This is a genomic window from Streptomyces odontotermitis (genome assembly GCF_050510915.1).
Lineage (GTDB): Bacteria > Actinomycetota > Actinomycetes > Streptomycetales > Streptomycetaceae > Streptomyces.
Window position 1 is genome coordinate 113,174 of record NZ_JBNJLS010000018.1, and the last position, 55,618, is coordinate 168,791.

At 68.6% G+C, this 55,618-nt stretch carries 52 protein-coding genes and 6 pseudogenes (1 of these 58 only partly in view); 31 read left to right on the forward strand and 27 right to left on the reverse strand.

Going from position 1 to position 55,618, the window contains the following annotated elements; translation table 11 throughout:
- Window positions 1–609: 609 nt before the first annotated feature.
- The 9 genes and pseudogenes from ACQB60_RS34925 to ACQB60_RS34965 form a co-directional block, all read left to right on the forward strand.
- Entirely contained in the window at window positions 610–1,584 is a 975-nt protein-coding gene (locus ACQB60_RS34925; protein ID WP_496930131.1) for an ACP S-malonyltransferase, read from the forward strand.
- A complete protein-coding gene (locus ACQB60_RS34930) occupies window positions 1,584–2,327 on the forward strand; it encodes a 3-oxoacyl-ACP reductase family protein (RefSeq protein ID WP_496930132.1) in 744 nt (247 codons plus the stop codon). The genes ACQB60_RS34925 and ACQB60_RS34930 overlap by 1 nt, the downstream gene beginning before the upstream one ends.
- A 79-nt stretch (window positions 2,328–2,406) precedes the next feature.
- Window positions 2,407–2,670, forward strand: a complete 264-nt coding sequence (locus tag ACQB60_RS34935; RefSeq protein ID WP_496930133.1) for a phosphopantetheine-binding protein — start codon at window positions 2,407–2,409, stop codon at window positions 2,668–2,670.
- On the forward strand, window positions 2,670–3,926 hold the full coding sequence (locus tag ACQB60_RS34940; protein WP_496930134.1) for a beta-ketoacyl-[acyl-carrier-protein] synthase family protein: 1,257 nt from the start codon (window positions 2,670–2,672) through the stop codon (window positions 3,924–3,926). Before ACQB60_RS34935 ends, ACQB60_RS34940 begins: the two co-directional genes overlap by 1 nt.
- A complete protein-coding gene (locus ACQB60_RS34945) occupies window positions 3,923–5,203 on the forward strand; it encodes a beta-ketoacyl-[acyl-carrier-protein] synthase family protein (RefSeq protein WP_496930135.1) in 1,281 nt (426 codons plus the stop codon). The genes ACQB60_RS34940 and ACQB60_RS34945 overlap by 4 nt, the downstream gene beginning before the upstream one ends.
- Window positions 5,200–5,988, forward strand: a complete 789-nt coding sequence (locus ACQB60_RS34950) for an SDR family oxidoreductase (protein ID WP_496930136.1) — start codon at window positions 5,200–5,202, stop codon at window positions 5,986–5,988. Before ACQB60_RS34945 ends, ACQB60_RS34950 begins: the two co-directional genes overlap by 4 nt.
- 26 nt (window positions 5,989–6,014) lie before the next feature.
- Window positions 6,015–7,202, forward strand: coding sequence for an SDR family oxidoreductase (locus ACQB60_RS34955; protein WP_496930137.1), 1,188 nt, complete (start codon window positions 6,015–6,017; stop codon window positions 7,200–7,202).
- A 110-nt stretch (window positions 7,203–7,312) separates the two neighbouring features.
- Complete coding sequence (locus ACQB60_RS34960) at window positions 7,313–8,074, forward strand: enoyl-CoA hydratase/isomerase family protein (RefSeq protein ID WP_496930203.1); 762 nt, start codon at window positions 7,313–7,315, stop codon at window positions 8,072–8,074.
- A 200-nt stretch (window positions 8,075–8,274) separates the two neighbouring features.
- Window positions 8,275–8,490, forward strand: a pseudogene (locus tag ACQB60_RS34965) (hypothetical protein); the annotation flags it as partial.
- Window positions 8,491–8,901: 411 nt separating this feature from the next.
- Here the strand turns inward: ACQB60_RS34965 and ACQB60_RS34970 are convergent.
- The 3 genes and pseudogenes from ACQB60_RS34970 to ACQB60_RS34980 form a co-directional block, all read right to left on the reverse strand.
- The gene (locus ACQB60_RS34970) at window positions 8,902–9,306 is read right to left on the reverse strand and encodes a hypothetical protein (RefSeq protein WP_496930209.1); all 405 of its coding nucleotides are present in this window, start codon (window positions 9,304–9,306) and stop codon (window positions 8,902–8,904) included.
- Window positions 9,307–9,409: 103 nt separating this feature from the next.
- Window positions 9,410–9,679 (reverse strand): annotated as a pseudogene (locus ACQB60_RS34975) (pentapeptide repeat-containing protein); the annotation flags it as partial.
- Between the two features lie 654 nt (window positions 9,680–10,333).
- Complete coding sequence (locus ACQB60_RS34980; protein WP_496930138.1) at window positions 10,334–10,723, reverse strand: DUF6086 family protein; 390 nt, start codon at window positions 10,721–10,723, stop codon at window positions 10,334–10,336.
- A gap of 157 nt (window positions 10,724–10,880) precedes the next feature.
- Here ACQB60_RS34980 and ACQB60_RS34985 point away from each other — a divergent pair, with 157 nt between their 5' ends.
- On the forward strand, window positions 10,881–11,486 hold the full coding sequence (locus tag ACQB60_RS34985) for a dihydrofolate reductase family protein (protein WP_496930139.1): 606 nt from the start codon (window positions 10,881–10,883) through the stop codon (window positions 11,484–11,486).
- Window positions 11,487–11,631: 145 nt separating this feature from the next.
- Here ACQB60_RS34985 and ACQB60_RS34990 read toward each other — a convergent pair whose 3' ends face one another.
- Complete coding sequence (locus ACQB60_RS34990; RefSeq protein WP_496930140.1) at window positions 11,632–12,234, reverse strand: hypothetical protein; 603 nt, start codon at window positions 12,232–12,234, stop codon at window positions 11,632–11,634.
- A 15-nt stretch (window positions 12,235–12,249) separates the two neighbouring features.
- The gene (locus ACQB60_RS34995) at window positions 12,250–12,555 is read right to left on the reverse strand and encodes a hypothetical protein (protein ID WP_496930141.1); all 306 of its coding nucleotides are present in this window, start codon (window positions 12,553–12,555) and stop codon (window positions 12,250–12,252) included.
- Window positions 12,556–12,741: 186 nt separating this feature from the next.
- Here ACQB60_RS34995 and ACQB60_RS35000 point away from each other — a divergent pair, with 186 nt between their 5' ends.
- A complete protein-coding gene (locus ACQB60_RS35000) occupies window positions 12,742–13,218 on the forward strand; it encodes a sigma-70 family RNA polymerase sigma factor (RefSeq protein WP_496930204.1) in 477 nt (158 codons plus the stop codon).
- A 122-nt stretch (window positions 13,219–13,340) separates the two neighbouring features.
- Here ACQB60_RS35000 and ACQB60_RS35005 read toward each other — a convergent pair whose 3' ends face one another.
- From ACQB60_RS35005 to ACQB60_RS35015, 3 genes are all read right to left on the reverse strand, one after another.
- Complete coding sequence (locus ACQB60_RS35005) at window positions 13,341–13,748, reverse strand: hemophore-related protein (RefSeq protein ID WP_496930142.1); 408 nt, start codon at window positions 13,746–13,748, stop codon at window positions 13,341–13,343.
- Window positions 13,749–14,507: 759 nt separating this feature from the next.
- The gene (locus tag ACQB60_RS35010; protein WP_496930143.1) at window positions 14,508–14,687 is read right to left on the reverse strand and encodes a hypothetical protein; all 180 of its coding nucleotides are present in this window, start codon (window positions 14,685–14,687) and stop codon (window positions 14,508–14,510) included.
- Between the two features lie 231 nt (window positions 14,688–14,918).
- Window positions 14,919–15,056, reverse strand: coding sequence for a hypothetical protein (locus ACQB60_RS35015; protein WP_496930144.1), 138 nt, complete (start codon window positions 15,054–15,056; stop codon window positions 14,919–14,921).
- Between the two features lie 236 nt (window positions 15,057–15,292).
- Between ACQB60_RS35015 and ACQB60_RS35020 the strand changes: the two genes are divergently transcribed.
- The gene (locus ACQB60_RS35020; protein ID WP_496930145.1) at window positions 15,293–16,390 is read left to right on the forward strand and encodes a barstar family protein; all 1,098 of its coding nucleotides are present in this window, start codon (window positions 15,293–15,295) and stop codon (window positions 16,388–16,390) included.
- Between the two features lie 122 nt (window positions 16,391–16,512).
- A complete protein-coding gene (locus tag ACQB60_RS35025; RefSeq protein ID WP_496930146.1) occupies window positions 16,513–17,469 on the forward strand; it encodes an ankyrin repeat domain-containing protein in 957 nt (318 codons plus the stop codon).
- Window positions 17,470–17,677: 208 nt separating this feature from the next.
- On the opposite strand, the gene ACQB60_RS35030 is transcribed toward ACQB60_RS35025, so the two are convergent.
- Entirely contained in the window at window positions 17,678–18,154 is a 477-nt protein-coding gene (locus ACQB60_RS35030; RefSeq protein WP_496930147.1) for an SUKH-3 domain-containing protein, read from the reverse strand.
- A 79-nt stretch (window positions 18,155–18,233) separates the two neighbouring features.
- Window positions 18,234–18,398 carry a hypothetical protein gene (locus ACQB60_RS35035; RefSeq protein WP_496930148.1) on the reverse strand — a complete coding sequence of 55 codons (165 nt, stop codon included), beginning with the start codon at window positions 18,396–18,398 and terminating at the stop codon, window positions 18,234–18,236.
- Window positions 18,399–18,564: 166 nt separating this feature from the next.
- Here ACQB60_RS35035 and ACQB60_RS35040 point away from each other — a divergent pair, with 166 nt between their 5' ends.
- The 3 genes from ACQB60_RS35040 (at window position 18,565) to ACQB60_RS35050 (ending at window position 20,636) form a co-directional block, all read left to right on the forward strand.
- Window positions 18,565–18,939 (forward strand): DUF4259 domain-containing protein, encoded by a 375-nt coding sequence (locus tag ACQB60_RS35040; RefSeq protein WP_496930205.1) that lies wholly within the window; start codon window positions 18,565–18,567, stop codon window positions 18,937–18,939.
- A 342-nt stretch (window positions 18,940–19,281) separates the two neighbouring features.
- Window positions 19,282–19,854, forward strand: coding sequence for a hypothetical protein (locus ACQB60_RS35045; RefSeq protein ID WP_496930149.1), 573 nt, complete (start codon window positions 19,282–19,284; stop codon window positions 19,852–19,854).
- Between the two features lie 344 nt (window positions 19,855–20,198).
- On the forward strand, window positions 20,199–20,636 hold the full coding sequence (locus ACQB60_RS35050) for a hypothetical protein (RefSeq protein ID WP_496930150.1): 438 nt from the start codon (window positions 20,199–20,201) through the stop codon (window positions 20,634–20,636).
- Here ACQB60_RS35050 and ACQB60_RS35055 read toward each other — a convergent pair.
- The 7 genes and pseudogenes from ACQB60_RS35055 to ACQB60_RS35085 form a co-directional block, all read right to left on the reverse strand.
- Window positions 20,626–21,670: pseudogene (locus ACQB60_RS35055) on the reverse strand (transposase). The gene ACQB60_RS35050 and the pseudogene ACQB60_RS35055 overlap by 11 nt on opposite strands.
- A 177-nt stretch (window positions 21,671–21,847) precedes the next feature.
- Window positions 21,848–22,085, reverse strand: a pseudogene (locus ACQB60_RS35060) (ISKra4 family transposase); the annotation flags it as partial.
- 101 nt (window positions 22,086–22,186) lie between these two features.
- On the reverse strand, window positions 22,187–22,702 hold the full coding sequence (locus ACQB60_RS35065) for an NUDIX domain-containing protein (protein WP_496930151.1): 516 nt from the start codon (window positions 22,700–22,702) through the stop codon (window positions 22,187–22,189).
- Between the two features lie 458 nt (window positions 22,703–23,160).
- The gene (locus ACQB60_RS35070; RefSeq protein ID WP_496930152.1) at window positions 23,161–24,411 is read right to left on the reverse strand and encodes a cytochrome P450; all 1,251 of its coding nucleotides are present in this window, start codon (window positions 24,409–24,411) and stop codon (window positions 23,161–23,163) included.
- A 77-nt stretch (window positions 24,412–24,488) separates the two neighbouring features.
- Window positions 24,489–25,715, reverse strand: a complete 1,227-nt coding sequence (locus ACQB60_RS35075) for a cytochrome P450 (protein WP_496930153.1) — start codon at window positions 25,713–25,715, stop codon at window positions 24,489–24,491.
- The gene (locus tag ACQB60_RS35080) at window positions 25,715–28,906 is read right to left on the reverse strand and encodes an amino acid adenylation domain-containing protein (RefSeq protein ID WP_496930154.1); all 3,192 of its coding nucleotides are present in this window, start codon (window positions 28,904–28,906) and stop codon (window positions 25,715–25,717) included. The genes ACQB60_RS35075 and ACQB60_RS35080 overlap by 1 nt, the downstream gene beginning before the upstream one ends.
- 88 nt (window positions 28,907–28,994) lie before the next feature.
- Window positions 28,995–29,465 carry a pyridoxamine 5'-phosphate oxidase family protein gene (locus ACQB60_RS35085; protein ID WP_496930155.1) on the reverse strand — a complete coding sequence of 157 codons (471 nt, stop codon included), beginning with the start codon at window positions 29,463–29,465 and terminating at the stop codon, window positions 28,995–28,997.
- Window positions 29,466–29,914: 449 nt separating this feature from the next.
- Between ACQB60_RS35085 and ACQB60_RS35090 the strand changes: the two genes are divergently transcribed.
- Window positions 29,915–30,169 (forward strand): DUF6332 family protein, encoded by a 255-nt coding sequence (locus tag ACQB60_RS35090; protein WP_496930156.1) that lies wholly within the window; start codon window positions 29,915–29,917, stop codon window positions 30,167–30,169.
- 212 nt (window positions 30,170–30,381) lie between these two features.
- Window positions 30,382–31,531, forward strand: a pseudogene (locus tag ACQB60_RS35095) (IS30 family transposase).
- Between the two features lie 615 nt (window positions 31,532–32,146).
- On the opposite strand, the gene ACQB60_RS35100 reads toward ACQB60_RS35095, so the two are convergent.
- Window positions 32,147–33,550 (reverse strand): IS1380 family transposase, encoded by a 1,404-nt coding sequence (locus tag ACQB60_RS35100; RefSeq protein WP_496930157.1) that lies wholly within the window; start codon window positions 33,548–33,550, stop codon window positions 32,147–32,149.
- A gap of 281 nt (window positions 33,551–33,831) precedes the next feature.
- On the opposite strand from ACQB60_RS35100, the gene ACQB60_RS35105 reads away from it, so the two are divergent.
- Window positions 33,832–34,356: a transthyretin-like family protein gene (locus ACQB60_RS35105; RefSeq protein WP_496930158.1), complete on the forward strand. Its 525-nt coding sequence runs from the start codon at window positions 33,832–33,834 to the stop codon at window positions 34,354–34,356.
- Window positions 34,357–34,753: 397 nt separating this feature from the next.
- Here the strand turns inward: ACQB60_RS35105 and ACQB60_RS35110 are convergent, their stop codons facing one another.
- The 3 genes from ACQB60_RS35110 to ACQB60_RS35120 form a co-directional block, all read right to left on the reverse strand.
- Entirely contained in the window at window positions 34,754–35,476 is a 723-nt protein-coding gene (locus tag ACQB60_RS35110) for a GNAT family N-acetyltransferase (RefSeq protein WP_496930159.1), read from the reverse strand.
- A 246-nt stretch (window positions 35,477–35,722) separates the two neighbouring features.
- Complete coding sequence (locus ACQB60_RS35115) at window positions 35,723–36,937, reverse strand: hypothetical protein (RefSeq protein ID WP_496930160.1); 1,215 nt, start codon at window positions 36,935–36,937, stop codon at window positions 35,723–35,725.
- A 485-nt stretch (window positions 36,938–37,422) separates the two neighbouring features.
- Complete coding sequence (locus tag ACQB60_RS35120; protein ID WP_496930161.1) at window positions 37,423–37,863, reverse strand: MarR family winged helix-turn-helix transcriptional regulator; 441 nt, start codon at window positions 37,861–37,863, stop codon at window positions 37,423–37,425.
- A 136-nt stretch (window positions 37,864–37,999) separates the two neighbouring features.
- On the opposite strand from ACQB60_RS35120, the gene ACQB60_RS35125 reads away from it, so the two are divergent.
- The 3 genes from ACQB60_RS35125 (at window position 38,000) to ACQB60_RS35135 (ending at window position 43,775) form a co-directional block, all read left to right on the forward strand.
- Entirely contained in the window at window positions 38,000–39,526 is a 1,527-nt protein-coding gene (locus ACQB60_RS35125; protein ID WP_496930162.1) for an MFS transporter, read from the forward strand.
- Between the two features lie 126 nt (window positions 39,527–39,652).
- Complete coding sequence (locus ACQB60_RS35130; RefSeq protein WP_496930163.1) at window positions 39,653–40,780, forward strand: NADH:flavin oxidoreductase; 1,128 nt, start codon at window positions 39,653–39,655, stop codon at window positions 40,778–40,780.
- Window positions 40,781–40,994: 214 nt separating this feature from the next.
- A complete protein-coding gene (locus ACQB60_RS35135) occupies window positions 40,995–43,775 on the forward strand; it encodes a discoidin domain-containing protein (protein WP_496930164.1) in 2,781 nt (926 codons plus the stop codon).
- Window positions 43,776–43,818: 43 nt separating this feature from the next.
- Here ACQB60_RS35135 and ACQB60_RS35140 read toward each other — a convergent pair whose 3' ends face one another.
- The 3 genes from ACQB60_RS35140 to ACQB60_RS35150 all read right to left on the reverse strand — a co-directional run bounded on the left by ACQB60_RS35140 (window position 43,819) and on the right by ACQB60_RS35150 (window position 46,214).
- A complete protein-coding gene (locus ACQB60_RS35140; RefSeq protein ID WP_496930165.1) occupies window positions 43,819–44,775 on the reverse strand; it encodes a lipase family alpha/beta hydrolase in 957 nt (318 codons plus the stop codon).
- Between the two features lie 143 nt (window positions 44,776–44,918).
- Window positions 44,919–45,797 carry a class I SAM-dependent methyltransferase gene (locus tag ACQB60_RS35145; RefSeq protein ID WP_496930166.1) on the reverse strand — a complete coding sequence of 293 codons (879 nt, stop codon included), beginning with the start codon at window positions 45,795–45,797 and terminating at the stop codon, window positions 44,919–44,921.
- Window positions 45,798–45,932: 135 nt separating this feature from the next.
- Complete coding sequence (locus tag ACQB60_RS35150; RefSeq protein WP_496930167.1) at window positions 45,933–46,214, reverse strand: hypothetical protein; 282 nt, start codon at window positions 46,212–46,214, stop codon at window positions 45,933–45,935.
- A gap of 296 nt (window positions 46,215–46,510) precedes the next feature.
- Here ACQB60_RS35150 and ACQB60_RS35155 point away from each other — a divergent pair, with 296 nt between their 5' ends.
- The 3 genes from ACQB60_RS35155 (at window position 46,511) to ACQB60_RS35165 (ending at window position 47,805) form a co-directional block, all read left to right on the forward strand.
- Entirely contained in the window at window positions 46,511–46,708 is a 198-nt protein-coding gene (locus tag ACQB60_RS35155) for a hypothetical protein (RefSeq protein ID WP_496930168.1), read from the forward strand.
- Between the two features lie 124 nt (window positions 46,709–46,832).
- Entirely contained in the window at window positions 46,833–47,414 is a 582-nt protein-coding gene (locus ACQB60_RS35160) for a hypothetical protein (protein WP_496930169.1), read from the forward strand.
- Window positions 47,415–47,562: 148 nt separating this feature from the next.
- Window positions 47,563–47,805: a hypothetical protein gene (locus ACQB60_RS35165; RefSeq protein WP_496930170.1), complete on the forward strand. Its 243-nt coding sequence runs from the start codon at window positions 47,563–47,565 to the stop codon at window positions 47,803–47,805.
- Between the two features lie 38 nt (window positions 47,806–47,843).
- Here the strand turns inward: ACQB60_RS35165 and ACQB60_RS35170 are convergent, their stop codons facing one another.
- Window positions 47,844–47,996: a hypothetical protein gene (locus ACQB60_RS35170; RefSeq protein ID WP_496930171.1), complete on the reverse strand. Its 153-nt coding sequence runs from the start codon at window positions 47,994–47,996 to the stop codon at window positions 47,844–47,846.
- 65 nt (window positions 47,997–48,061) lie between these two features.
- Between ACQB60_RS35170 and ACQB60_RS35175 the strand changes: the two are divergent.
- The 3 genes and pseudogenes from ACQB60_RS35175 to ACQB60_RS35185 form a co-directional block, all read left to right on the forward strand.
- A pseudogene (locus tag ACQB60_RS35175) lies at window positions 48,062–48,699 on the forward strand (transposase family protein); the annotation flags it as partial.
- Window positions 48,700–48,951: 252 nt separating this feature from the next.
- Window positions 48,952–49,881: a transposase gene (locus ACQB60_RS35180; RefSeq protein WP_496930172.1), complete on the forward strand. Its 930-nt coding sequence runs from the start codon at window positions 48,952–48,954 to the stop codon at window positions 49,879–49,881.
- 96 nt (window positions 49,882–49,977) lie between these two features.
- Window positions 49,978–50,748 carry a transposase family protein gene (locus tag ACQB60_RS35185; protein ID WP_496930173.1) on the forward strand — a complete coding sequence of 257 codons (771 nt, stop codon included), beginning with the start codon at window positions 49,978–49,980 and terminating at the stop codon, window positions 50,746–50,748.
- Between the two features lie 91 nt (window positions 50,749–50,839).
- On the opposite strand, the gene ACQB60_RS35190 is transcribed toward ACQB60_RS35185, so the two are convergent.
- Window positions 50,840–51,085, reverse strand: a complete 246-nt coding sequence (locus ACQB60_RS35190) for a type I-E CRISPR-associated protein Cas6/Cse3/CasE (protein ID WP_496930174.1) — start codon at window positions 51,083–51,085, stop codon at window positions 50,840–50,842.
- A 251-nt stretch (window positions 51,086–51,336) separates the two neighbouring features.
- Window positions 51,337–52,755 (reverse strand): NsdA family TPR-like regulatory protein, encoded by a 1,419-nt coding sequence (locus tag ACQB60_RS35195; protein WP_496930175.1) that lies wholly within the window; start codon window positions 52,753–52,755, stop codon window positions 51,337–51,339.
- Between the two features lie 633 nt (window positions 52,756–53,388).
- On the opposite strand from ACQB60_RS35195, the gene ACQB60_RS35200 reads away from it, so the two are divergent.
- The 3 genes from ACQB60_RS35200 to ACQB60_RS35210 all read left to right on the forward strand — a co-directional run.
- Window positions 53,389–54,798: a tryptophan 7-halogenase gene (locus ACQB60_RS35200; protein WP_496930176.1), complete on the forward strand. Its 1,410-nt coding sequence runs from the start codon at window positions 53,389–53,391 to the stop codon at window positions 54,796–54,798.
- A gap of 78 nt (window positions 54,799–54,876) precedes the next feature.
- Window positions 54,877–55,299: a carboxymuconolactone decarboxylase family protein gene (locus tag ACQB60_RS35205; protein ID WP_496930177.1), complete on the forward strand. Its 423-nt coding sequence runs from the start codon at window positions 54,877–54,879 to the stop codon at window positions 55,297–55,299.
- A gap of 9 nt (window positions 55,300–55,308) precedes the next feature.
- Window positions 55,309–55,618 carry the 5' end (the start) of an acyltransferase domain-containing protein gene (locus ACQB60_RS35210; RefSeq protein WP_496930178.1) on the forward strand. 1,067 nt of this gene lie beyond the right edge of the window, so only the first 310 of its 1,377 coding nucleotides appear in the window; it begins with the start codon at window positions 55,309–55,311; its stop codon lies off the right edge, out of view.

Genomic DNA, 55,618 nt, shown 5'->3' on the forward strand with positions numbered 1-55,618 from the left:
AGCTGGACGGCACGGTGGCACGAAGTCCGGCTCTCGGAGGGCCTGCAAGGACGAGCTCCGTCTTCCGTCCCGTCTCGGCGTCACTGATGAGACGGAGGATGTCCATCGCCTGAGGCAGCGCGCTGTCGGGGTGGCTGGGGCGGCGTCAGGTGTTCTGGTTCCGGACATGACCGCACCAGCGGCATCAGCCCACGGATGCCCGTGAGGTCAGCGACAGGCCAGAGGCGTCAAGGAAGGCGTCAAGGAAGGCGTCAAGACTGATGAGGAGTGAGCCCCGTATCCGGGCTCTGCCATCGGATGCCACAGCGTGCGTGGGTCGCGAGTGCGCCAAGGCGCACTTCGTAGAGTGCGTGTGCATCGTGACCTTGTCCTTTGCGCCTGGTGGAGATCACAGGTGGCGGATCATCATGGAGTTGCGGCCTTCCAGGATCCAGGGATCCGTCGGCTTCCCTTCTGCGGCCGCCGGCGAACTTCGCCCCTGTCCATGAGAACCAGCCCTCCGGTGTCACGTACGAGACCGAGCGGACCGAGTCGGCCAAGCGACACAGACCACCGTCACCAGCGCCCCTGGCCTTACGTGCCCTGTGGGCGAAGTGAGGAGTACATCCGATGGACACACCCCCTCTGAGGTCTCCTACGGTGCTGTTCCCCGGGCAGGGATCACAAGGGCCAGGCATGGGCGTGGCCTGGCAGAGCGACCCCGCGTGGTCGGTCGTCCGGGAAGCGGAAAGCATTCTTCAGCGCACGCTCGAACCGATGCTGCTGGACGCCGGGGCTGTTCCCACCTCGACCACGGACACACAGTTGTCGGTGGTGCTGTGCTCGATGATGGCCTGGACGACACTGGCCCCCGCCTTCGACTGTGCCGGGAACGTGCGCCCTCTGCTGGCCGGTCACTCGCTGGGGCTGATCTCGGCACTGCACGCTGCGGGCGTGCTCAGCGCCGGGGACACCGTGCGGATCGTGGCGCTGCGGGCCCGTATCACCGAGGCCGCCTGTGACGGAACGGGCGGCATGACGGCCCTGCTCCTGGGCATCGACGGAGCGACGGAGGCGTGCGCCGATGTCTCCGGCTGCTGGGTCGCCAATGACAACGCACCGACGCAGACGGTCATTTCGGGGAAGCACACGGCGCTGCGGGAGGCGGAGGCGGCCGCTACCGCGCTGGGGGCGGACGACGTCATTCCGCTCGATGTCGCCGGGCCGTTCCACACGCCGTTGATGCACCGGGCCTCAGCGGAGTTCCTGTCCGGTCTGCACCGCATCCCGTTTCGCAGGGCGCAGGCGGTGGTCGTTCACAACGGGCGCGTACATGAGCCCGGTGCCACCGACCCCGGTGCGTGGCGTGAACTCGTCGCAGCCGACCTGACGGCTCCCGTCCGGTGGCGCGACACCCAGCACGCCCTCGCCCGGCTGGGAGCCGACGCCGTCGTCGAAGCGGGCTACGGACGAACCCTCACCGGTCTGGCCAAACGCACCCTGGGACGGGTTCGGCTCTACAACGCGACGGCCCCCGACGCATGTGGCTCCCTGTCCGCGCTCGTAGCCTCCTCCGCCGGCACCCGCCCTACGGCCACCGCCTGATGCCCGGGCAGGACCGTGGTGCCAAAGTCGCACTGGTCACCGGGGGCTCGCGGGGCATCGGCGCCGGAGTCGTCGCGGCGCTTGCCGAGCAGGGGCATCCAGTCGCGATCGCCTACTCCCGGGATGAGACCTCGGCCGCCAAGGTGGCCGCGGAGACGGGCTGTCTGGCGGTGCGTGCCGATGTCACCGAACCCGCCCAGGTCGACGCCTTGTTCCACGACGTCGGCGAGCACTTCGGTGCGGACGTGCAGATCCTGGTCAACTGCGCGGGGTTGCTGGCCGACGCGCTCGTCGGCGAGATGAGCGCCGCCCGATGGCAGGCAGCGCTGGACGTGAATCTCACCGGTCCCTTCCACTGCGCGTCCCGCGCGGCCGCTGGCATGACCGCCGCACGGTGGGGCCGGATCGTCACCATCGGCTCGGCCGCGGGTGTGCTCGGGTCGGCCGGACAGGCCAACTACGCGGCGGCCAAAGCGGGGCTGATCGGCCTGACCAGATCGCTGGCCCGTGAACTGGCCCCGTACACCACCTGCAATCTGGTGGTCCCAGGCCCCGTCGACACCGCGATGATCAACCATCTGAGCGCCAAACGCCGACGCCAACTAGCCGACATGATCCCGTTCAAGAGGTTCGGGACCGTCCCCGAAGTCTCCTCTGTCGCTGCCTTCCTGTGCTCTGAGGAGGCGAGCTTCGTGACGGGTGTCGTGCTGCCGGTGGACGGTGGGATGTCCATGGGCCATTGAGCCCGCACCTTGCTCAACGCCCTGCCCGCTTGTGACCGTGCGGCGTGCGCCGCGATCATCTCCCGAAGGAGCATTCGCCATGAGCGACACCCAGCCCGACCCTCGAATCTCCGATGCCGTCACCGAAGTCGTGATGCGCATTCTGTCGGTGTCCGAAGAGGAGGTGACGCCCGAATCCCGGCTCGGCGACGACCTGGACGCCGATTCGCTCGACCTCTCCGAGATCGCGGCAGCGCTCGTCGCACGGGGATTCGTCGTGGACAAAGCCGATGTGAAGGCCCGGGCCTCGACCGTGGCCGATCTCATCGCGCTCGTGGGCGCACCGTCCGAGCCCGCAGCCTGATGGACGGGCGCAGCAGACGAGCGGTGGCGGTCACCGGGATGGCCACCACCACACCGGCCGGGGCCCGCACCGAAGATCTGTGGATCGACCTCATGGAGGCAAAAGGAACCCTGGCCCGTCCCTTCGGGAATCCGGACGAGGCCCGCGGCCTCCCGGGCTTCGCATGCCGGCTGCCGTCCACCGTCGGCGAGGCCCAACGCACCCTCGGTCTGGGCAAGTTGGGGCGCCGGCTCGACCCGGCCACTCGGCTGGGCGTGCACACCGCGCTCCATGCGCTCGCCGACGCCGGTCTGCCCGGCAGCCTGCTGGGCGCGGGGCGTGCCGTGACCAGCCGGTTCGCGGTGGTCGCGGGAACCTCGTTCGGCGCCTCGACGACAGTGGAGGCGCCGGAGCGGGGAACCTTCTTCGTGCCGATGGCCATGCACAACGCGCTGTCCGCCACGGTCAGTCTGGCCGCCGGTTTCACCGGTCCGTCGCTGGCCGTCAGCGCCGCCTGTGCCACCGGCGCGGTCGCCGTCGGTGAAGCGGTGCGGCTCATCCGCGACGGCATCGCCGACATCGTTATCGCGGGCGGCGCGGAGCTGCTCACCGAGAAGTCGCTGGCCGGGATCGGAGCGAGCGGCGCGCTGTCGGGGCGGCACCATGGACCGCTGCGCTCCGCGCGGCCGTTCGATGAGGGCCGGGACGGCACCGTGGCCTCCGAAGGGGCGGCGTTCGTAGTCCTGGAAAGTCTCGAACACGCCGCTCGCCGAGACGCCCGGGAGTACGGGCTGATCAGCGGCTACGCCACCAACTGCGACGCCCACCATCTGACCAGCCCCAGCCCCGCGGGTGAAGGGGCGGCGGAGTGCATGCGCGCCGCCCTGGTGGATGCGGGCATCGACGCGGCGGACGTGTCCCACGTCAACGCCCACGCGACCTCGACCCCGATCGGAGACGCGGCCGAAGCCCAGGCGATCACAGCGGTCTTCGGCCCACGCCGCGTACCGGTCACCGCCAACAAGGGCGTCACCGGGCACATGATGGCCGCATCGGGTACCTCGGAGGTGGTCACCTCGCTGCTCTCCCTCGCCCATGGGACGGCGCCGCCGACCGCCAATACGGTCACGGTCGACGAGGCCCTGGAGATCGACCTGGTCCTTGGCCGGCCGCGGGCGCTGACGGCCGGTCCGGTGCTGTCCAACTCGTTCGGCTTCGGCGGCCACAACGCCGCCCTGCTCATCAGCCCCACGCCCCGGACACGGGAACGGTCATGACACACCGCCAGCAGTTGTTCGACCACGCGGGCCGCCGCCGGGTCGCCCTCACCGGCATCGGCGTGACCACCCCGGCCGGCTGCGACCTCGGCACGTTCACGGACACGGTCCTGGCGGGCCGTCCGACCGCCGGGCCCATCACCCGGTTCGACCCAGCCGGCCTGCCCACCCAATTCGCCTGCCAGGTCAGCGGATTCCACCCCGACCGGTATCTGTCCGGCAAGGAACTTCGCCGTGCGGACCTGTTCGCCCAGTACGCCGTTTGCGCCGCCCTGGACGCCCACGCCGACGCCGGGGGCCCGGTCGGCGATCCGCTGCGGAGCGGGATCGTCTGCGGCTCCTCCTTCGGAGGCGCCCACTCCTACACCCTCCAGGCGCTCAACTGCCGCGACCACGGCCCCGAAGAGGTGAGCCCGCTCACGACCACCCTGCTGATCCCGAACTCCGCTGCTGCGTTCATCGGGATGAAGCTGGACTGGCACGGCCCCTCCACCACTCTGTCCACCGCCTGCGCCTCCGGGATCGACGCGATCAGCACCGGCGTCGGGCTGATCAGGGAGGGACGCTGCGATCTCGTCCTGGCCGGTGCCACCGACTCCGCAGGGCTCACCAGGCTGATGATGGCCGCCTTCTGCCAGTCCGACGCGCTGTCGACCCGCAACGACGACATGAGCACCGCCTCCCGTCCGTTCTCGGTCGGCCGCGACGGCTACGTCATGGGGGAGGGCGCGGCCTTCCTGGCTCTGGAGCCCCTCGATGCCGCGCTCGCTCGCGGGGCGAGGGTCTACGCCGAGATCGCCGGAACAGCGCAGAGCACCGACAGCCACCACCTCACCGCACCCAATCCAGCCGGGACGTGGGTCACCACCTGCATGGACACCGCGATCGCCGACGCCGGTCTTGCATCCCGCGACATCGGATCGGTCAACGCCCACGGCCCGTCCACCCCGCTCGGCGACGCGATGGAAACCCGCGCCCTGCTCGCCACCTTCAAGGGCTCACCCCCACCCGTCACCAGCTCCAAGAGTGTCTTCGGCCACCTGATGGGTGCGTCGGGCGCCGCTGAGGCCGCCGTCGCCGCCCTCACCGTCTACCGCGGTCTCGTCCCGCCGACCGCCGGCCACGTCGAACTCGCCGCTGACTGCGCGGGGTTGGACGTGGTGACCGGACAGCCACGCGACACCGGAAGCCGGCCGGTCCTGTCCAACTCCTTCGGTCTCGGCGGACAGAACTCCTGCATCATCCTTCGCCCGTCCGGATGGGGGCCGATGCCATGAACGACATCTTCGCGGACCAGGTCGTCCTCGTCACCGGCGGTGGACGCGGCATCGGCCGCCACATCACCAAGGCGTTCGCGGACCAGGGCGCAGCGGTCATCGTCAACTGTTTCCGCGACCCCGATTCCGCCCGGCGCACCGTCAACGAGGTCCTGGACAGCGGCGGTTCTGCGCAACTGCTCCCTGGCAACGTCGCCGACCGGGCCGCTGTCGCCGCCCTGTTCGACGAGATCACCGGAAGGTACGGCCGTCTCGACATCCTGGTCAACAACGCCGCCTCAGGCCGGTTCACCGACGTCGACGCGGTCCATGAACGGCACTGGCTCAGGGCGCTGGCCACCAACGCGGCCGGACCCCTGTGGTGCTCGCAGGCCGCCCGCCCCTTGCTGGAGCGGGCCCGGCAGCCGGCCATCGTGAACGTCTCCTCGTCCGGAGCGGGCACCGTACTACCCGCCTACACCAGCACCGGTGCTTCCAAGGCGGCACTCGAGGCGCTCACCCGATACCTGGCCGTCGAGTACGGACCCGTCGGCATCCGGGTCAACACCGCCTCCGGCGGTCTGATCGAAGGGGACGCCCGCGCCGGTATGCCCGGCAACGACCACCTGGAATCCGCCGCCCGCGCCAGCACTCCACTGCGCCGGATCGGCACCCCCGACGAACTCGCACAGGTGGTCCTGTTCCTCGCGTCACCCGCCGCGAGCTGGATCACCGGACAGGTCCTGCACGCCGACGGTGGCCTCTGCATCACCCACCCCGCGTACGCCTCGATGATGGCGCGCTGAACAGCACACCAGGGGAAGCGACCACCATGACCCAGGACACCACCGCCCACACCCGCCTGACTGTTCCGGCCGCGGACCTCCAACTCCCGGCAGACATCAGCCCCGGCCCCCCTTCTGATCGGGCCTCCCACCCCGACGTACTGCTCACGGGCGCGACCGGCTACCTGGGCGCATACCTGCTACGCGAACTGCAGAACCTCACCACGGGAACGGTCCGCTGCCTGGTCCGCGCCGCCGACGACCGAGAGGCGACCGCACGTCTGGCCGCGCGCTGTGCCGAGATGGGCGCCCCCGCCGAACAGCACGCCGTCGCCGGAGACTTCACCCAGCCGCAGCTCGGCCTCCACGACGACCGCTACCGAGAACTCGCCGACCGGACGGGCATCGTCTACCACTGCGGTGCGTCGGTGAACATGAACGACCCCTACCAACTGGCACGGATCCCCAACGTGCAAGGAACGGCCGAGGTCCTGCGCTTCGCCGCGTATGGGCGGGTCAAGGAAGTGCACCACGTCTCGACCATGGCGGTGTTCATCTCCGCCCGCTCCTGCGGGACCGACCTGATCGACGACGACAGCGCACCCTCACTGTCGTACTCGGGCACGTTCGGATACCCGGCCTCCAAATTCGTGGCCGAGGAACTGGTGCGACAGGCCGCGGTACGCGGCGTTCCCGTCGCCATCTACCGCCCTCCGTTCGTCCTGGGCGACAGCACCACCGGCATGATCACCACGGGCGAGCCGCTCAGCACCCTCATGCGTGTGTGTGTCCAGCTCCGTGCGGCCCCCGAAGACCTGCCGCACGTGCCCGTCTGCGCCGTCGACCACGCCGGCCACGCCATCGCGGCACTCGCCCAGGGCGCCGCACGAACACAGCAGCCGCACGTGTTCAATCTGCACGACCCGGCGCCGTTCCCGCTCAGCGAGGCCGTCCACGCCCTGCGTCGAGCCGGGCACGAGATTACATCCGTACCCATCGACGAATGGCTGGCGCTGCTGGCCGCCAACCGACGTGTTCAGCCCGCCCGTTCGCTGTACGCGATGTTCGACATGCTCCCCTACCTGGTCCAGGCAACCCCCGCACACAAGCTGCCCGCCCTGACGCCCTCACGGGTCACGGACCTGCTCGCCGCACGGGACATCACCGCCCCCGTGATGGACGAGGCATACCTGGCCAGGCTCACCGACTGGATGTTCCCTCCGGAAAGGACCTGACCGTGACGGCCTGGATTCCGAAGCCGCCCCCGCTCACCGCCTCGCAGCCGTCCCCACAGCCGGGAGACGCACAAGATGACGGCCCCGTCCGGCTGGAGCAGCACGGAGCTGTGGCCACCGTGACCCTGAACGACCCCGCTCACTCCAACACCCTCAGCGCGAGCATGGTGACGGGGCTGGCATCCGTGCTGACGGCCCTCTCCACGGACAGCACCATCCGCGCGGTCGTCCTCACCGGGGCGGGACGCTCCTTCTGCCTCGGTGCCCGCATCGACGACCTCGAGCAGTGCGCCCAAGGCCCCCCGGACGAGGTCGCGGCCCGGACCGAGGCACGCCTCGCCGAGCTCGCCACGGTGATCCGGTGCATCCGGTCGCTGCCGTGCCCCGTCATCGCCGCGCTCAACGGACAGGTCGCCGGGGCGGGCCTGGCCCTGGCCCTGGCCTGCGACCATCGCATCGCCACGGAACGCACCACCCTCAACCTCGCCTACAGTCGGCTCGGCGCCTCCACCGACGGCGGCGTCAGCTGGTTCCTGCCCCGCATGATCGGCCACGCCCGCGCACTGGAACTCCTCCTCGGCCACACCGTGCTGCGCGGTTCCCAGGCCCTGCAGTGGGGCCTGGTCACCACCATCGTCCCCCGCGACAGCCTGCTCACCGCCGCACACGAGCACGCCGCGTCCCTCGCCACCCTGGCACCCCACACGGTGCGGGCGGGCAAGACCCTCATCGACGCCAGCCTCACCAGTACCCTCGCGGAGCACATGAGACGCGAACACGAGCTGTTCGCCCACGGCCTGCAGACGGACGACATGTGCCGGGGCCTCGCCGCGCAACGGGAGGGAAGCGAGCCGCACTTCACAGGAGACTGACCCGACGGCGAGGGGGCAATCGCCCCCATGCCCATGTCCATGGCACGACAACCTGACGCGGTTCCTCGAACCTCTGGTGTCGCCCTATGCCCAGTCCTGGCGCGGCGCCGCCGGAGACCCTGAACCGACTGCGGTCGATCCGCCGACGGCTGCCCGAGTCGTACGAGGAACCAGCCTGGATCGGTGTGCGCTGCTCGGTCATCAAGCCGATGATCGCCAGACGCGGCGTGGCCCACGGTTCCGGACTGGGCAAGGTGCGCTGGGTGGTTGGGTGTGCCTTCGCTTGGCTGCACCGGTTCAAACGGCTCCGCACCCGCTACGAGCGACGCGCCGATCTCCATCAGGGCCGTCTCGTTCTAGCCTGCAGCCTCATCTGCCTCTGCCTCTGCCTCTGCCGTTTGCGAACCTCGCCCTGAAACGATCAGTGAATATGTACGTGCAGTTCAGGAGCCTGATCACTGCCAACTGCCGACCGGTTCATGAGCTGACGGGGCGGGCTCGAACCCCGTCATGCGCTTCGTGGCGAAGCCCCAGGCCACCGATCCCGGAGCGCTTCACAGACCCCCCGGGCCTGCCCGACAGGCCGTCTCCGGAGAGATCCCGCCCCCCCCCGCTGCGCCCAGTAGGCCGCGGCTGCATGCCGCGGAGGATGAATTCGCCGAACTCGCCCTGTCCGGACTGGACGTCAGGTAGACGCTGGCGGGTGGCGTCAGCGAGAGTGCCGCCCCTTCGCGCGTGCGGACTCCAGCCCGCCCGGGCATCGGCCGGCAGCTGCGTCTGGAGCGTGTGTCGAGTCGTGATCAACCTGCGGATTCGCCTTCGTGCTCTCAGTCGCGGGGTACTTCGATTTCCGGGGCGGGCGGTGGTGGCTTCCAGCCCGGCAGCGCCGCCTGGACGAGGTCTAGGTGCTTGTCCAGGTAGATCTCACCGCCGGCGTCGGGGAAGTCGACCAGGAGCTCATCGGTGGCCAGGCGCACCACGACTGTTCCGATGGGGTCCTCGGGATGGTCGGTTTCCTCCCGCGGCCGCACCCGGTCGCCCGGGATGAAGCGCCGCGGCCCGTCGGAGTCCTTCAGCCGCTTTGCCGCACACATGAGTTGCCGTCCCTTGTGCTTGCCTGGTCCCTCTTGACCCTTGGCCACGTAGGCGGTCTGGATGCTCTTCTGACCGATGTGCCTTCCGTGGAACGTCCGGTCGGCGTAGTCGGCCCACACGCACATCGTGCGCTTCACCGTGCTCTCCCGGAAGGGGCAGGGCTCCTGCGCCAGGCCGGTCAGGAGTGGAGAGGAACGGCACCGAAGGGGGGCATCGGCTCGGCAGCACGGCACCGGTCAGCGCGGCGCCGGTGAGGTCGCTCCAGCCGAGGTTCGCCCGGGACAGGCATGCGTCGCGCAGCACGGCGCCGCGGGCCGTCGACGGACAGAACAGTGCGCTGGACAGGTCGGCGCCGGAGAGATCGGCTCCCGACCGATCCAGGTACGTGGCGTCCAGCGTGACCTCGGCATCGGCGGTGGCCCACTGGGTCAGGACAGCAGCGGCCTCGGCGTCGGCCGGCGCCACATGCACCTGGCGTGCCGTGGTGTCGCAGGGCGTCGTCCCAGTCACGGCGACAACATTTCAGGATGCCCGTGCACTGGGTACTGGATTCCTGGGCGCTGTGGGCGTCCGGCTGCAGCGATGAACCGAGGAAGGAGGGCAGTGAACGGGACGTGGTGGCCCGTGAGGGGCGCCACAAGGACCGCAAGCGAGCTGTCGACCTCAGCCCGGTGGTCGGGCAGCTGCGGGCCTGGAGAATCGCCCAGCCCGCCGGGGCCTGGACCGCAGGTGTCCCGTGCCGCCAAGCCTTGAGCGTGCGGCCTTGAAGGTTGAGCGCCCATCCAAGTCCAATATGGGACGATTGTTCGCCACGGGCCTTGGCGCCGACAGCCAATCGCCGGCACGACGCGGGGCAGAAAGGTATATGGCTATGGGTGCCGGGGATTTCCTCAACATCGACTTGGGCGGGGGCCAGGCACCTGGCACGACTGCGGGGTGCGCTGGACCCTGCGACTGCTGCGACTACCCACAGGCGGAGCCTCCTGGTCGCAAGCAGCGTGCCCTGCGCGCGGCTCGGTCGGCAGGAATGCTGCTTGGCGCCTTTGCGCTGGTCTTCGTGATCGCTGCCACCGTCGCCGACTGGTGACACAGGCCCAGCGACGGGCAGGAGCCGGCCGCGCGGGCGTCGTAGACACCACAAACCCACCAGCTAGCGGCAGATTCTCACCGTGCCATGGCCTGGTCCATTGCCTCCATCGTGGTGCGCAGCCGGTCAGCCGCAGTGCAGGGGGCCGACGCGTCATTCTTGCCGGCTGCGGTTCCGGACACGTCGGTGCCTGCGCGCTGGGCGAGAACCAGCAGCGTGGCGAGGAACCCTTCGGAGAGGGCCGCGAGGACGGGGTGATGGGTGCGGCGGTAGTGCGCGAGCAAGGCGTGGGCGAACTCGCCCAGGACGTCAGGGGCGATGTCGCACTCGTCGTTCTCCATCGGCCCGATCCCAGAGGGCAGACCCAGCTCCGCCTCGAACACCGCTACCTGCCGAAGGAACAGCCGGGCCACCGTGTTGGACGGGTTCCACAGGGTTTCGTCACCCACACCGAAGTACTGGCTCACCGTGATGCCCGCATGATCGTCATGGCTGCGAGCGTATCCAGCAGGCCCCACCGGCGAATCAGGACCCGAGCAGCCCGCTCCCACTTCACAGCGCGGCCGATGAGTTTTTGTCTCGCGACCGGTCCAAGCCCGTGACACCTCAGGAAAGGGGACCGCCATGCCGGAGCTTCTCGTTGACTTCATCACCTCCCTCGACGGCTATGCATCAGGAGAGGGATGGCCCGGGTTCTGGGGCCTGGAGGGCCCGGAGTACCTCGCGTGGCTCGGCGAGCAGCCCGAGGCCACCTATTTGATGGGAGCAAACACCTACCGCCTGATGTCGGGCTTCGCCGCAGGCGAGGTCCCGAGTGGCCAGGACGAGTTCAGGCCCGAAGAAGAGGCGTCCGTCGACGAGCTCACACAAGCACCCAAGGTGGTGTTCTCCTCCTCCCTCGAGGAGCCACTGAAGTGGGCCAACTCCACGCTCGTCCGCGACGATGCCGTCGAGGCGGTCCGCGCCATGAAGGCGAGTGGCTCGGGCCTCCTGAGCACGATCGGCAGCCTCAGCCTGTGCCGGTCCCTGCTGCGGGCCGGACTCGTCGACCGCTTCCGAGTCGTGATGTTCCCGGTGATCACCGGGGCCACGGGTGAGGAACGCATTTACGACGGCTATCCGGACGTTGCCCTGGAGATGATCGAGCACCGCACTTTCGACGGCCGCATCCAGCTGGTCGAGTACAAGCCCCGCGTGCTCGAGCACCCCCCGCTCGGCGTCCCTGCATGACCTCACCCCGTGCGCCGGTCTGGACGGCCGCCCGGGCCAGGCCGCCCCCGGGCGTGAGCCAAGCAGCGTGAGCGGCCTTCCGCAGCGGAAGGCCGTCCGCGCTGGTACGCCGATGGCATGCCGAACGGACTGCCCCGGCGCCCTGTCACCAAGTGGATGTCGGAGCAGCGGAGTTGTCGTCAGCGTTGTCGAACAGCCGCACCACCAGTGGACGCGCCTGCTCGAGCAAGGCAAGGACAACATCGAGGAAGGCGGCATGCTCGATACTCAAGCCCCCTTGCAGCTGAGCCAAGTGGTCCACGATGTGGGCCAGGGCAGAAAGTGCCTCCTGTTCGCTCATGCGGCGCTCGGACAGACCCGACTTGAGAGATGCCAGCTCCGGCAGAACAGGCGCCGTCTGGTTGCACGACCGGTGCTCCCGCAGATACTTGGCCACCCGGTCGAGCTTGGACAGCACGTCATTGACCAGGCGGTTGTCACCGGAATCGACGTACACGGCGTAGTCGTTGCCCCCCACATTCACGAGCCGGACCGTGACGGCGGGGGCCGCGAAGTGCAGTTCGGGACGCCAGTCCTGGTGAGGCGGCTGGCTGCCCTGCTCCGGGCTGCCGCTCTGCGCGAGGAGCGCCGCGTGCCCGTCCTCGAGGTGAAGGTTCTGCTCCACGGTGGCCAGCACCGCGTCGTCGGCCGTGTCGAGCAGCGCGTCGAGCAGCGCGTCGAGCGCCGCGTCGCTGTCGAAGTCGTTCATCACTGTCCACCTCCATCAACGGGGCTGAGCAGGAGTGTCTTGAGCCGGGCGCGGGCCCGGCAGAGGTTTTGCCGCACGGCCTCCTCCGTGCTGCCGAGCGGGCAGGCTCGCGATGGCCGCGTACACGCCCGCCTCGGTCTCCTTGAACTCCACAGCGCTCAGCGGACACACCCCGCCTGGAAGATCGGGGAACTCCTGGAGCAGGTCCTCCCCGCGCGGCGGCAGCCGCAGGAACGTGCGAAAGGCCACCGTGCGCAGCCAGGCCCCGGGGAAGTCGATGCCCTCCCACTGCGGCAGCGCCTCGGCGAAGGCCGTGCGCAAGGCTGCGGCCGAGCAGTCGGATGGCTTGCCCGACGACCATGACCGTCAGTCCAGGGCGCCGGATGCCCCGTCAATGGGGCCGTCGCTCATCCGGGATGTGGCCGACCAGTCGGATGCCGATGACTCGGCCTGACTCAGGGGCTGCGCCGTGAGGCCGAAGAGGAGCTGAACCGCTCTTCGGCCTCACTGCCACGTTTCGACGACTTCGCTCGCAAGGCTCGTCCCATTCTGCTGACGGTTGCGCGCGGCTACGTTGACGATCATGCTGCGGACGACGTCGCGCAGAACGCCCTGTGGTCGATCTATAAGAGTTGGGATCGCGTCGCCCTGATGTCCTCTCCGGTGGCCTACGCGAAGGCCGCCGTGCGGCACCGCGCGATCGACTACTTGCGGCGACACCGCGACATTCCCACTGCTGACGAACTCCTGGTTCCGCTTGCCGAGCAGCGAGATGCGGAACAGCTGAACAGCGACTACGAGCTTCGCGAGATCCTGCGCCGCGCAGTTCAGCGTCTACCGTCACGCTCGGCGCAAGTCATCTGGTTGAGCCTTCGCGGCATGCTCATTCAGGAGATCGCTGACGATCTCGGCATCACGCCGAGCACGGTCAGGGTTCTGCTGCACCGCGCTCGCGTGCAACTCAAGAAGGAGATCGGCGGCTGACCCGTGTTTGCCGGACAGCCGCTGTTCCATCTCAGCGACGGGTGAGCAGTCTCACGGAAACCTGGGCACCGGCTGTGGCAGGGGCCGGTGTGGGTCAGGGGGTCACGGCGAGCAGGGCTCCGCTACTTGGAGTGGCAGGCAACTGCCAGATCCTCAAACACGCCGGCAACCTTCGCCAGGTTGGGGTTGCTCTGGGCTTCGGCGAGTTCGGGGTTCTCGTCGATCTTCTTCTGGAGCTCGGCCCGGCGTTCATGGATCTTGGGCTGGCGTTGGTCGAGCGGGGTGTCGAGGATGTCGCGCAGCTCGGTCTTCTGGTCCATGTTCATCGCGGCGAAGAGCACGGCGGCGTCAGGGTTGTCCTGGGCGGCACGGTCGATCTGCTCGTACGAGCAGTCCGTCTTCAGGAGCGGCTCAACGGGGTCGATGGCGTCCGCTGCCGCGTTCACAGCGCCCAAGAGCCCGATGCCCGCTGCGACTCCGCTGACCGTCACGGTGCGGATCGTGCGGCGCATGGTGTTGAAGTTCTTCACGCTTTAGTCCTCAAGGTCGTAAGCAGTCACAGGCCGCAGCAGCGCCCGAAGCGACTGTCTGCGCAAGAAGTACGAGCCAAGAGGCCGTGAGTCACCCTGGCTCGTCCAAACGCACCAACCACCGCCGCGCCGATGTTGGACGACTCTCTGCGTGAGCACGAAGGTGGGGGTTCGCGACACTCGCGGTGGACATGAGTGTTGATCTTGGCGGGCAGTCTGATCTTGCTTCGCGCACGACGACGCGGTGTGCGCGAGGTGGAGGTGCGGAGTGCTCATCGTCGACGCCGATGTCGTACGCGTGGAACGCCAGCTGCGGGCGGGCGAGTTGGGCTGCTCGTTGTGCGGGGCGTCTCTGGCGCCGTGGGGGCATGGTCGGCCTTTGGTGAGACGAGCTGTGATCCGTCAGGCTTCGGTGAGAGTTGCTCAAGGTTCAGTGCGACAGGACAGGTCACGGCGTCAGACATGCAGGGCAGCTCCGCGCGCCACATTCGAATGCATGAACGATATAGCGGATGCGGTGGAGGTGCCACTCACCGGCCGACCCCGGGATTCCAAGATCAAACTGCTGCTCTCCTGTCCCGGCTGCGACGGGCGCATGGCGCAGGCTCCGGCTGACGACGGGTGCCTGGTCTGCCGAGCCACCGGAGGTCGGCGGCACCAGCGTGTCTCCCCGCTCGGTGGCGCGTGGCCGGGCCGGGGGCAATACGGCAGGCCGATCAGTTCCCAGCCGTGCCGTTCGGACTCGCATGTCACCTCGCCTCAGTCGCGCAGCAGGGCGGTGAAGTTGTCGAAGTCGTCCATCCAGCTCCAGCTCCAGCGGCCGGCGGCGTGTGCGGTGAACGGCTCGCGGAGTTCCTCCAGGTGAGGTTCGGCGCGCTGCCAGGCGTGAGCCCGGGCGGCGGTCTGCTCGGGGGTGCACAGCACCAGCAGGGAGACCAAGCCCCGCCCGTTCCAGCGGGGCAGGAGCTCTGATTCCGCGCCGAGTTCATCGGCGTCGGGGCCAGCCAGATCAGGCCGTCGAGGAATGCATCGAAGAGTGCGCGCGGGGCGAGCGCGGTGGACGCGCGGGCGTTGCCCCAGGTTTCATCCGCCCCAAAGTGCGGCTTTGTAGGAGCCATGGCCGGTGCAGAACTCGTACTCGGCGCACCAGCATGTTCCCGGCCGGGTGGGTCACACCACCCCTCGGGTGAAGTCGCCCTGCTCGTCGTCGGGAAACTCCAGTGCCGCCAGGCGTCTCTCGCGGTCCAGCGGCGGGATGTCCTGGAGGTGCGCCCGCTCGACGACCAAGAACATCATGTCCAGTCCCATCTGGGCAGGTTACGAGCGGTCGGCCGAACCGGCGCGTGAATAGTCCGGGCGGCGGGTGCGCTCCGGTGCCGGGCCTGTCAGTGGCCGCTCCAGTCGTCAGTGTTCCAGTAGCCGTCGTGCCGGATGCAACCGCCGTCGCTTCCGTCGAGACCGCTTGAAGACGCAATGGGAGCAGCCCTTCTGGGCCCGACTGACGGTTCGGCAGGCGGCTGAGGTCGTCCGAACGTGTGTCGGGCATGATTTCTGCTGTGCATGAGGACGAGAAGGTGCGCGGGAGCGCGCCGTACGCGCTGACCGCGACGGAGCACGGCCATATCTGGGGCGTCTGTGCGGAGGTGGAGGGGCTGTTCGGAGAATTCCAGCGCGGGACGTATGAGTTGTTCGGCTGGGTTCCGGAGGGATCCGGCGTGCCCGCTTGGGCCGGCAGCAGGGTGTGGTTGGTGCCGGAGAACGAGGCATTCGATGCCTGGCTGCTGGAGGACGCGGAGAGTTTGGGGAAGCCCTCCGGGACGGACAGTCTGGTGCTCACCGGTCTGGACGACTACGAAGGTCCGCCCGAGGGGTACAGGGGGCGCGTTCGCGTGCACGACGGGCATCGCTGGCTGGGCTCCTGCCAGGAGTTCACCCGCATCCTGGCGCCCGAGCAGATACCTGCACCAATTGTCCTGCGAGGGCTCGCGCAGAGCGATCAGCTCAGGGCGGCCCTGACGAAGGGCACCCGGCGGGCCCTGGATCTGGAGGAGGCGGCGCTGGAGATACGAGACGGCCGAGGAGAGGTGCTCACCGATCGGCTGCTGTGGGCCACGATCAGCGCCTGGCGCCCATCCTCCTGCGGGGCGGACCTGATCGACCTGGAGCTCGACGGAGGCCGCTTCACACCGGTCCCCGAATACGCCCGGTCGATTTGGGAGCGGTGGCTTGCGGGACCACCGGCCGGCGTGAATACCTGGGCCGACCTCGACACCCGTCGCCGCGGGGCCTGGCATGACCTTGTACGCGAGCGGGCCTGCCGACGATCCCACCGTGACCGGCCAGCCGGTCACGCCTACGAACTCGACGGCCTACACATCACCGACGAACCAGCTCTCTACCTGGCGCTCGGCGAGGCGGTCAACGGACCCGGCGGCTACTTCGGCGGCTGCCTCGCCGCCCTCGACGATTGCCTGCGCGGCACCTTCGGCTACACCGCCCCCGCCACCTTGCTCTGGCGAGACGCCGCTACCGCGCGCGAGCACCTGTCCCACGCCCTGACACCGGATGGCCAGCCCTACGACCTGTTCACCGCAGTTCTTGAAACCCTGGCCGAGGGCGGCATGGACGTCACCTTGGCCTGAGCCGCTGTCCGATCGGCGCCTTCGGCGACAGTCGCATCGGGTTCGGTCCTGGAGCAGGGCTCTGTCAGACCCGTGTGCGAGCGTGGGGACATTGCCGCAGGGGCCGGAGTCGAGGGGGCATCGTGACCGTGCAGGGTGACGGCTGGGCCGGTATGGGCTGGAACTGGAAAGACCATGACGACATCCGCCGACGTCTCGACCAAGGTGCTGATCCAGAGGCGTGGGCCGGGGGTCGGCCGTTGCACCGGGCGGCGGCGTCCGGATCCCCGGAGGCCGTTGCGGAGCTGGCCCGCAGGGTTGCCGACGTGGACGCGCTGCACGACGGAGTGACGGCACTGTGGGAGGCCGTCCTGGCCCGGAAACCCGACAACGCCCGGGTCCTCGCCGCGGCCGGGGCCGATCCCTGGCGGCAGTTGATGGGCGGCTGGTCGCCGGGGCGGTTGAGCCTGGCCGGGCCGACGCCGGACGTGTTCGACGTGCCCGCCGGTGAACTCCTGACCGACGGTGAGGAAGCGGCGGCCGAGGAGGCCAGGCGCCTGACTGCGGCGCTGGGCAGCTTCCACTACGAAGGCACCGGTCTGGCCTGCGTAGCGGACATCGACGCGCGCGAAGCAGTGCGCCGCCTGGAGGCAACGCAGGCGCCGGACGAGCTCATCGCCGAAATGCTGGACGGCTTGAACGCCTACCGCATGGACGAGAGCCTGCAGATCGTCGGCGTCACATCCGTGCCCGGCGGCTGCGTCCTCACCCAGCCCTGGGGCTACGCACCCCAGATGCCGGGCGTGCAGAGTCGGCTGTCCGCCGGAACCCTCTGCTACGGCCTCTACGCCAACGCCAAGAGCGGCAACCAGGGCAGCATCGCCCGCGACGGCGCCATCGAGGGCTGGGACCTGCACCCCGGCGGCCCACCGGACGAGGACGACACCCCCGAAGAGGTCCTGGCCTCTTACCTCTACCAGTGCGACGCGGTGGCCTACGCTTGCGCCTTCGCCGGACTCCGCCTCACGGACGCCCGCGCGATCGTCGGGCCCTTCGATCTGTGGATCCAGCTGCCGCATCGCGACTACTGGGCCCACTGACTGCCCCCCGTGCGGCGGCCTCGTCCGCAAGCCCCCGAGATGAGCGTGAGCTGGACCGAGCAGGGACCGCTCTGCTCTTTGCTCCGGACCCGCATGCCGGAACGCTGGTGGTATGCCGGACGAGGGTTGCCTCCGCGATCGTCCGCCACTCCGCACGAGAGACCGACGCCGCTTGAGCCTCCCGGCCTGGCCGGCGTCGGGGGTGTAGTCAGCTGAAGAAGTCCTCGGCGTCCGGAGCAGACACGCGCATCAGGAAGCGTTCGAACATGTCGGTCTGGTCGTGGCCCAGGAAGTAGGCGCCGGACCAGTGCAGTTGGAAGAACCGGCCTGCCTCGTCGATGAGGTTCAGGCCATCCTCGATGGGGTCATAGCCGACCGGGAACAGCCGGGTGCCCAGGTGTCCGGCCAGCTCGGCGATGGCCGTGGCGTCGCCTTCGTAACCGAGCGTCGGCTCCATCACCATGACCGTGCGCGTCGCCTGGGGGTGCACCAGCCGCAGGCCACCGAAGCTGCGCAGCACATCCACCGCGGGCTCAACCGGTTGCAGCGGCGTGCCCTGACGCCGGAAGTGCGCCACCACGATGTCGACGAACTCATCAGCCTCCGCGCCGATATCCCGTCCCGGAAACCAGCCGCTGTCACACAGCCAGTCCCGCACCCCAGACGGCAGCTCGTCGATGGCCATGAGGCAGGCGTCTCCTTCGCGTGATCGCGGCACCCAGTCTCCTCCCGGGCCGTCGGCGGACCGAGGGGGTGCCGGGCGTTCACGTCTCCTCGTCGGGACAGCTCGTCAGCGCCATCCATTGGCTGGCGTCGCCGTCGCATTCGGCGAGTTCGACGCGAGCGCCATCGATGCCGTTGCTCTCACCGATCCACCGCACGTACTTGCCCTCGGCGGTCTTCTCGCCCTTCCACCACCTGGTCTGCATCCGGCGACCCCTGGGGCGATGGTGACCGGTACTCCTTCTGATCGGCTACGACGGTAGCCTCCGCGCCCCGCAAGGAAGGGCCGCACCGTGCCGTACGCGCGCACTGGCACCGCCGATGGGCTGCGTATGTGAGGACGGGCTGTGAGTGCTGTCAGTGGCTGCTGGAATGCTGTCGTCGTCCGGGAGAGCGATACCAGGAGCCGTGCATGGGAACGTGGGGAAGGGCCCGTTCGACAGCGACCTTGCCGCAGACTTCGTCGATGAACTTGAGGGCCTGCCTCCTCACAAGGTCATCCAAGTGATCGAGCGGGAACTCCAGCGAGTCACGGGCGCTGAGACTCACGTGGATGGCGCAGACGGCGTCGAAGCAGTAGCCGCTGCGGCTCTCGTCGCCAGCTCTATCCCGGACAGCCGGATTGTGATCGATCCTGACGACGGGCCCCAAGAACCGCTGCCGGAGCTTCCGTTGTCACTCCGCAGGTCGGCCGTGCCAGCTCTGCATCGCGTGCTCCCAGACGGATCGGAAATCGCAACGGGCTGAGCCCTTCCAGCGGTCTGTCGCTACCGTGACGGTCCGGTCTCGATGCCGCATCCCCCCGTGTGCGGCATCGAGACCGCGTGTCATGGTGCCGCCCGGCGGTGTCTCGGATGGTCCGGGCGGCCCGCTCTCCACGATGCCGCCTGGCTGCCCGCGCGCACGGCGAGCGCGGCCAACAGGGCGGGTCACACCGGTCAGACCCACCGGGTCGGTTCCGCAGGGTGGGCGACGCTGGCCGGGCTCGTCTCGGGTGTGTGCGCAGGACCGAGGTCCGGTCGGAGTTGCTCATGTCCCCACTGGAAAGCGCCAGTTGGGGCGGAGGGGACTTTCGGCGACACTGCGGCCATGAGGATGTCTGAGAGCTACGCGACCACGGTGGCGGCTGTCGCGCCCGTGATCATTCTTGTTGCTGCTGTCGAGCTCACTACGCACCGGGCCCGGCTTCGAGAGGTATACGTGCGAGCGGCCCGAAGCCGCGAGATCGTAGATGCCCTCTACGCCGATGGCGCCACCCCGACGCGGCAGCAGATCGAGCAGACGGAGTGCGAGTTGCGGGCACTGCGGAGGGGAGAATGGCGGCAGTACGCCGTGATCGCCTACCTGTTGGCATCCAACCTGCTGGCTGGCCTGCTCTGTCTGGCGGAGTTCTATGCGCTCGGCTGGCTGGCGCTGGAGGACCCCGGCCCTCAGCCTGGCGCGGCTCTGTTCTGCCTTCTGGCATTGCTGGTCGGGTTCATATGGGTGAGTGCGACACCCCTTCTTTGGGCGCTGGGCTCCGTCGTGCCTCTTGCTCTGCCTGCCATGCGGCCGAACCCCACCATGGCGCGGTACAGGCAGGCGGTCTTCGATCTCGACCCGGATGCAGAGGGAAGCAGGAGCCGACGGTACCTGAGGCGCCTCTTCGTACCCAGAGGTTGACCACGGTCGCTACACAAGGAAGGCCCACACGGAGGCGGGCCTGCAGATGACCACCGGCGCGCAGTCCCTCGCCCAGCGCATGTGGCCCGACTCGCCGCCATCAGCAGAACTCGCGCGAACCATCAACTGTGCAGCACCAGCAGTGGCTTGACCTGTCAACAGGCTCCCGGGGGTCCCAACCGAGCTGATCGTCGAGCGGACTGCGTCGCCTTGAGGTGAGTTTCGGGCCGACCCGAAACTCGGTGACAGGTATGTGCGGCTTCTCGAGGATGAGCGGTGCGCATGAGCAGGGTGCGCACGGGGGAGTGCCGCCTCCGATCAAGCGGCACAGACGGGGAGAAGACATGCGTACAGCACGGCTCATCGCGGCGTCCGCCGCCACCCTCGCTCTTACCGCTGGCGCGGTTGGCGCGGCGCACGCTGCCGAAGCGCCCGCGAGCGGCGACTCCCGGAGCACACTCGCGGGTGGCACCAAGGACGAGAAGCAGTGGCATATCACCGGCGCCGACGGTGCGGACTACGGGTTCGTCGAATGGGACGACTACAAGGGCAGCGACGACCGGGACAACTTCCGGGTCAGGGACTCGCATCCGAACTGGACGTCCATTCAGTTGCGGGTGTACTGGAAGGGCCACACCTACAAGAAGCACGCCTACAGCGGCGCGACCAAGACGCTGGGCATTGGTGATGTGAAGAAGGGGCAGAAGGTCAAGTTCCGCGCGTGTGGCTACAACGACGGCCACAAGATCGGCTGCTCGGCGAAGGCAACGGTCACGGAGTAGCTTCGTCCGCTCCCACGGCGTCGGGGGGCGCCTCGCCCCCGACGCCGTGGCGGGCGAGAACCGCCGTGGACTCAGCGGGTGCCGAGCGCCTGAGAGTCTGAGAGCCTTCTGAATCCCCTGAGCGGAAGTACGCCGAGATAAGGAAGCACGCCGGCTTCGCGACACACCTCGAGGGCGGCGTACGCGCGGATGCGGTGGGGTTGGGGGAGACCTGGACGACGTCGGTCCGTCGTTTGATCTCCCGGTTCAGCCGCTCGAGCGGATTGGTCGACCAGATCTTCTTCCCATGGGGCGAGGGGAAGTCCGCGAAGGCTGTGATGTCCCCGGCCGCCTCCAGCAGCATCGCCTTGACCTGCGGGAACTGTCGTCCGAGCATGTCGGCCACGACATTCAGCCGGGTGCGGACGGCCTCGGCGGTCGTCTGCGCGAAGATCGTGCGAATGGTCGCCGCGACCATTTCCGCTGACCCCTTTTCGATGACCGAGAAGAAGACGTCGCGGACGAAGTGAATCCGGCACCGCTGCCAGGCCGGGCCGAGGAACACGGTGCGGATCGCGGCCACCAGTCCGCTGTGGCTGTCGGAGATCACCAGCTGGACGTGCTCCAGACCACGAGTCCGCAGACTGCGCAGGAACTTCGTCCAGAACGGCTTCGACGCCCAGGCTTTGACCAGGTCATCCACCGACCGGGTGGAGACGCCGTGGATGTATGCCTCCATCACCACCGCGAACAGGGACCGGTCGATACGGCGCCTTCGCTCGAGCAGCGAGGGGAAGAACGACCCGGTCCGCACTTTGGGGATCTTCAGGTCGAGGTCGCCGGCCTGCGTGGCCACGCAGCCGTTCGCGGTGCCCGATGCGCCAGGGCATGCGCCCGTTTGAGTGCTCTCGCGGGGCGGCACCGATCGCCTCAGTAGCCTCCGCCTCGATGAGCTCCAGCAGAATGCGCTCGCACAGCACCCTGATTGATTCGACTCCATCGGCCGTACGTAGTGACTCCAGCAGCCGCATCAGGTCAGACTTGGACAAGGCCATCGTGTGCTCCTCCGGGTTGAACGGGCCGTTCACCAGGGAGATTTACGCGATGGCCTGCCTCTGTTCAGGGAGCGGACACCGTCAGCAGGTGCACGCCCCGAGCCGATACCCGCGCTTTCCGGAGCCCTGCCCGCCTACACCACTCGGTGGGACACCATCACATTGTTGGGCGCGGACATGGAAGTCCCAGTACTCCGAAAAGTCTCCGTTACTGGTGACTGCGCGGAGGACGAGGAGAGCCTCGGCGCCGGGGCGCTTCATCTGCTGCCGGTAACGTCCACGTGCTGCCGGTAATGTCCAAGCGGTCGGCGATCAGGTGGCGGGCTGCTCCCTCGATGACGCCGCTGGCGATCGGCCAGCCGACGGTGAGAGCCCGGTCGTAGTGGACGAAGTCGGCGTTGTCGTCGAGGTATCGCCGCCCCAAGAACCCGAGCCCTGGACACGGCGATCCGGCAATCCGAGGCGATCAGCAACGACCCATTTCAGCAAGCCTCACTCAGGAGAGCCCCACCCATGTCATTTGGGGGCAGCTCCTCCGGAGGGACCTGAGCCGGCCGGAGGAGGCTGTCGGTCAGCACGGAGCAGTCCGGCAAGGTGTTGCCTCGCCTCTGCAGGGTGGAGTCCCAGTGGGTTGAGATCATCTACCGTCGCCCAGCACAGTTCGAATCGGTTGTCCGGTGCGTTCGCCTCGGCCTCCGGGCCGGACAACCGCGCACGTCCCTCAACATCTGCCATCAGGAAGTACGTGGCCGGGCGGTCGTTGTGCAGCCCCGTCCACAGGACGCGCTCCACCCGGGCGATCAGCGTCGTCTCCTCACGCAGTTCCCGCACGGCGGCCTCCGCCAGGGTCTCGTCCGGCTCGACGTGGCCGCCGGGCAGCACTGCGTAATCGTGGCCTGGACATTCAGTCATGCTCCACCCGACAGCGGCACACACGGTGCACTGTGCGGCTGTTCGATGACGCCGGAAGCGTTTCATCAGGAGAACTCGTGGTCCGTCCAGGACAACAGTCACCGCGCGGGGAATCGCCATTCCCGCATCCTTGCAGCGTTCCAGGGCAGTTGAGGCGGGGACTGTTGTCCGGCGGCGACTTCCGCTTCCTACGGCAGGGGCACCCCTGCCCGGCCGGACGCCCGGCCAAATCCTCGCTCCGGCCACGCAGTTCCATGATCCGTTCCCGTGCGTGAGCCCTCTGGCCGTTCCGACCCCTCCAGCCAGGACACCATGCGCTGCCCTCAGGAACCCGAGTTCTGGACACGGCGATTCGGCAAACCGTCACGGTCAACAACGACCCGGCTCGAAGGGGATCACGGGAGAAGAGCCACACCCAACTCTCTCGGCGGTCACGCGGACCGCTGTCACCGCAATGCCGCTGCCGCTGCGACGGTGGCCGACGGGCGAGCAGGCCGGCGTAGCCCTGCGATCGTGTGGTGACGGTCTCCAGTCACTGCGCGGACGGGTTGAGGACCACGCGGTGCCCTTCGCCCGGCTCACCAGGTGACCGGAATACGTTCGGGCATGATGGCCATGCGGTTGGGGACCCACGGCACCTGGTCGGCGGGTACCGCCAACCGCACCCCGGGCAGCATCTCCAGCAGCGTGTGGAAGGCGGTCTCGGACTGGCGTCGCACCAAGTGTGCCCCCGGGCAGTGGTGGCGTCCGTACCCGAAGCGCAGATGGGGGTTGGGGGAGCGGGACGGGTCGAAGGAGTCGGGCTCGGTGAAGGCGTCGGGGTCGTAGTTGACCGCGTCGAGGGAGAGCAGTACCAGGTCACCCTGCTTCACCTCCGTGCCACCGAGAGTGGTGTCCTGGGTGACGAAGCGAGGGATGGCGTTGCCCAGCACGACGCCGACGCGCAGCAACTCCTCGACGCAGCGTGCCATCCGCTCCGGGTGAGCGCGCACCTCCTCCACCACCTGGGGGCGCTGGAGGAGGTGGACGGCCGCAACGCCCAGGAAGCCGGCGAAGTCCTCATACCCGGAGATGAAGAGAACGACCGCGACGTTGGACAACTGCCGGTCGGTCAGACCGTGCCTGCGGTGGTCCGGGCCCGCACCGCTCTGCGAGGCGTGGCCCCGGTGCGCGTTGAGGTCGGCGAGGCGGTCCAGCAGGCCGCGTGGCTGCCGCGGCCGGGCGGCGAGGTAGTCCTCGATGTAGCGGCGGATCTCCTCCCAGTTGCGGGCGAGTTCCTCGTCGTCGTACGTCCTCATGGTGAGGTCGATGTCGGCGTGTGCGGCGAGCCACTGGTGGTCCTCGAAGGGCAGCCCCAGCAGCCGGCACATGCACTGGGCGGCGACCCACTCGGCGAAGTGCCGCTGCAGGTCGCCCGGCCCGCCTTCGGCGACCATGGCTTTCAGCCCCTCGCGGGTGATCTGGGCCACCCAGTCGGCCGGGAGCTCGGGCTGGTCCCGGCCGAGTGCCTTCAGGACCTCGTCACGCAGCCCGGCGCGCTGCAAGTAGCCCATGGTGTCCAGCAGTTCGGGCGCCAGGATGGGGGCGTCCTGGGACGGGCTGTCCGACTCGGCCAGCACGGAGCGGGCGAACGGCCGCTCGCGCAGCACACGCCGGGCGAGCTCGTACTGGGTGACCAGCCATGCCTCGCCGCCGGAGTTGGTGGAGACCTTGGCGACGGGGCAGCGGGCCTGCAGGTGACGCAGTTCGGGTGCGAGCCGGTCGCCGCGGTCGCTGAAGGGGTAGTGCGGCAGGACCTTGTCAGGTGCTGACGGTTCAGGTGCGGACAACTCAAGTCCCTTCTCAAGACTCTCGCCCGGTGGACGGTGGACGGTGGACGGGGGATGCTCGTGCGGCCTGCCCCCGGTCACCAGCGGACCGGCAGGCGCGCCGGGGCGCGCAGTGGCGTGGACTCGTCCCAGGGCAGGGTCTCGGGCGGTTCGGCGAGCTCGATGCCGGGCAGCTTCTCCAGCAATACCCGTATGACGATGCCGAGTTGGAGTCGGGTCAGATGGGCGCCGGTGCAGGCGTGCGGCCCGTGCCCGAAGGCTGTGTGGGCGTTGGGGGAGCGGGTGAGGTCGAGACGGTCGGGGTCGGTGAAGGCCGCCGGGTCGCGGTTGGCGGAGGCGATCACCGGCAGGACGGCGTCTCCGGCGCGGATCCGCTGCCCGTGCAGGGTGAAGTCCTCCTGGGCGACGAGGATGTTGATGGCGTTCATCAGTGGGACATGGCGCAGCAGCTCCTCCACGGCCGCCTCGGTCCGCTCGGGTGCGTCCCGCAGGGCCCGCAACTGCTCGGGGTGGGTGAGCAGGGTCAGCAGGGCGTTGGCGGTGTGCTGGATATTGGTCTTGTAGCCGGCCATGAGCATGGTGACGACAAAGCTGATCACGTCGTCACGGGTGACACCGCTGCCGGGGCTCCGGCTCTCGGCGAGCAGCAGCCGGATGTAGTCGCCCCGCTCGCCTTCCTCCGCCGGTTCCTCCTTCTCCTTGCGGCCGATCAGCTCGGTCGCGTAGCTCTGGAGCGCGTACAGCGCGGCGAGCACATCCTCCATGGGCAGTCCGGCGGCGCTGAGGAGGGTGAGGGTGTGGGGCAGGTAGAGGTCGCGGTCCTCGTAGGGGAGTCCCACCGTCGCGCACAGCACCCGCAGTGGCAGCGGATCGACGTAGGCGGGGATGAGGTCGGCGGTGCTGTCCTCGGCTCCGGCGGCCATGGTGTCGATCAGTTCCTCCGCCATGGCCCGGATGCGCGGGGCCATGAACCCCAGCCGCTTGCGGCCGAAGAGCGGCAGTACCGCGCGTCGGACCCGCTCATGGTGCGCGCCCGTCATCTCCAGGAAGGTGGGCAGACACGGCGGCGGGGCGTCGGCTCCTTGGCGCGGCGGCCAGGCGGACAGCAGGGGCCGGATCAGCCGGGGGTCGGCCAGCGCGGCGCGCGTGTCGGTGTAGCGGCTGAGCAGCCAGCCCGTCTCGCCGTTGTCCAACTGGGCCTTGACGACGGGGTGTTCGGCCCGCAGGGCGGCGTAGGCGCAGGGCGGTCCGGCGGTGCCGGGATCGGGCACCGGGACCGGAATGATCGGCTCGGAGGCGCTCATCACCGGCGCACCCCTTCCGTCCCCACCTCGGCGGCCGATGCCGGTCGTGCGATGTAGCCGGAGGTGAAGAAGTACTCCAGGTAGCAGTCGAGCAGCTCCGCGTCCACCGGTGGGCAGTCCAACCCGCTCCCCTCGAGGGCCCGTTCGGCGTTGTCCCGGCCCAGCTCGGGGAATGTGCCCGCCACGTACATCTCCTTGACGGAGATGTCGGTCTTGTTGCCGCGGTCCACGCACAGCGACACGAACGGCGCGGTGGGACTGGTCGGGTTCGCGCTGACGTGGCGCACCAGCTCGCCCACCCACTCGCCGTACGGGAGGGTCCGCAGCTCGAGGCCCGCGGCCCGCATCCGGTCCAGTACGTCGGACAAGGTGGCCGGGCGGGGGTTGGTGACGTGGTAGACCTGCGCCTTCGCGTCTTCATGGGTGGCGATGTGCACCACGGCCGCGGCCAGGTGATCGACGGGCACGAAGTCCATCGGCAGCGCCATCTCAGGTGCCACCCCCGTCTCGGCGATCGTCTTGAACAGCGAGCAGATGGCTGTCTCGGTGTTGCAGATGCCGTGCTCCAGGTCGCCGGTGACCTCGTAGGGCCGGTGGATCGAGATCGGCAGGCCCTGGTCGGCGGCCCGATGCAGCAGCCTTTCGGCCACCCACTTGCTCTCCGCATAGCCCATCGTCAGCCGGTCCGCGTGCGCCAGCGGCAGATCCTCGGCCACCTCGCGTACCCCGGCCGTACCGAACCCGGCGACCACGGCGATGGTGGATATGAAATGCACAGGGACGCGTCGGGGCGCCGCGATACGGACGACCTCACGGGTACCGTCCACATTTGCGCGCCGCAGGGACTGGTAGGGGTAGAGGAAGTTCACGTGGGCGCCGTTGTGCAGCACCAGGTCCAGGCGGGCGGCCAGCTCGGCGGCGTGCTCCGCGGGCAGACCGAGACCGGGCTCGGTCAGATCGCCGGGGAAGCACTCCACGCGCTGCCACGCAGTGGGTTCCGGGCGCAGGCCGTAGCGGCTCAGAGCGGCCCGCACTCGCTGCTCGGCATGGGCGCGGCCGGTGGCCCGAACGGGGCAGTGGATCCTCGCGGAGGTGGTGCGCAACAGGCGGTCCAGCAAGAACGCGCCGACGAAACCGGAAGCTCCGGTCAGCAGCACCTGTGACGGGTCCTGCGAGCAGGGGGGCGGCCCCTGGACGGCCGGGAGGTCAAAGCCGAGTTCGCTCTCGCGTTCCCAGTCGACGACCGTCTCGCAGGGCGCCGCACCTGCGCTCGTGCTGCGCAGTTCACGTACGGCAGTGGCGAAGCCCTCAAGGGTGGGCGTCGCCAGCAGCGCCCGGATCAGGGAGGAGCCCAGCGAGGGATCGAGGCCGACCACCGCGACGGTTCGGGTGACGGTCTCCGAGGCGAGCAGGGAGTCCCCGCCGAGCAGGAAGAAGTCGTCGTCGGGCAGGGGACGTACGCGCAGCACCTGATGCCAGATCTCGGCGAGGGCGGTGCGCAGTCCTGCCACGTGGGAGGCGACGGAGGGGGCCGCGTCCTTGGCGGTCAGGGCCGCGGCGGCGCTGCGCCCGCCCGTCGGCAGACGCCTTCGGTCCACCTTGCCACCGCTGGTGACGGGGAAGCTGTCCATGGCGGTCAGCGTGGGGACGGCCTGGGCGGGCAGCCACTGAGCGCAGTAGGCCCGCAGGGCGTCCAGGTGGAGTTCGTGCCCGGCCTCGGCAGGGGTGACGTACGCGGTCAGCCTTCCGGAGCCGGCCTCCACGACCGCCTCGCCGACCGCGGGGTGCGTCCGCAACCGAGCCTCGACCTCGTCGAGTTCGATCCGTACGCCGCGCAGCTTGACCTGGCGGTCCAGTCGGCCATGGAACTCCAGCAGCCCCTCGGCGCCGCACACCACCCGGTCGCCGGTGCGGTACAGCAGACCGTGGGGCTCGACGGCGGGCAGGTGGACGAACCGCTCGGAGGTCAGCCCCTGGTCCCCCAGATATCCCAGTGCCAGGCCGTCCCCGCCGACATACAGCTCGCCCCGCTCGCCCGGGTTCGCCGGGGAGTTGTCGGGACGCAGGACATGGCAGGTGGAGGCGCCGTAAGGGCGGCCGATGGGTACCGCGGTGGCGTCGGCGGGCAGGTCGCGTACCGCATAGGCGGTGGAGACGACCGAATTCTCCGTCGGGCCATAGAAGTTGACCACTGTGGTGGTGGGGCAGGCGGCCAGGACGGCCCGGGCCAGGTCCGGGTCCATGGCCTCGCCGCCCGCGGAGACGAAGCGCAGCTCGCTCAGTGCCTGCGGTGTGGTCCGGGCCAGTAAGTGGAAGACGCTGGTGGTGAGATAGGCGACGGTGACCTGCTGGTTGCGCAGGAGCTCCGCCAGAGCCGTGGGCGACAGGAGTTCCTCACGATCGGCGAGGATCAGGCAGGCGCCGGTGAGCAGGGCGCTCCAGATCTCGATGGTGGAGGCGTCGGAGGACAGACCGTAGGCGTGCAGGATTCGGTCGTCGGGGCCGGGCGGGGGAAACTGCCGGTCCGACATCACCAGGCGGACCACGCCCCGATGCGGAATGGCCACGGGCTTGGGGCGGCCGGAGGACCCGGAGGTGAACACCACGTAGGCGCAGTCCGTGGGGGAGGGGCTGGGGCGCGCGGAACCGGTCGCTGCGGAACGTGTGTTCGCGACCTCGGACATCGCTGCGGCCACGGTCGGCGCGTTCGCGTGCGCGGCCCCGTCCCGGCCGTCAGGCGTGGCGCCGGCCACGGCCGCCAACTCGATCCTCACACGCAGTCCGCGCACGCGCCCTGCGCTGCCCGGCAGGACGACGGCGGCCCGCAGTTCGGTGTCCTCGGCCATGGCCCGTAATCGGTCCGGCGGCAGGTCCTCGTCCAGGGGTACGTACGCGCAGCCCGCCTTGAGGATGCCCACCAGGGCGACCAGCGCCTCCAGGGAGCGGTTGCCGCACACGCCGACCAACGATCCGGGGGCAAGGCCCTGGGCCCGTAGGCGTTCGGAGAGCCGGCCGGCCAGGTCGTTGAGCTGCCCGTAGGTCAGGGTGCGGCCGTGGTGGAGGGCCGCGGGTGCCTGTGGCTGAGTTGTGGCCCGGGCCTCGAAGAGATCCGCCAGGCCGTGGTCACGGGGGTAGCCGCGCAGGGGTGTGTGCGGGGGAGCCGGTCGTACGGAAGCGTCGATATCTGTCATGCATTCCTGCTCGGGTGGGGTGTGGGCGGTGGCGTGGCGCAGGGCGGCCCGTGCTGTGTCACGCCGGGTGTACGGGAGGGACATGGCGTCAGCCGACGCTGTCCGGCGTGGCGAAGCCGGCCGCGAAGGCCGCGAAATTTGCGGTGCGCCAGCGCTGTGGGCGCATCTTGAAGACGATGTCCTCCGCCAACTGGTGGGCAGTCGCCTTGAGATAGGCGCGCGCCTGTTCGGCGGGCAGATAGCGGTGGGCCAGGGCTGCGTGCTCGGCCGGGTCCAGGGGGTCGACGACCTCGGTGATGGGGCCCTCCACACTGACGTAGCGGTAGGGCGGGTTCTCGTCCTGGACGCAGAGGCTGAACCTGCCTGAGGGGCGCAGGAGTTGAGCCTTGATCGTCTCCCGGCCGGTCTGTACCACGACCTCGCCACCGGGCTCGTAGCGATACCAGACCGGTACCACCAGAGGCGCCCGGGTGCCCCGGGTGTCGGTGACGCCGAGGACTCCGACGTGCAGGTCGGCCAGGAAGCGCTCGCGTTCGTCGGCCTGCATGGCAGGAACCATGGTGCGTTCTCCTTCTGGAGCTCTCGCAGAGCTCTCCAAGGCAGCCCATTAGTAAAAAGCCAGCAAATCAAGGTAGTTGAGCGACTTATCACTAACAGTGCTGCTATAGCTGGTCGTTCGGCAGCCGAGAGTGAACGCCCGATGATCTTCTGTCAACGAACGGTCCGCCGGCGTGGCCCAAAAGGGGCTGATTCGCAGGGGGCTCTTGCCGGCGCCACGGCGGGCGCTACGGAGCCTCGGTCAGTGCTTCGGGTTTGCTGTTGCGCGGCGGACTGCTGTGAAACCTGTTGCGGCATTCGCTCGGAGCGTCACGGAGCGAAGATGGCCAAGAGGGCGCCACGGAGTAGGGGCGAGGAGGACCGTGCTCAACGGCGTGCGTGGGGCAGGGTGTGCTCGGGTCCGGTTGCTCGGATCCGGTCCTGGCCCGTCGCTCGTGTGAGACTTGCGGCATGGACATGGGGCGTGAGTCGCGTTGGGAGAAGGACGCGATGACGGTGGAGATCGTGTTCGCCCTGGTGACGGCCGTTGTGCTGGGCGCGGTCGTTTTCGCTGTGTTCCTGGCCCCAGCCCTGGCAGTCGGGGGTGCTGAGCCAATGAGGAAGGGCTTGCTCATCGCAGGCGCCGTGCTGGGTACTGCTGCGGCGGTGTGGCGCGTGGTGCGGGTGCTGTCGCGATTCGATGAACAGAGAAGGCAAGGGCGCTGACCCCCGTGCTGTGAACGCGGCCAGGCCCGTCCGGCTTTGTGGCATCCGGCGCACGGTCCGTAGTCCCTCCATCGCCGAGGCTTCCTTGTCCCTGCGGAGTCCCCGCGGACCAATTGCTCAGCTCCCAGGTGCTGGTACGACCTCAGGGGCACGGCACTGACGCGGCACTGACGTGCCGGACGCCCGCGCCGATATCAGGGGAGTGCTCTTCGATCGCTGGAGGATGCCTTCCAGCTTCGGCGGCGCGACGCCTCGGCGCAGGAGGGATGGGCTCGGTCGAGACATGCAGGCAGCTCGGGATCGGGCGCAAGACCGGATAGCGGTGGCGGTCGGAGAACGGCACTCTGCCACCGGACTGCCTGCCGGAGTCCTCCCGTTCGAGCAGGGGCAAGTACCTGCTCGAACGGCGGCGGATCACCTCACTGCGCGAACGCGGCCTGCCTGTGCGGGAGATGGCCCATCGCCTCGGCCGTGGGCCCTCGACGGCCAGCCGTGAGCTCCGCCGCAACAGCCGACCGCACGACTACGGCCGGTACGACGCGGACCTGGCTCATCACCGTTGCAGTGAACGGGCCGTATGGCCCCGCCGGGCGAAGCTCGCTACGGACCTTGAGCGGCGGGCCGAGGCGCAGGCCGAACTCGACCTGGAATGGAGCCCGAGCAGATAGCGGCCCACCTGCGCAGAAGCTGGCCGGACCGGCCCGAGCGGCACCTGTGCCACGAGAGTATCTGCCGCGCGCTCTACCAGGGCGCCAAGGACAGTCTGAGTAGAACACTGAAACTCCACACCGGCCGCCACTGCGCAAACAACGCCGCCGCGCCAACCAGCGCATGCCCCGCTTCGTCGCCCCCGCCACTTTGATCGACCAACGGCCGGCCGCGGTCGAACTCCGCCAACGCCGGGGCGACTGGGAAGGCGGCCTGGTCGTGGGCATCCACAGCCAGTCCGCCGTCGCCACTCTCGTCGACCGCCGCACCCGTTATCTGTGACTCGTCCGTCTTGCCCACGGACACTGCGCCGACCACCTGCGCGACGCGCTCATCACCATGCTCAGCCAGTTGCCCGCACACGCACGTCGGAGCCTGACCCGGGATCAGGGCTCGGAAATGGCTCAACACCACGAGATTGCTCCGTACTTCACCGACGGCGTGTTCTTCGCGCACCCCGCCAGTCCCTGGCAGCGCGGCACCGACGAGAACACGAACGGGTTTCCCGGCCGGTACCTGCCCAAGCGCACAAACCTCTCCCTGCACTCCGCCGAGGACCTCCGAGCCATCGAGGAACGGCTCAACAACCGACCCCGAAAGACCCTGAATCGGCAGACCCCTGGCCAGGCATTCACCGCCGCTCTGGCACCATGAGCCTGCAACGTTGCGACGATCACGCGAATTCACCCCGCCCGGCCGGGCCGCCACCGACCCACCGACAAGCTCCTCGCCTTCCTCGACCGTCTGTGACTATGCCGAGGCGTTCGGGGCCAATAATGGTTTGCTCGCCCACGGCGTCACCCTGAACACTCCCGATTATGGTCACCACCGCCCGCGGCCTCGCGCTCGAGCACTTCCGGTGGATCGACGGCCACGCTGACGTCTGGGCGGTCTTCCGCGACTCCGAGGCGCTGGCAGCCGTGATCCGTGGCCTCGTCGACCCCTTTCGAGACGACCAGATCGCAATAGGCCGTCGCCCTTCCTCACCGGGACGAAGCCGACACCGAGTTCGACGGCTGCTGCGGCGCCCAGTAAGTGAGCGCCGAAACACGGTGGAGCCCGTTCCCCCTACTACCGTTGCTGATCCCCACCGAGCCCCACCACACCGATCCGCTTAACCTCCCTCTTTCGCTTCGAGCGGGATGAGGGTGCTGGTCGTCAACTGGGCGGTGGGCAGGGTGATCTTGTGCCGTGGGCATGACTGAGTCCCGACGCGGTGGTCGGGGTCTCCGAGGTCCTTGTGGTCGTGAGCGAGCAGGGACACGCAGGTCAGTCGGCTGGCCGGGGCAGGGCCGCGAGCCGGTGGAAGGCCGTGGCCAGTTCGTCTCTCCAGGGCCAGGTCGCGGCGATGCGTAGCCGTAGGCGGCGGCCGCCGCGGGTGAGGCGGGCGGCGACGTGCAGGAGTCGGTAGCGGAGCTTCTTCGGTTCGGTGGTGGCGAGTTCGCCGTCCAGGAGCAGGAGCTGTGTCCAGGCGATCAGGTCGTTGGCGGCCAGGGACAGCTCGAGCCAGGCCATATTGATGGTGAAGTGCCGGGAGGGGAGGCGGTCGATGCCGGTGTCCTTGCCGCAGCGGATGCGATCCTCGACGGTCGCGTGGCCCCGATGGCGGACTTCCAGGAACTGGGCGGTGCCTTCGGTGACGGTGGTGTCGGTGGTGAAGACCTGGTGGCGCAGGCCCTCGACGGTGTCGAACAGAGATAGCTGGGCGCCGGGGTGTGGACGCTCGCGGCGGACGATGATCCGGGTGCCCACCGGGTAGCCGGCCAGGTGGACCATGCCGGTCAGCTCGGCGACTTCGGCACCGTCGCGCAGGCTGCCGTCCTGGTCGAGGGCCGGGTGCCACAGCCGGTCGGGGACGGCACGGATCGCGCGGCGGATCGGCTCGGTGACCGCGTGGCCGACCGAGAAGAACGTCCGTATCCCGCGCTCACGCAGGGGGCGGATGTGAGCGAGGAACTGCCGGGAGCATCCGGCGCTGTCGGTGCGGATCAGGATGTCGGTGCCATAGCGGTGGGCGTCGGGAATCTGAGCGAGGGCATCGTCGATGACGGTGATGTGATCGCCGGCGGTGTTCGCTCCGGCGTTGCCCGGCCGCAGCCGCCCGGCCAGGGCGCCACCGGTGTTGGCCAGGAAGCACAGCAGCGGGTGGTATCCGAAGCCGCCTTTGTAGGTTGGTGCGGCATCCTGCTTCTCGGAGTGGCAAGTCACCAGCGTGGCGTCGAGGTCCAGGACCAGGCCGGGCACTTCGCGCCCGCCGGCCCGCACTGCGGGTATGCCCTGCTCGTTCTCGGCGGCCTGCAGCCAGGCTATCTCCCTCGCGCGGGCGCGAGCTGTTCGCAGCCGGGCGAGCACCTTGTCGTCGATCTCGGCGAGCAACCGCCAGGCGGTCGCGGTGGATGCCACCGGCCCGAACACCTCGCCCTGGTTGCGTAGGACCGCAAGATCGGTGATCGTCTCGCCGCCGTCGGCGATCATCACCGCCAGGTCGGTGGCGACACGGCCGGGATCGTGCCCGGTCCCGCGCGGACGCAACGGCCCCAGCACGGTCGAGTACGCGGACGTCAGCCCGGTGGCATCGGCCAGATCCGCGAGCAGACGTGCACCGACATGGCCCACCACCCCCGAACCATCCGGCGACACACAGATCTTGGGCCGCGAATCGATAGCCTGCACGCAGAAAGCGCCTTCCAACCGAGACAGCAGAGACCCTCAATAAGTCTCATCGTCCCTGGTCAGGAGGCGCTTTCGCGTTCACGGCACGGTGACCACCCTCACACCACACGAAAGCGCGAGGTTAGAGAGGGACCAGAGGCATGTGCCACGTATGGCGCAATAGTGGTGGAGTTCTCCGAATGCGGGGAATGTTCCATTGCGGACGGCCGTCGGCTGTCGAACGAGAGCGGGGCATTCCCCGACCGAGGTGCCCGCACCATTAGACCCAGGGGACTAAACGCATGCGCAGCAGCAAGATCCTGTCCTGTGTATTCGCGGCTGGCGTTGTTGCCGTGCTGCCTCTTGGCCTCGCGGCATCAGCTGCAGAGACGCCGCCCGGTCTTCCCATCGGCCGCACCCAGTCAGCCGGGGTCGAGGGCGTGCTGATGTGCGAGGGGGAACCCGCGGCGGGCGTCATGGTCAAGCTCTATGACGACGACGGGGGTATCGATCCCGATGACCTGATGGCCGAGACGAGGACGGACAGCAGGGGCCACTTTCAGTTGCAGGGTTACACCCACGAGATCACGACCATCGAACCAAACGTGAATATCTACCACGATTGCAACGACGGCAACACGCCGTGTCAGAGGAAGATCTCATTCATGGTCCCGGACAAGTACGTCTACGATGGCAAGACTCCGGATGCTCTCTATAACGCGGGGCGTATCGAGCTTGCGGGCAAGTTTCAGGGTGAATCCCGCGACTGCATCCCGGCCCGGCCCACGGCGTCGGTGGGGATCAGCCTCGACGTCGGCATTCTGTAAGCCTCTGCTGCTGACTCTCGTCGACAGCAAAGCAATAGGGCACCCCAATAGATCGCCCCAAGGGCGGGGTATGTGATCTTCCTTCCGGTTTGGTATCGACCACCAGCGGGATCGTGCCCGGTCCCGCGTGGCCGCAGCGGACCCAGCGCGGCGCAGTACGCGGCCGCCAAGCCCGTGACATCGGCAAGATCTGCCAACAGACGCGCTCCGGCATCCCCGACCACCCTCGAGCGTCGGTGGAGACACGAACCCGGGGACGTGTACGGATAGTCTGCACGTAGAAAGTGCCTTCCAGCTGCGATGACAGAGACCCTCGACAAGTCTCATCGTCCCTGCTCAGAAGGCACTTTCGCGTATACCGCATGGTGATCGCACTCACCCAACTGAAACGCCGAGGTTAAGCGATCTCGATGCTGAGTTGGGAGCCCAGTTCCTTGAAGCCCAATGCGGCCGCAACACGCGGGGAGGCGGGAGGGCGCGCGCGCCACTGCGGCAGCAGGTCGGCGGCAAGGGCATGAGCGACCGCAGCGGAGCCCGTCACTCGTGCCAGTCCTCGCCCTCGCACTTCTGGCGCCGTCAGTACGCTGATATGGGCCGTCCGCCTCGGCCAGGCCAGATATCCCGCAGCAGCAACCACCTGGCTATGCTCGCGAACCACGAACGCGGGCGACGTGATCTCGTCCAGAGCAGCCTCACCAGCGTCCTCATGACCAGCCGCTTGCTCCAGGACCCGCAAATCCGGGTGAGCAGCTGGCAGTTGCTCCACCGTCAACGCGCCAGCTTCCACCGGCCGGAAACTGGCTGGGGACACATAGGACAGCGCCGCCGGCCCGAGCACCCGAGCCACCGGAAGAGCCTCCCGGAGCAAAGCGCTATCCACGACGGCCTCAACCGGCAGTCTCCCGAGTTCGCCACGAACGATCACGGCGGCACTTTCACTCGGCGCGGTCACGATCGCTGATCCGCCCAGAGCTACCACTCCGACCCAGCCCACCGGGCACAGCCCGGACCGGGGGGAGACCACGACGTTCACACCGCCCGGCGGGGCGAACGACACCGGCACCTGGGCCAGGTATTCCCAGAGCTCACGGGCTCGGACCACTAACGCATCCATCGACATGGCGCCGATCCTGCCAGTCGAAGCAAGCTGCTGACCTGGGAATTAACCGGCAGCGTTGGCGGATACGGCACGGCGACACTCCATCGACGTCGTCTCAGGCGAACCCGATCCCGGAGCGCTTCGGCGTGCACGGTGCGGCCCGACTCGGACACGGCAAACGGTGCGCACCCGCGCCCACTTGGAGACAGCCTCGGCGGCCTGGCGTGCTGCACAACGCCGACAGACCTGGTGGCGGCGGTTGCGGCGCTAGGAATCCTGCAGGGATCGGAACGAGTCGAACCAGACAGTGGTTCGCCCAACCCTTCCGTCTTCTTCTCTGACCGTGCGGTTCGCGTACAGGGGGTTGAGGATCCACGGCGTCTTGTCGGCGTCCCAGCCCGTCTGCATGGATTCGATCTGCGCAGCCCCGTAGGTGGCCACCGCGAGCTTTCCGCTCTCCTTGAACATGCGCATCTGCTGTGTCAGATAGTCCTTGTGGGGCGCGAACCAGGGGCTCATCGCGAGGAAGTCGTCCCACCTTTCCTGGGGGAAGGGCTTTTCGAAGGCATTGCCGATCACCTGCCACACGCGGGTGTTCGGGGGCACCTGGTACTTCTCTGCGTAGGCCGCCGGGATCCTGTCGCCCATGTGGTTCTTCCAGTGCTGCACGAGGGAGAACTCCGTGGCGAGGAACTTCTTGTGCTGGTCCAGGCGGGACACGACATACTGGACGTACTTGTCGGCCTCTCGCAGGGAGGCGACGTGCGGATGGATGTCGAGGCCCTCGATCTCCGGCTTCCTGTTGACGAAGGCGACCCACCGCTCGGTGGCCTTCGTGCGCCCCTCCTTCTTGCTGAGGCCGGTGAGAGCCCCCATGTAGAGGCGGGTCCGGCAGCCCTGCGGGAAGTTCTTCCTGCGGTAGGCGATGAGGTGTTCGGCGACGTGCTCGTAGAACATATTGAGCCGCGCGTCACGCTCTCCCTTCATCGTCTCGAAGAAGGGCTCGTTGCCGATGGTGAGGATGTCCAGCTTCCCCATGACGGTGCGCAGTACCCGGTCCACGCGCTTCAGCTGCGCTTCCATCTCCCTGCTGCCCGCTTCGGGCAGCGACTGCCCAAGAGTCCGGAAGGGGAACTTCAGCGACAGAATCGTCCTGAAGCCGTTCCCGCTCGCATCGAGCAGCTTGGCGATGGCCCGTTGCCGGGCCGGGTCGTGGGTGTCGAGATGGTCCGTCATCGGGACGAACCCGCGCACCCATGACGCCGAAAGGGCCTGCACCTGGGCCAAGTCCAGGTCGGAGGGGTCCTCGTTGAAGTTCACCCCGAGCGCGCCGTTCGGTGCCTCGTCTGTGGGTGTGCCGCCGCTCTTCGTGCCCGGCTGCGCACTCTTCTCCTCGCCCGACTGGTCACCCCCGGTGGGATTGCACGCCGCTGTGAGGAGAGCCGCGCCGGACACTCCCAACAGTCGGCGACGCGAGGTCATCCTCGCGAGGGAGGGCGTACCGGACGTGTCAGGGCGTGCTGACTCGTACCGCATTGCTGTTCCCCGATTCTGGTGAAGTCGTTGTCGGCCGTCGTCCCCCGGCGCCGTCGTCTGCGGCGGGCCGACCGGGCAGAGGTCGCTGAACTCCCTGTTCCAGCAGGGCACTTGGGCTTGCGTGCGATGCTCCGGCGGAGGTCGCTGCACAACCAACGTAGGTCATCGGATTCAGGGCAGCGACTCGGCTCGCCCGTGCACTTCCCCACCCCGCTGAGGCGTCCCGTCCGGCAAGAACGGCCCTCTCGACACCATCGCGCGTCCCTGTGTCCGGTCAGCCGCCGCTACGCCTGGTACGGGCACGCTCAGCTCATGAGTTCGGGCGGGGAGTGGTCTCGCAGTCTCGCAGTCGAGCGGTCTTCCCGGCCGTGACGGCGTGTGTCGCGGCTCGGTGTGCCGACTCCGCTGAACCGTCGACCGTCGAGGTCGTCTCAGGCGCCCGCTTCCATCGTCGGGCGCAGACGTTCCAGCAGGGCGTAGAGCGTCGCGCTCTCGGTGTCGTCCAGGGCGTCGAGGGCGGTGTGCGTCTTCTGCATCTCCTCGCGGACGCGGCGGATGACCTCGCGGCCGGTGTCGGTCGCGACGACGTTCTTCACCCGGCGGTCCGTGGGGTCGGCCTCACGGTGGACCAGTCCGCGGGCCTCCAGGCGGTCCACGATCCCGGTGACGTTCGACGCGTCGCACACCAGCAGGGCGGCGAGGCCACGCATCGGGATGGGGTCGTCGAGCTGGGCGAGGACCTTGGCCTGCATGGAGGTGAGGCCGTGATGGGCGGCGGCGGCTGCGAAGTCGCGCCACTGGGCCGTGCCGATGGCGGCGAGCAGCTCCAGGAGCTGGAGCTTGGCGGGGGCCTGTGGGGTGGTGGCGCTCATGTCCGGAGTGTACGCGCACATGCTTGAGGTCATCAAATATTAACTTGACGTCCTCAACTATTGAAGTTTACCGTCGTCCAGTACTTGAGGTCATCAAACATCAGCGTTATGAAGCAATGAGAAGGTCCCGACTCCCATGAGCCACGCCGCCCCCGCCACCCCGGCCGGGCACAGAAACGAGACGGTCATCGTCTTCGCCCTGAGCCTCGCCGCCATGGTCGTGTCGATGATGCAGACCCTCCCGGTCCCGATCCTGGGCCTGATCCAGAGCGACCTGGGCACCTCGACCGCCAACGTCAGCTGGGTGACCACCGCCACCCTGCTGTCCGCCGCCGTCTTCACCCCGCTGCTCGGCCGCTTCGGCGACCAGCGCGGCAAGAAGCCGACCCTGGTGGCCGTCCTCGGCGTCATGGTCGCGGGCTCCGTCATCGCCGCGGTCGCGAGCTCCCTGCCCCTGCTGATCCTGGGCCGGGTGTTCCAGGGCGCCGCCACCGCGATCTTCCCGCTGGCCCTCTCCGTCCTGCGGGAAGAGGTCCGCCCGCAGAAGTTGCCCGGCGCCATGGCCCTGGTCAGCGGCACACTCGCGTTCGGCAGCGGGCTCGCGCTCGTGGCCACCGGACTCCTCACCTCCGGCGACGACGCCGACTACCGCAACGCCTTCTGGATGGCGACCGGCTTCGCGGTCCTCGCGCTGCTCGCCGTGGTCGTCCTGGTCCCCGCGACCCGGCACAAGACCGGGGGCCGTACCGACTTCCTCGGCGCGCTGACCCTCGGTATCGCCCTGCTGCTGCTCCTGCTGCCGATCTCCCAGGGCCACGAGTGGGGCTGGGCCTCCGGCCGTACGCTGGGCAGCTTCGCCGGTGCGCTCGTCATGACCGCGGTCTGGGTGCTGGTCGAGCGCAAGGTGCGCGAACCCCTCGTCGACATGAGGATGTTCGTCCACCGCCCGGTCCTCATGGCCAACCTGGCGGGCATCCTCGTCGGCTTCGGCATGTTCGCGAACTTCCTCGGTGTCTCCTACCTCGTCCAGATGCCCGAGGCGCTCACCGGCTTCGGCTTCGACGCCTCCATCCTGCGCGCGTCCGTCGAGTTCCTCCTGCCTGGTGCGCTCGTTTCGCTGCTCGCCTCTCCCGTCGGCGGCCGCCTGGTACGCCACCGCGGTCCCCGGTTCGTCCTCGGCCTGTCCGCGGCGTTCGGAGCGGTCGGCTTCGGCTGGCTGGCCCTCGGCCACGCCCAGACCGCCTCGGTCATCGGCGCCGGTCTCGTCGTCGGCGCGGCCATCAGTTTCGGCTACGCCGCCATGCCCGCCGTCATCATGGCGAGCGTCCCGCACCACCAGAGCGGCATCGCCAACGGCATCAACTCGATCTCCCGCTCCACCGGCAGCGCGATCGGCAGCGCCATCGTCACCACCATCCTGGCGTCCAGGACCATCGAGCATCTGCCGGCGGGCGTGCCGCCGCTGCCCGCCGAGTCCGGATTCACCCTCACCTTCGGCATCGGAGCCACCGCCTTCGCGCTGGTCGCGGTGATCAGCTGGCTCGGCCTGCGCGGACAGCACGGCCCCCGGGTCGCCGGAGCGGCCGCGGCGAGCGGAGGCGCCGCGTCAACACCCGCCGGGGAGACGGCCGTTGCCGAAACCGCCAAGGAGCCCGCGGTCTAGCGGTTCAGGGGACCGCCCCGCCCGTCGGGAACGACGGGCGCATCACCCGCCCACTGATGAAGCACCCCGCACCTGCCAACTGATACCGACTGCCGACTGCCTACTGATATCGACAAGGAGCACCCCATGACCACCACCCCGTCTTCCGCCTCCCGTGCGGCGGAGGTCCTGTCCCGGCCCGTCACCCTGAACGGCCTGACCGTCCCCAACCGCATCGCGATGGCGCCGATGACGCGCATGTTCTCCCCGGACGGCGTCCCCGGTGCGGACGTGCGGTCGTACTACGCCCGCCGCGCCGCAGCGGGCGTGGGCCTGATCATCACCGAAGGGACCTACGTCGGCCATGAGTCGGCCGGGTCGAGTGACCGTGTGCCGCGGTTCCACGGCGAGGAGCAGCTCGCAGGGTGGGCGCAGGTCGCCGAGGAGGTGCACGCGGCGGGCGGCACCATCGTCCCGCAGCTGTGGCACATCGGCATGGTGCGCAAGCAAGGCGAGGCGCCCTACGCCGACGCCCCCGCCGTCGGCCCCTCCGGCATCCGCGTCGACGGCACCGAGAACGCCGGAAAGGCGATGACCCGCCGCGACCTCGACGACGTCATCGGCGCCTTCGCCGAGGCCGCCGCGGCCGCCGAGCGCATCGGCTTCGACGGCGTCGAACTGCACGGCGCCCACGGCTACCTCCTCGACCAGTTCCTGTGGGAGACGACGAACCGCCGCACCGACGCCTACGGCGGCGACGCCGTGGCCCGTACGAAGTTCGCGGCCGAGGTCGTGGCCGCGGTCCGCGAGGCCGTCTCGCCCGAGTTCCCGGTGATCTTCCGCTACTCGCAGTGGAAGCAGGAGGCATACCGCGCCAGGCTCGCCGAGACCCCGCAGGACCTCGAGGCGATCCTGGTCCCCCTCGCCGCGGCCGGTGTGGACGCCTTCCACGCCTCCACCCGCCGCTACTGGATCCCGGAGTTCGAGGGCTCGGACCTGAACCTGGCGGGCTGGACCAAGAAGCTCACCGGCAGGCCCGCCATCACGGTCGGTTCGGTCGGCCTGGACGGCGACTTCCTCCGGGCCTTCGCGGGCGAGGGGGCGGAAATCGGCAGCATCGACAACCTCCTGGACCGCCTGGAGCGTGACGAGTTCGACCTCGTCGCCGTCGGCCGTGCGCTTCTGCAGGACCCGCAGTGGGCGGCCAAGGTCCTGGGGAACCGGTTCGACGAGCTGAAGCCGTACGGTGCGGCAGCGCTGCAGACGCTGAGCTGAGCACGCGTATCGGTCGGCGACACCGTCGGCCTCGCACGACGCAGGGCACCGGTTCTCGCCGGTGCCCTGCTGTCGTTCCCGGCCCGCGCGTCGGCTTCGGCAACCCCGTTCATTCGTTCGTGAGTTGACTGAATGGGCGCAGCTATTGACGTAGATCGTTCAGGAAATTTATGGTCCGTGGACCCTCGCAGGCGATCCAGAGTGACGGAGAACAATGACGTACTCCCTTGGTGTGCGGCCCCGCGCCGCCCGCCTGTCCGCGGTGCTGCTGGCCGGAGTCCTTGTTGCCTCGGTCCCGCCGGCGGCCTCGCAGACGGCACGGAACACCACGGCCGCCACCGACTCCACGGCCGCCACCTGCCCCACGGGCGACGGCTGGACACTCGCCACCACCCGCCCCGACGCGGCAGACACCCACCACGCCTACGTCGGCAACGGCTACCTGGGGCAGCGCGTGCCGCCCCACGGCGCCGGATACGCCGACAGCGAGGCCAAGACCGGCTGGCCGCTGTTCACCCCGCGCTATGACGGCTCCTTCGTGTCCGGCCTGTACGCGCACAACAAGCAGACCGCCGACGACCGGCAGGCCGTCGCGGCGCTGCCCAACTGGACCACGCTGACCGTCCGTACCGGCGGCCCTCACGGCGATACTTTCAACTCTTCGACGCCGCCCGGCCGGATCTCCCACTACCGGCAGTCCCTCCTCCTCCACTGCGGCATCGTCCGCACGTCGCTGACCTGGACCGCCGCCGACGGCCGCCGCACCGACCTCGTGTACGAGGTCCTCGCCGACCGGGCCCACCCGCACGTGGGCGCCGTACGCATGCGCATGACGCCGCACTGGAGCGGGGAGGCGACCGTCACCGACACACTGGACGGCCGCGGCGCACGGCGGATCCGGCAGACCGGCGGCGGCGACCGGACCCGGGGCGGAGAACACCGCGACGCCGACGGCAGGCCCGCGCCGAGCATGGACGTCGCCTTCCGCACGGACGGCACCAACGTGGAGGGAGCGGTCGCCTCCACCCTGCGCCCCGGCCGCGGAACGCACCACGCCACCATCCAACGCGCCAGGCCCGCCCGGGGCATGACGACACATCAGGCCCTCACTGTCCCCGTCCGGCGCGGGCAGTCGTACGACGTCACCAAGTACGTCGGTGTCGACACGGCCCTGACCTCGCGCACGCCCCGCCAGGACGCCACCACCGCCGCACGGCGCGCCGCCGACCGCGGCTGGCAGACCCTGCTCCGCTCGCACACCGCCGCCTGGTCGCGGCTGTGGCGTGCCGACATCGAGGTGCCCGGGCAGCGCAAGCTGCAGTCGTGGGTGCGGTCCGCGCAGTACGGGCTGCTGTCCAACTCCCGAGCGGGCGCCGCCAACAGCATCGCTCCGGCCGGACTGACCAGCGACAACTACGCGGGCCTCGTCTTCTGGGACGCCGAGACCTGGATGTACCCGGGCCTGCTCGCCACCCGGCCCGAACTCGCCAGGTCCGTGGTCGACTACCGCTACCGGACCCGGGCGGGGGCCCGGCAGAACGCCCGCAAGCTCGGCCACCGCGGGCTCTTCTCCCCCTGGAACAGCGGCAGTTCGGGCGATCTGGCCACGGAGTGCCACAGCGTCGACCCGCCGCACTGCCGCACCCAGATCCACCTCCAGTCCGACATCTCCCTGGCCACCTGGCAGTACTACCTGGCCACCAAGGACACGCAGTGGCTGCGCGAGCGCGGCTGGCCGGTGCTGAAGGGCATCGCCGAGTTCTGGGCGAGCCGCGTCAGCCGCACCCAGGACGGCAGCTACTCGATCAAGAACACGGCCGGGCCCGACGAGTACAGCAACGGAGTCGACGACGCCGTCTTCACCAACGCGGGCGCCGCCACCGCCCTGCGCCACGCCACCCGGGCCGCCAACCTGCTCGGCGAGCGCGCCCCCAAGGAGTGGAAGACGATCGCCGACCGCGTCCGTATCCCGTACGACGCGCGGCGCAAGGTCTTCAGGCAGTACGACGGCTACAACGGCAGCACCATCAAACAGGCCGACACGGTCTTGCTGATGTACCCGCTGGAATGGCCGATGCCCAAAGGCGCCGCGGCGTCCACCCTCGACTACTACGCGCAGCGCACCGACCCGGACGGCCCGGCCATGACGGACTCGGTGCACGCCATCGACGCGGCCGGAATCGGCGAGCCCGGCTGCTCCACGTACACGTATCTGGAGCGTTCCATCAAGCCGTTCGTCCGCGGCCCCTTCGCGCAGTTCTCGGAGGCCCGCGGCGACAAGGCGGGTGCCGACGATCCCCTGGCGGGCTCACCCGCGCACGACTTCCTCACCGGCAAGGGCGGTTTCCTGCAGATCTTCACCAACGGTCTGACCGGCCTGCGGATGCGCGAGAACAGCCTCCGCCTCGACCCGATGCTGCCCCCGCAGCTGCACCGCGGCGTCACCCTGCGCGGCCTGACCTGGCAGGGACGCACCTACGACATCGCAATCGGCGCCCACCGCACCACGGTGCGCCTGACCCACGGAGCGCCGATGACGCTCGACACCCCGCAAGGCGAGCAGATCGTCGACAAGGGCGCCCCGGCCGTCCTGAAGACCCGCCGCCCCGACCTCACCCCGACCACCAACGCGGCCCGCTGCACCACCGCCACAGCCTCGTCCCAACAGCCCGGCATGTACGCGGGCGCCGCCCTCGACGGCAACACGGCCACCTCGTGGGTCCCCGACGGCCCACGCGGCCACCTGACGGCGGATCTCGCCCGGCCCGTCCTCGTCAAGAAGGTCACCCCGACCTGGACGGCCACCAGGCCCGCCGCCCACCGCGTCGAACTCTCCCTCGACGGCAGCCACTGGCACCGCGCGAGCGCGGGCCACCCACGGCTCGCACGATACGTACGCGTCACGGTGCGCGGCGCAGCGGAAGCCAAGAAGCACCCCGGTGTCGCGGAGCTGACGGTGGATCGCGAGGGCGGGGGAGCCCCCGTTCGTCGATAGCCGGAGAGCCGGAAGGCGGGGCTGCGCACACGACCGAGAGCAGTCAGCAGGAGGGTTTCACCGCGTGAGCGGGGTCGAGGGCGTTCAGGGCGAGTCGGGCCGCCACGGTGTCGTGCATCATGGCCAGGTGTCCCGGGGCGCGCAGCGGACAGACGTCGGAGAGCAGGATGTTCTTGACCTTCGGGCCCTTCAAGAAGTGGTCCTGGTAGAGGCCGAACACGGCGTCGCCCCTGGACACGATCACCGTGTAGGACACACCGGGGACGGTGTCACCGCCCTGATTGAGCTTGCGCATGAACGGGGAGCCCGCGAGTTGGTCGGTGCAGGCGCGGCAGGGCAGGGGGAGCGTGTCCCCGAACTCGTTGAGAGGATCGAGGAATCTCTTCAGCGTCGCCTTGAGCCACGGCTGCTCGTCGAGCAGAGCATCGAGCACCGCCACGCGGCCACCGTGGTTGGGCGGCGAGATCCCCACGAAGGTGTGCACCTTGCGGGCGCCGCCTTCGAACTTCATGTACTGGCGCGGCAGCACACCGCCTTGTGAGTAGCCGACGATGTCCACCTGGCGCGTACCGGTGGCCGCCAGGACGCCGTCGATGAAGACGCGCAGTTGCTTGGCGGACTCGGCGATCGGTGCGGTACCGCCGACGAGCAGCCCGGTCAGGGGCTGCCTGCCGTAGTCGAGGGCGAACAGGCAGTACCCCGCCTTCTTGTACATGGGCGCGGTGACGAGGAACTCCTCCCGCAGCGAAAGAGTCCCGTGGACCAGGACGAGCGGGCGCGGATGCCTGGTGCTCGGCTTGCAGCCCCAGTCGTTGACGCCCGGCAGGAAGGGAGTGGCCAGCTTCTTCGCTCTGGACACCGGGTCGTCGGCAGTGCTGCCGGATGCGGCGGCGCCGTGGGCCGAGGCGAGGGAGGCGAGGGCCAACGCGCAGGCGGCCATCAGTGTCATGGCGGCCCGACGGAGCGGACGACGCCGGTGGAAGGCCGAATGCCCTGGCATGGCTGGCTCCTGTGGCTGGGTGGCGGACCTCAAGGCTCACCCGCGCCCGAGTCTTCGCGCACGCAGTCCTGGGCCATCCGTGCGCCTCCCGCCGATCGAGTCGGCTCAATGGCACGCCCATCGCGCGGAGCAGTGAGCAGCCTTCAGGCCCCCGGCTTGCGCAGCACCAACAGGTGGTACGCCAAGTGGTTGCGGGAGAAGGAACGGAACGGGCCCATCAGCGGATCGGTGTGGGCGAGCGCTTCCTTGCCGAAGCGGTCCTCGATCTCGTCGCGCCGGTCCTGGTACAGGGCGCACATCAACTCGCTGCACAGGATCGCGTTGGCGGTCATCTCCTGCACCTGCACGACATCGAAGCCGGTCTCCTCAATGTCGCCCAGCAGGGCCGTGAACGAGGTGAGCGGCGGACATGTCCACAGGGTCTCGTACGCCGCCGACTCCTCCTGGCTGGGTGTGCCCCGCGAGGTGAACTCGGTCAGGAGCACGTGCCCGCCGGGCTTGAGGACGCGCAGGGCCTCCCGCAGCCCCAACGGCCGGTCGGCCAGGTGCGGTACGCAGTCGATCGACCAGGCTGCGTCGAACGACACGTCGGGGTAGGCGAGTGCCATCGCGTCGCCGTACGCGAAGTCCACCCGCTCACCCGCCGGGTGCGCGCCGCGCCGCTCCTGGCAGCGGGCGAGCTGGCTCTTGCTCACCGTGATGCCGGTGACCCGGCAGCCCGTGCGCTCCGCGAGGCGCAGCGCGGGACCGCCGGTGCCGCAGCCGATGTCCAGGACGCGGGAGCCCGGTACAGGGTCGAACGTGTCGATGAGGAAGTCGGTCTGCCGCTCCTGCGCGAGATCTGCCATGCCGACCAGCGTGGTGACGGGCGCCCGCTCGCCGTGCGGCACGTACATGCCGATGTGTACGGCGCTCGAACCGAGCGTCATGGCCAGCAGATCGCCGTACTGGTCGTACATCGCCCCGACGTCGTCGGGGGTGGGAGCCGGGGTCCCACGCGTGCCGCGGGCGTTCGCTGCCATGGTGTGCCTCCTCGTCGGGAGTGCGGTTCCGTCCCGCACGGACGAGGTCCATTGCATCGGGTGGGTGGGGCTCCCGTGACGGCGGAGTCGAGCCAGGAATGGCGAACCGAGGAAGACGTGACAGCTGAGAGTCGGTCACGCGCTGTGCAGTGCCAGTCTGAGGAGTCGCTCCGTGTTCCCGTGGGCGATCACCTCCCGGCCTGCCGCGTCAGCGCCGCAGGGGCAGTTGACGCAGAAGAGGATGAGGTCCCTGCCCAGGGCGTGGAGTGCGTTCATGAACGGCGCGTAGTCGAAGACGCGGCGGGTCGTGACCGAGAAGTGGGCGCAGAAGTAGTCCTTGACGCGGTGCGGCGGTGCGGCGGTGCGGCGGTGCGGCGGTGCGGCGGTGCGGCGGTGCGCATCGCCACCCAGCTGCACTGAGAGCTGAGCGTGGACGCGCAGGAGGCGGCGAAGCTCACCGGTACACCCGCAGGTGCCCCTTGATCTGGTCTGCGCGGACCAGGCTCTCGTAGGTGGTCCACAGCCACACCCGGTTCTTCGTCATGGCCTCACCGTCCTTCGCGCAGGCTGCTGTTGGATCTCAGTGGCTCACGGCGGCAGTCCGTGGCGGGCGGATACGCAGATCTCGCCCCGCCTGGGCCCGGCGTCAGGTAGACGCGGTGGCGGGTAGCGCCTGCGGAAGCCGACGCCCTGAAAGGCCGGCTCTAGGTGCCGTGCGGGCTGGACTCGTCGTGGTGCAGCCCTGTGTTGATGTGGTGTGCGGCGGTGGTGAGGTCTGGGGGAGCGTCGAGGCCGAGTACACGGACGGCGTCGGCGGGTTCACGGGCTTGCCGACACGGCTGTGGGGGGACCGCATGCTCGGGCGGGGGAGTGGGGACGAGGCCGCGCGGGCCAGGAACCTGGAAGGTTAGCCAGGCATTAGCGGGCGCGGCACGGCCATTAGTGATCTGCCAGCGGGGCGGGGCAGCCTCGTCCATGCACGAGGAACAGCACTCGTCACGACCGTCCACACCTTGCTCCTTGGGGGATCCAGCCATGCGCGCCACCACCCGTCCCGCCCTGCTCGCCGTCGCGGCCACCGCGGCGCTCGCCCTCTCGCTGACCGCCTGCAACGACAGCAACGGCACGAAGGACACCGGCGCCGGAGACTCCTCCGCTTCGGCGCCCGCCTCGACGGCACCGGGCAACTCCGCCTCATCCAACGGCAGTTCAGCCTCCTCCAGTGGCAAGCCCGCCGCCGGCGGCGGAGGCAACCAGGGTGGCAGCACCGGCACTGCCACCGGCTCCGACAGCTCCTCCCAGCCGGACGGCACCAACACCGGGACCGACGGCGAGGGCACGTACACCGGCACGCTCACCTATCTCGCCGACCACAAGATGATGGTCGGCAACCAGGCATTCTGGGTCCAGAACAGCACCAACATCCTCGGTGCCGCAGCGATCTGCGGGTCCCCGGACGGCAGGGTCTCCGTCGACGACACCGGCGCGGCCAACAGGAAGTGCACCTACGACGACCTGGTGAAGGCCGCCAAGATGGGCACCGTCAAGGTGAAGGTGCAGGTGCTCAAGGACTCGGACCACATCGCCGTTTCGGTCGCCGAGATCTACCACCCGTAACGCGGGAGGAATGGCGCCGGACGCTATCTCTCCACGTACGGCACATGACCCCGGGAGATCGCCGGCCATGTCCAATCCAGCGCAGAGGGGAATCCTGACATGGGGTAGGCAACGCCGACGCGGCATACTCCGCGCCTTGGTCGTCGCAGTGGCAGCGACACTGACCGCGTCCTCGGCACTCCTCTCGGGGGTGGCGACCGCACAGGCCGCCCCGGAGGCCGACCAGCCCGCGAACTGGAACGTCGAGCAGAACTCGGACAGGTATGACGCCGTCGGTGAACTGGCGCGCAGCCACAACATCGTGGCTCTCCAAGAGGCGCCCAACGACCTCCCGGACGCGAGCTTCAGGACCGACCCTCATCCAACCGGCCCGGTCACCGAGTCCCTGTGAAACGCCGGCTCCGACCCCCGCCCCGCGTGGCGGTACGTCTACCACTGGCTGAACACGTCCTCGGTATACGCGCGGAACCTGGCGATCGTCACCACGACACCGATGCAGGCGTTCCTCATCACCAGCCCTGGTGCTGTGCGGCCACTGCTGTGCGTATTCAACCGCGATACCAACACGATGTACTGCAGCATCCACGCCTCCGCGGGCAGCAACGGGAGCCCCGGCGGGTTCGATGCGCCGCGCCTGGTGACCGCCCACCCGTGCGATCGCAGAGATACGTACGCTCCTGGCCGAGCGGGGGTGCGCGGTCCCTGACCGTCCTGGCCTGCGACTGCGGACGATGGCGGACGTGTTTGCCTACGCCCAGGCCGAGGGCGTCGAGCTGCGGCTGGACGCCACCGAGATCCAGGTCCGCAGGCCGCCGGCCAACCGCGGCGGTCGCCGTGCGTTCGTCTCGGGCAAGAAGAAGCAGAACACGATGAAGGCCACCGTGATCGCCGACTGGCGGGGCCGCACGTTATGGACTGATGCCCTGCGACCTGGACGTATGCACGACGCCACGGCCGCCCGCAACGAAGGCATCGCCGTCTGCTTCCAGCACTATCCCGACGTCGAGGTCCTCTTGGACGACGGCTACCTGGGCCTGAGCCGCGACCACCGCGGGCAAGCGATCACACCGCCCAGAAAGCCCCGGCCCGGAGCATTGCCCGGCAGAGTCGAACAGTGGGAACCGACCGCCACGGGCACTCCTCGGACCGCATCACCGTCGAACACGCCCTCGCCGACCACAAACGCTGGAAGCAACTGATGCGCTTCACCCACCGCCGCGACCTCCTGCCCGACACCTACCGCGCCATCGCCGGCCTCGTCTCCGACCGCACCCACAACGCCTAAGAACAAGCCATGACCAGGCGAAACACGCCTCACCCGCTATCACGCACCAACTCGTTAATGGGTGTTGCACAACGGCGATCATGCTCAGTTTCGGCCATCGGCAACAAGGTCAACCGCCTGCCTGTGTACCGGTGTCCACCATCTTGGCGGGCGCCCGCGGACCGGATCCGAAGATCGTTCCAGCCTTGTGTAACACGCTTTACGACCTCGTGCATGGTTGGCGATCGGGCCTTGTGGCGGCATGGTTGGTTCATGGGGAGTGTCGCCCGGTCGGTGATCGTCAACGGTTCGCGGATCACTGGGCTGACCAGGGATGTGATCGCTGAACTCGTCGCCGAGATCGGCCCGTTGTGGGCCGCTCAGCGCCACCAGCGCCTTACGCGACGGCCGCGGCGACGCGCCTTGGGAGCCGGAGCCCGCTACAAGCTGGTCTTCGTCGACCGGCTGCTCGCCACCCTTGTCCACCTGCGCCATGGGGTCACGCACGACGTGTTGGCCTGCTGGTTCGGCGTGGACCGCTCCACCATCACTCGCGCCGTCGGCGAGATCCGGCCCCTATTGGCTCAGCGCGGCTGCACGGTCGGGCCAGGGATCCGACTCCACACACTTGCTGATGTCGTCGACTACCTTGGCGTCAGCGGGCAGAGCGCGATCATCGATGCCACCGAGGTTCGGGTGCGCCGTCCGTCCGTCGGCGCCAATGGCCGGGACCGCTACGTCTCCGGCAAGAGCACGCAGAACGCGGTGAAGATCCTGGTAGTGACCGACGCGCGAGGGCGGCTGATGTTCGGCGGTGCTCTGCAGCCCGGGAGTTGCCCCGACATCACGCAAGCCCGCGACGCGGGGCTGGTCGAATTGCTCAGCAGACACCACGACTTGCACATCCTGGCTGATGCCGGGTACCAGGGTCTGGGTGCACAGACCGGCGGTCAAGTGATCACGCCACCGCATCGCAAGTTCAAGAAGAACGCCCCGGCATGGTGGGAGGAGCGGTTCATCCAGCAGCGCAAGGCCCACTCATCACGACGCATCCGAGTCGAGCACGGCATCGCCCACCTCAAGAACTGGCGAGCACTATCTCGTCACCTCGGACGGCGCGAACTCCTCGACGAACTCGTCCCGGCTATCGCCGGACTGGCGTCCACGCATCGACAGTTCCCAGGGCCCGTCGCAGCGGGGTGAGGAGCGCCAAGGGGCCCATCACCATGCCCGGACGCCAACCATGCACGAGGTCGTAAGGCGTGTTGCACATGGCCGTGAGCTGGGCATCTCCGGTGTATGGCTGGGGTGTTGAGGGCCGAGCGGGTGTGGGTGGAGACGTTCACCGGGCTGTCGATGGATCGGTTCGGGCGGCTACTGAAAGTGGTCCGGGACCGCGGCGGCAACGGCACCTTGCGGGGCCGACCATGGAGCCTTCGGCTGGCCGAGCGGGTCCTGGTGGTGGCCGTGTACTACCGCACGAACCTGACCATGCGGCAGCTCGGGCCGCTGTTCGGGATCTCCTCCTCGACGGTGTGCCGGGTCATCCAACGGCTCGGCCCGCTGCTCGCATTGGAGCCCGTTGCCCGACCGGCCGATGCGGCCGACCGGTTGTGGATCGTGGACGGCACCCTGGTCCCGGTCCGCGACCGCAAGGTCGGATCCTCCTCACGTAACTACCGGTTCTCGGCGAACGTGCAGGTCATCGTGGACGCGGACACCCGACTCGTGATCGCGGCGGCCCGGCCGGTGCCGGGCACCACCGCGGACGCCCATGCCTGGCGGGCCTCCGGCCTGGCCGAGCAGTGCCGGGGCGTGACCCTGCTGGGCGATGGCGCCTACCTCAACTGCGGGATGGTCACCCCGCACCGCAAACGCCCCCGACCGGCCCTGCTGGCGGGCGAGGAAGACGACAACGCGGCCCACCGCACGGTCCGCGCGAGGGTGGAGCATGTGATCGGCCGGATGAAGAACTACAAGATCCTCCGCGACTGCCGGCAGCACGGCGACGGCCTCCACCATGCGGTCCAGGCCGTCGCCCACATGCACAACCTCGCCCTCGCATCATGACCAGAGAACCATCTCAACGGGCCTGACCTGCCCGAACACGGCCTTGTGTAAAATGTTTTAGCCGATTACTGGGCGGTGCGCTCGGATGGACTCATCGAGCGGGAGCAATGCCGAGAAGCCCGCATCCGTATGCCTTGCCTCGCCCGATACCTGCAGTGAGCTTCTCGAGAAGAAGATCCCCGTCATTGACTCGGGCCGTTCCGTCGAATTGTGTGCCTGCTGGATTTGCTGTCTTTCGGTGCCACCTTTGGAACCGCGATAGACGCGTACCGTGGCGAGCGGGTGGGCGTTGATGTGCGTGGGTTCCAAACCAGCTGCGGTGGACTGGCGTTCCCACTATTCAACAGCGGCATCGCCGCTCAAGGGCACGACCGGCGGGAGCCTGTACGCCTTCCGAGAGGTGGCTCCGGGTTTGCGCACGGGATTGGCCACACATCGGCAGTTGACGACCATCCCCTTGTGCAGGTTCGACAACAAGGTGTCGAGGGATCGCGTTTCGACTTGCCGTAGTCGTATGGCAGGCGTGAGGAGTCGGATTCCATGCGGCTCTGCACGGAGTCATCGGGGAAGCGACACATCCAACGCCGGTCATCGTGGTGCTCGATCTCCTTCCCCGCGCCCGCAAGGTGCGGCGAGGGTCGCGGCTCGGGCCAGCAAGACGTCGGCGGGTTGGGTCCCCGCATAAGGACGCAGCCGGGATCGGAGGTCCTTCAGTGCCGCGGTGGCGCGTGCGGAGCTGAGGTGCGGATAGTCGTCCAGAAAGGTGTGCCACGTGGCGACGGCCTGTTCCAGGTGGCCTTGGGCGACTTGGAGTCCGGCAAGCCGGGCGCTGGTGATGGCACGGGAGCGGCGCTCGTCGGCCGGCCGGTGGCGCAGCGACACGGTCAGTGCGGTGATGGCTGTGGCGCGGTCTCCCAGGAGTGACGTGACGGCGGCGTGCTGGTGTTCCAGTGAGGCCGGGTGGTAGCGGCCCATGGTGAAGTCGGAGGTGCTGGACGTGTGCTGACTGAGCCGACGCTCGGCGGTGCCGAGCGCGGAGAGAGCGGCAGCGCGGTTGTCGAGTGCTGCGGATGCCACGGCGACCTGGCCGAGGAAGAAGGCGTGGCGGTGCGGAGGCAGGGCGCGCTGTGCTGTGGACGCGGCGAGTTCGGCGAGCTGCATCGCGTGCTGGAAGTGCCCCAGCGCATGAGCTTGGACCGACAGGGCCCGCTGACCGAACGCGTAGATGCCTGGGGCGCCGGCTTCGGAAGCCAGGCTCAGGACTGTTCGGTAGTAGTGCTGGGCCAGACCGTGTTGGCGGTCGTCGAAGCACATGAATCCACACAGGTAGGTCAGTTGAGCGGCGGCGACGAGCATTCTGCGCCGCAGCGTCCTGCTGCCCGGGGCCTGCAGCCGGGGCGCGATGTCGTGGGCGAGGTAGGCGGCCAGCACGGTCCGGGAGTGACCGCCGCCGAAGGAGTCATCGGTGTCGGTGAACACCGCGGCCATGCGTTCGGCGACCGCGATCTGCTCGGCCGTGAGATGTTGCGTGGCCGGACTCCGTTCTGGAAATGACCGTTGGAACGCGGAAGGGGGAGGCCACGCTGGTACCGCCAACGCGGCCAGGCTGTACGACGCGCAGGCCAGTATCTTCCGCCGCTGAGAGTCGAACTCGGCCAGGTTCTTGAGCATCAGTACGGCGTCCAGTTCGCTCGAAGTTGTCTGCCGCGGGTCGTCGGACAGGCGCATGCTGTGGCGTGATCGGGAGCAGTTCCCCGCCATACCAATATCGGTGACAGAGACGGTCCGTTCGAGCCTTCGTGACAGAGCCTCTGCGAGCAGATGCGGTGCGGGCTGCCACGGCTGTCTACCTCTCAGCCAATGCGATACCGATGTCCGGTCGTAACGCAGGTCCAAACCGGCTTCCTGCCCGGCTCGATTGACTTCTCTGGCGAGTTGTTCCTCGGTCCAGCCTGTTTCGGCAAGTAGCCGCTCCAGGGCGCTATTTAAAATCTTCCCCTTACCCATGTCCCCTTCACCGCAGCATCGGAAGCCGGTCCTTCTTTTATGGCATACGGATTCAATTGACGAATCTGCTGCCCAGTGGAGGGCTGCCCCTCAGTGGGCTACGTGGACTGATCGTCGAACGCGCTGCCGGGGAGACTGGTTATCGCTGGAACACGGGCAACGCTCCTGTCATGCCGACTGAGCAGCACAGGAGAATCGCCGTGTAGTGGTCCGCGATCATCACGCCGCCTCACCTGTGTTGCTTCTGACAAGAGTTGAGGCGTGAGCGACCGGCAGGAACGAGGGGTCGATCACCCACGCTCTTAATGAAGCGTAAATCATCGTCGACCACAACCCCCGCCTCGGGTCGCCTCGTTCGGTTCGAGTGAAACACGTGGCGTCATTTAATTTGTGAGGAAACGCAACATGACCGCAAGGCGCAACACAACGCGCCTGTGCGCCTTATTGCCCGAATCCGGCTTAGGTCGGTTACTGGAACCAGCGGGAAGTCGCCCGGCATGTCCCCATTCAGGCAGACGGCGGGGAAACGAATGCGGCTGCTACTCGCTCTGGGTGGCATCAGCGGGTGCCTGACGATATCCGGAAGTGAACCCCCATCGGTGACATGGAATTTCGACGGGAGCAGTGATTGGTATGGCAACGGTTGACTACGACGTGGTCGTGGTCGGTGGAGGCCCAGGGGGCAGTACGACGGCCACACTCACCGCGTTGGACGGACACCGGGTTCTCCTCCTGGAGAAGGAGACCTTCCCGCGCTACCAGATCGGCGAGTCACTTCTGCCGTCCACCATCCATGGGATCTTCCCGCTGCTCGGCGTGAGTGAGGAGGTCGAGAAGGCCGGCTTCACGCGCAAACGCGGCGGTACGTTCCGTTGGGGAGCCAGCCCCAACCCCTGGACCTTCGCCTTCAGTTCGTCACCCCGGCTGGCCGAGTTCGGTTCCTTCGCCTACCAGGTGGAGCGCACGAAGTTCGATCAGATGCTGCTGGACAACGCGGTCCGGGTCGGCGTCGAGGTACACCAGGGAGCACGCGTGTCCGCAGTGCTCCGCGACGGCGAACGGGTGGCCGGGGTGCGCTACACCGATGTGGGCGGCGTCGAGCGCGAGGCCACCGCGACGTACGTGGTGGATGCTTCGGGCAATGGCAGTCGGCTGCACAACGAGGTCGGTGGCTCCCGTGACTACTCGGAGTTCTTCCTCAACGTAGCCGCATTCGGCTACTTCGAAGGCGGGGGGCGGCTGCCCGAGCCCAACTCCGGCAACATCCTGTCGGCCGCGTTCGACAGGGGCTGGTTCTGGTACATCCCACTGACCGATCAACTCACCAGCGTCGGCGCCGTGGTGAGGCGCGAGGAGGCCGCAAGCATCCAGGGGGACCCCGAGGCCGCGCTGCTCTCCCTGATCGATGAGTGCCCCATCGTCCGTGACCTGCTCGGTGACGCCAAGCGGTGCCAGCGGGAACCGTACGACAAGGTACGGGTGCGCCGGGACTACTCCTACGACCGGGAGAAGATGTGGTGTCCGGGCATGGTCCTGGTCGGCGACGCCGCCTGCTTCATCGACCCGGTCTTTTCCTCCGGCGTCCACCTGGCGACCTACAGCGCAGTCCAAGCGGCCCGGTCCATCAACAGCGTGCTGGCGGGGGTCGCGGACGAGTCGCGGTGCTTCGAGGAGTTCCAGACGCGCTACCACCACGAGTTCGCCCTGTTCCGGGACTTCTTGATCTCCTTCTACAAGATGAACGTGGTCGAGGACTCCTACTTCTGGGAGGCCAAGAAGGTGATCGACCACGACGGGACCGCCCTGGAGGCGTTCGTCGAGCTGGTCGGTGGAGTCGCCTCCGAGATCGACTTCTCCCGGACCGGGTATCCCGAGGAGGCCGCGCCGACCCCCGTTCCGGTCGAGGTGTTCGACGCCCTGGCCATCGGCATGCAGTCGGGCATCAAGGAGATGCGCGGGGATGCTTCCGCCCGCCTTGAGAAGCCCGCCTCCGGCGCCCTCATCGCCTCGTCGAACGGTCGGCGCTGGGAGATCGCGCCGTGACGCGGGTCGGCGCCCGCCGTGGGGCGGGCGCCGGCCGCACGTCGCTCGCCTGCCAGCACGTGTGGAGGTGTTCTACCCATGTCGGAGGGCCGTGACGGGCCGCGGTACCAGCGCGGGTTCGCCACCCTGTGCTCCCTCGTCGGCGAGGAGCGCACCAACGGATTCATCGAGGAGCTCGACCGGACATCTCCGGCGCTGACGGAGCAGGTCGTTTGTCTCCTGTACGGCCAACTCCACCACCGTCAGGACCTGGAACCCGCCACGCGCGAGCTGGTGACGCTGGCGGTGATGGCGACCCTGGGCGGCTGCGAACCCCAGGTGCGCCAGCACGTCACGCTCGCGCTGAAATGCGGCGCCTCCCCCGTGGCGATCACCGGCGTCTTCCTCCAGGTCGCAGCGCACGCCGGCATCCCCCGTGCGCTGAATGCCGTCGCGGTGGCCCACGACGTCTTCGAAGCACTGGCCCTACTTCCACTCGGCACAGCCGAAACATCGAGTTGAGGTGCACTGATGAGTACGAGCCGGACGGCGTTGCTCTTCCCGGGCCAGGGGGCCTATCTCCCCGGCGTTCTGCGGGCGGCAGCCCAGGTCCCCGAGGTCCGCGCCATCCTTGACGCGGTCGAGTCCGTCGGCGTCCCTGTGGGCGGCTTCACCGCCTCGGCACTTCTGACGGAGCCTGACGCACCGTCGGCCGACGTGCTGGCCGGGCAGTCCCCGGAAAGCCTCGACCTGGCCATCCTCGCCATGGACCTCGCGGCCCAAGCGATCCTCGGCGAACTTGGTGTGCGCGCCGACGTGCTGGCAGGCCACAGCTTCGGCG

Coding starts and splice junctions, on each gene's coding strand:
- ACQB60_RS35205 (WP_496930177.1), top strand. CDS start 54,877: ATGTCGGAGGGCCGTGACGGGCCGCGGTACCAGCGCGGGTTCGCCACC.
- ACQB60_RS35125 (WP_496930162.1), top strand. CDS start 38,000: ATGAGCCACGCCGCCCCCGCCACCCCGGCCGGGCACAGAAACGAGACG.
- ACQB60_RS35195 (WP_496930175.1), bottom strand. CDS start 52,755: ATGGGTAAGGGGAAGATTTTAAATAGCGCCCTGGAGCGGCTACTTGCC.
- ACQB60_RS34935 (WP_496930133.1), top strand. CDS start 2,407: ATGAGCGACACCCAGCCCGACCCTCGAATCTCCGATGCCGTCACCGAA.
- ACQB60_RS35170 (WP_496930171.1), bottom strand. CDS start 47,996: ATGCTGCAGTACATCGTGTTGGTATCGCGGTTGAATACGCACAGCAGT.
- ACQB60_RS35050 (WP_496930150.1), top strand. CDS start 20,199: ATGCGTACAGCACGGCTCATCGCGGCGTCCGCCGCCACCCTCGCTCTT.
- ACQB60_RS35030 (WP_496930147.1), bottom strand. CDS start 18,154: ATGGCCATCGACGAGCTGCCGTCTGGGGTGCGGGACTGGCTGTGTGAC.
- ACQB60_RS35085 (WP_496930155.1), bottom strand. CDS start 29,465: ATGGTTCCTGCCATGCAGGCCGACGAACGCGAGCGCTTCCTGGCCGAC.
- ACQB60_RS35020 (WP_496930145.1), top strand. CDS start 15,293: ATGATTTCTGCTGTGCATGAGGACGAGAAGGTGCGCGGGAGCGCGCCG.
- ACQB60_RS35145 (WP_496930166.1), bottom strand. CDS start 45,797: ATGGCAGCGAACGCCCGCGGCACGCGTGGGACCCCGGCTCCCACCCCC.
- ACQB60_RS35090 (WP_496930156.1), top strand. CDS start 29,915: ATGGACATGGGGCGTGAGTCGCGTTGGGAGAAGGACGCGATGACGGTG.
- ACQB60_RS35185 (WP_496930173.1), top strand. CDS start 49,978: ATGGCTGGGGTGTTGAGGGCCGAGCGGGTGTGGGTGGAGACGTTCACC.
- ACQB60_RS35130 (WP_496930163.1), top strand. CDS start 39,653: ATGACCACCACCCCGTCTTCCGCCTCCCGTGCGGCGGAGGTCCTGTCC.
- ACQB60_RS35180 (WP_496930172.1), top strand. CDS start 48,952: ATGGGGAGTGTCGCCCGGTCGGTGATCGTCAACGGTTCGCGGATCACT.
- ACQB60_RS35105 (WP_496930158.1), top strand. CDS start 33,832: ATGCGCAGCAGCAAGATCCTGTCCTGTGTATTCGCGGCTGGCGTTGTT.
- ACQB60_RS34955 (WP_496930137.1), top strand. CDS start 6,015: ATGACCCAGGACACCACCGCCCACACCCGCCTGACTGTTCCGGCCGCG.
- ACQB60_RS34950 (WP_496930136.1), top strand. CDS start 5,200: ATGAACGACATCTTCGCGGACCAGGTCGTCCTCGTCACCGGCGGTGGA.
- ACQB60_RS34940 (WP_496930134.1), top strand. CDS start 2,670: ATGGACGGGCGCAGCAGACGAGCGGTGGCGGTCACCGGGATGGCCACC.
- ACQB60_RS34990 (WP_496930140.1), bottom strand. CDS start 12,234: ATGAACGACTTCGACAGCGACGCGGCGCTCGACGCGCTGCTCGACGCG.
- ACQB60_RS35120 (WP_496930161.1), bottom strand. CDS start 37,863: ATGAGCGCCACCACCCCACAGGCCCCCGCCAAGCTCCAGCTCCTGGAG.
- ACQB60_RS34985 (WP_496930139.1), top strand. CDS start 10,881: ATGCCGGAGCTTCTCGTTGACTTCATCACCTCCCTCGACGGCTATGCA.
- ACQB60_RS35045 (WP_496930149.1), top strand. CDS start 19,282: ATGAGGATGTCTGAGAGCTACGCGACCACGGTGGCGGCTGTCGCGCCC.
- ACQB60_RS35135 (WP_496930164.1), top strand. CDS start 40,995: ATGACGTACTCCCTTGGTGTGCGGCCCCGCGCCGCCCGCCTGTCCGCG.
- ACQB60_RS35080 (WP_496930154.1), bottom strand. CDS start 28,906: ATGACAGATATCGACGCTTCCGTACGACCGGCTCCCCCGCACACACCC.
- ACQB60_RS35160 (WP_496930169.1), top strand. CDS start 46,833: ATGCGCGCCACCACCCGTCCCGCCCTGCTCGCCGTCGCGGCCACCGCG.
- ACQB60_RS34925 (WP_496930131.1), top strand. CDS start 610: ATGGACACACCCCCTCTGAGGTCTCCTACGGTGCTGTTCCCCGGGCAG.
- ACQB60_RS34945 (WP_496930135.1), top strand. CDS start 3,923: ATGACACACCGCCAGCAGTTGTTCGACCACGCGGGCCGCCGCCGGGTC.
- ACQB60_RS35075 (WP_496930153.1), bottom strand. CDS start 25,715: ATGAGCGCCTCCGAGCCGATCATTCCGGTCCCGGTGCCCGATCCCGGC.
- ACQB60_RS34930 (WP_496930132.1), top strand. CDS start 1,584: ATGCCCGGGCAGGACCGTGGTGCCAAAGTCGCACTGGTCACCGGGGGC.
- ACQB60_RS35040 (WP_496930205.1), top strand. CDS start 18,565: ATGCTGTCGTCGTCCGGGAGAGCGATACCAGGAGCCGTGCATGGGAAC.
- ACQB60_RS35015 (WP_496930144.1), bottom strand. CDS start 15,056: ATGGGACTGGACATGATGTTCTTGGTCGTCGAGCGGGCGCACCTCCAG.
- ACQB60_RS35140 (WP_496930165.1), bottom strand. CDS start 44,775: ATGCCAGGGCATTCGGCCTTCCACCGGCGTCGTCCGCTCCGTCGGGCC.
- ACQB60_RS35110 (WP_496930159.1), bottom strand. CDS start 35,476: ATGTCGATGGATGCGTTAGTGGTCCGAGCCCGTGAGCTCTGGGAATAC.
- ACQB60_RS35200 (WP_496930176.1), top strand. CDS start 53,389: ATGGCAACGGTTGACTACGACGTGGTCGTGGTCGGTGGAGGCCCAGGG.
- ACQB60_RS35065 (WP_496930151.1), bottom strand. CDS start 22,702: ATGGCGATTCCCCGCGCGGTGACTGTTGTCCTGGACGGACCACGAGTT.
- ACQB60_RS35115 (WP_496930160.1), bottom strand. CDS start 36,937: ATGACCTCGCGTCGCCGACTGTTGGGAGTGTCCGGCGCGGCTCTCCTC.
- ACQB60_RS35035 (WP_496930148.1), bottom strand. CDS start 18,398: ATGCAGACCAGGTGGTGGAAGGGCGAGAAGACCGCCGAGGGCAAGTAC.